Origin of the sequence: Nocardia colli, from assembly GCF_008704205.1 — a bacterium.
Lineage (GTDB): Bacteria > Actinomycetota > Actinomycetes > Mycobacteriales > Mycobacteriaceae > Nocardia > Nocardia colli.
Genome location: NZ_VXLC01000022.1, coordinates 1 through 57,671, shown reverse-complemented (window position 1 = coordinate 57,671; position 57,671 = coordinate 1). Strand labels below are relative to the sequence as shown.

Annotated in this window: 45 protein-coding genes and 1 pseudogene (1 of these 46 running past the window's edge); 13 read left to right on the top strand and 33 right to left on the bottom strand. The window is 65.3% G+C overall.

Features of this window, described 5'->3' with window-relative positions; translation table 11 throughout:
* The 4 genes from F3087_RS35300 to F3087_RS35285 form a co-directional block, all read right to left on the bottom strand.
* A protein-coding gene (locus F3087_RS35300; protein WP_150406468.1) for a tyrosine-type recombinase/integrase crosses the window boundary here: on the bottom strand, nucleotides 1–1,059 show its 5' portion. 156 nt of this gene lie to the left of the window's left edge; only the first 1,059 of its 1,215 coding nucleotides appear in the window; it begins with the start codon at nucleotides 1,057–1,059; its stop codon lies beyond the left edge, outside the window.
* Nucleotides 1,060–1,257: 198 nt separating this feature from the next.
* Nucleotides 1,258–1,527, bottom strand: coding sequence for a helix-turn-helix domain-containing protein (locus tag F3087_RS35295; RefSeq protein ID WP_150406481.1), 270 nt, complete (start codon nucleotides 1,525–1,527; stop codon nucleotides 1,258–1,260).
* Nucleotides 1,528–1,935: 408 nt separating this feature from the next.
* Nucleotides 1,936–2,793 (bottom strand): phosphotransferase, encoded by an 858-nt coding sequence (locus F3087_RS35290; protein WP_150406467.1) that lies wholly within the window; start codon nucleotides 2,791–2,793, stop codon nucleotides 1,936–1,938.
* Between the two features lie 32 nt (nucleotides 2,794–2,825).
* Nucleotides 2,826–4,067 carry an XRE family transcriptional regulator gene (locus F3087_RS35285; RefSeq protein WP_150406466.1) on the bottom strand — a complete coding sequence of 414 codons (1,242 nt, stop codon included), beginning with the start codon at nucleotides 4,065–4,067 and terminating at the stop codon, nucleotides 2,826–2,828.
* Nucleotides 4,068–4,301: 234 nt separating this feature from the next.
* Here F3087_RS35285 and F3087_RS35280 point away from each other — a divergent pair, with 234 nt between their 5' ends.
* From F3087_RS35280 to F3087_RS35265, 4 genes are all read left to right on the top strand, one after another.
* Nucleotides 4,302–5,408: a Gfo/Idh/MocA family protein gene (locus tag F3087_RS35280; protein ID WP_317983947.1), complete on the top strand. Its 1,107-nt coding sequence runs from the start codon at nucleotides 4,302–4,304 to the stop codon at nucleotides 5,406–5,408.
* Entirely contained in the window at nucleotides 5,405–6,658 is a 1,254-nt protein-coding gene (locus tag F3087_RS35275; RefSeq protein WP_150406464.1) for a DegT/DnrJ/EryC1/StrS family aminotransferase, read from the top strand. Before F3087_RS35280 ends, F3087_RS35275 begins: the two co-directional genes overlap by 4 nt.
* A gap of 6 nt (nucleotides 6,659–6,664) precedes the next feature.
* Nucleotides 6,665–7,105, top strand: coding sequence for an NUDIX hydrolase (locus F3087_RS35270; protein WP_150406463.1), 441 nt, complete (start codon nucleotides 6,665–6,667; stop codon nucleotides 7,103–7,105).
* A 115-nt stretch (nucleotides 7,106–7,220) separates the two neighbouring features.
* Nucleotides 7,221–7,529, top strand: a complete 309-nt coding sequence (locus tag F3087_RS35265) for a hypothetical protein (protein ID WP_150406462.1) — start codon at nucleotides 7,221–7,223, stop codon at nucleotides 7,527–7,529.
* A 355-nt stretch (nucleotides 7,530–7,884) separates the two neighbouring features.
* Here F3087_RS35265 and mobF read toward each other — a convergent pair whose 3' ends face one another.
* Nucleotides 7,885–12,186, bottom strand: coding sequence for a MobF family relaxase (gene mobF, locus F3087_RS35260; protein WP_223885586.1), 4,302 nt, complete (start codon nucleotides 12,184–12,186; stop codon nucleotides 7,885–7,887).
* A 733-nt stretch (nucleotides 12,187–12,919) separates the two neighbouring features.
* Here mobF and F3087_RS35255 point away from each other — a divergent pair.
* The 3 genes from F3087_RS35255 (at nucleotide 12,920) to F3087_RS35245 (ending at nucleotide 16,612) form a co-directional block, all read left to right on the top strand.
* A complete protein-coding gene (locus F3087_RS35255) occupies nucleotides 12,920–13,978 on the top strand; it encodes an ABC-three component system protein (protein ID WP_191094304.1) in 1,059 nt (352 codons plus the stop codon).
* Nucleotides 13,979–14,091: 113 nt separating this feature from the next.
* The gene (locus tag F3087_RS35250) at nucleotides 14,092–14,571 is read left to right on the top strand and encodes a three component ABC system middle component (RefSeq protein WP_150406460.1); all 480 of its coding nucleotides are present in this window, start codon (nucleotides 14,092–14,094) and stop codon (nucleotides 14,569–14,571) included.
* A gap of 322 nt (nucleotides 14,572–14,893) precedes the next feature.
* Nucleotides 14,894–16,612, top strand: coding sequence for a DUF3732 domain-containing protein (locus F3087_RS35245; protein WP_223885585.1), 1,719 nt, complete (start codon nucleotides 14,894–14,896; stop codon nucleotides 16,610–16,612).
* Between the two features lie 512 nt (nucleotides 16,613–17,124).
* Here F3087_RS35245 and F3087_RS35240 read toward each other — a convergent pair.
* Entirely contained in the window at nucleotides 17,125–19,632 is a 2,508-nt protein-coding gene (locus F3087_RS35240; protein WP_150406458.1) for a DEAD/DEAH box helicase family protein, read from the bottom strand.
* 1,323 nt (nucleotides 19,633–20,955) lie between these two features.
* On the opposite strand from F3087_RS35240, the gene F3087_RS46200 reads away from it, so the two are divergent.
* Nucleotides 20,956–21,105: a hypothetical protein gene (locus F3087_RS46200; RefSeq protein ID WP_191094303.1), complete on the top strand. Its 150-nt coding sequence runs from the start codon at nucleotides 20,956–20,958 to the stop codon at nucleotides 21,103–21,105.
* A 159-nt stretch (nucleotides 21,106–21,264) separates the two neighbouring features.
* Here F3087_RS46200 and F3087_RS35235 read toward each other — a convergent pair whose 3' ends face one another.
* The 23 genes and pseudogenes from F3087_RS35235 to F3087_RS35130 all read right to left on the bottom strand — a co-directional run bounded on the left by F3087_RS35235 (nucleotide 21,265) and on the right by F3087_RS35130 (nucleotide 46,148).
* A complete protein-coding gene (locus F3087_RS35235; RefSeq protein ID WP_150406457.1) occupies nucleotides 21,265–22,677 on the bottom strand; it encodes an eCIS core domain-containing protein in 1,413 nt (470 codons plus the stop codon).
* Between the two features lie 90 nt (nucleotides 22,678–22,767).
* The gene (locus F3087_RS35230; RefSeq protein WP_191094302.1) at nucleotides 22,768–23,430 is read right to left on the bottom strand and encodes a pentapeptide repeat-containing protein; all 663 of its coding nucleotides are present in this window, start codon (nucleotides 23,428–23,430) and stop codon (nucleotides 22,768–22,770) included.
* Nucleotides 23,427–24,701, bottom strand: a complete 1,275-nt coding sequence (locus F3087_RS46195; protein WP_191094307.1) for a hypothetical protein — start codon at nucleotides 24,699–24,701, stop codon at nucleotides 23,427–23,429. The genes F3087_RS35230 and F3087_RS46195 overlap by 4 nt, the downstream gene beginning before the upstream one ends.
* Before the next feature lie 222 nt (nucleotides 24,702–24,923).
* A pseudogene (locus tag F3087_RS47550) lies at nucleotides 24,924–25,070 on the bottom strand (eCIS core domain-containing protein); the annotation flags it as partial.
* A gap of 201 nt (nucleotides 25,071–25,271) precedes the next feature.
* Nucleotides 25,272–26,612, bottom strand: coding sequence for a DUF6519 domain-containing protein (locus F3087_RS35220; protein WP_150406455.1), 1,341 nt, complete (start codon nucleotides 26,610–26,612; stop codon nucleotides 25,272–25,274).
* 9 nt (nucleotides 26,613–26,621) lie between these two features.
* Nucleotides 26,622–28,826: a hypothetical protein gene (locus F3087_RS35215; RefSeq protein ID WP_150406454.1), complete on the bottom strand. Its 2,205-nt coding sequence runs from the start codon at nucleotides 28,824–28,826 to the stop codon at nucleotides 26,622–26,624.
* The gene (locus tag F3087_RS35210; RefSeq protein ID WP_150406453.1) at nucleotides 28,823–31,912 is read right to left on the bottom strand and encodes a putative baseplate assembly protein; all 3,090 of its coding nucleotides are present in this window, start codon (nucleotides 31,910–31,912) and stop codon (nucleotides 28,823–28,825) included. Before F3087_RS35210 ends, F3087_RS35215 begins: the two co-directional genes overlap by 4 nt.
* Complete coding sequence (locus F3087_RS35205; protein WP_150406452.1) at nucleotides 31,909–34,404, bottom strand: putative baseplate assembly protein; 2,496 nt, start codon at nucleotides 34,402–34,404, stop codon at nucleotides 31,909–31,911. The genes F3087_RS35210 and F3087_RS35205 overlap by 4 nt, the downstream gene beginning before the upstream one ends.
* Entirely contained in the window at nucleotides 34,401–34,772 is a 372-nt protein-coding gene (locus tag F3087_RS35200) for a GPW/gp25 family protein (protein WP_191094301.1), read from the bottom strand. Before F3087_RS35200 ends, F3087_RS35205 begins: the two co-directional genes overlap by 4 nt.
* Entirely contained in the window at nucleotides 34,769–35,092 is a 324-nt protein-coding gene (locus F3087_RS35195; protein ID WP_150406451.1) for a hypothetical protein, read from the bottom strand. The genes F3087_RS35200 and F3087_RS35195 overlap by 4 nt, the downstream gene beginning before the upstream one ends.
* Nucleotides 35,092–35,631, bottom strand: a complete 540-nt coding sequence (locus tag F3087_RS35190) for a phage baseplate assembly protein V (RefSeq protein WP_150406450.1) — start codon at nucleotides 35,629–35,631, stop codon at nucleotides 35,092–35,094. Before F3087_RS35190 ends, F3087_RS35195 begins: the two co-directional genes overlap by 1 nt.
* Nucleotides 35,628–36,767, bottom strand: coding sequence for a hypothetical protein (locus F3087_RS35185; RefSeq protein WP_223885584.1), 1,140 nt, complete (start codon nucleotides 36,765–36,767; stop codon nucleotides 35,628–35,630). The genes F3087_RS35190 and F3087_RS35185 overlap by 4 nt, the downstream gene beginning before the upstream one ends.
* The gene (locus F3087_RS35180; protein ID WP_150406449.1) at nucleotides 36,757–37,083 is read right to left on the bottom strand and encodes a LysM peptidoglycan-binding domain-containing protein; all 327 of its coding nucleotides are present in this window, start codon (nucleotides 37,081–37,083) and stop codon (nucleotides 36,757–36,759) included. The genes F3087_RS35185 and F3087_RS35180 overlap by 11 nt, the downstream gene beginning before the upstream one ends.
* Before the next feature lie 13 nt (nucleotides 37,084–37,096).
* Entirely contained in the window at nucleotides 37,097–37,738 is a 642-nt protein-coding gene (locus F3087_RS35175) for a hypothetical protein (RefSeq protein ID WP_150406448.1), read from the bottom strand.
* On the bottom strand, nucleotides 37,735–38,004 hold the full coding sequence (locus F3087_RS35170) for a hypothetical protein (RefSeq protein ID WP_150406447.1): 270 nt from the start codon (nucleotides 38,002–38,004) through the stop codon (nucleotides 37,735–37,737). The genes F3087_RS35175 and F3087_RS35170 overlap by 4 nt, the downstream gene beginning before the upstream one ends.
* Nucleotides 38,001–40,088 (bottom strand): ATP-binding protein, encoded by a 2,088-nt coding sequence (locus F3087_RS35165; protein WP_191094300.1) that lies wholly within the window; start codon nucleotides 40,086–40,088, stop codon nucleotides 38,001–38,003. The genes F3087_RS35170 and F3087_RS35165 overlap by 4 nt, the downstream gene beginning before the upstream one ends.
* Nucleotides 40,085–41,254, bottom strand: coding sequence for a DUF4255 domain-containing protein (locus F3087_RS35160; protein ID WP_150406445.1), 1,170 nt, complete (start codon nucleotides 41,252–41,254; stop codon nucleotides 40,085–40,087). The genes F3087_RS35165 and F3087_RS35160 overlap by 4 nt, the downstream gene beginning before the upstream one ends.
* Entirely contained in the window at nucleotides 41,251–42,099 is an 849-nt protein-coding gene (locus tag F3087_RS35155; protein ID WP_150406444.1) for a hypothetical protein, read from the bottom strand. Before F3087_RS35155 ends, F3087_RS35160 begins: the two co-directional genes overlap by 4 nt.
* Nucleotides 42,096–42,845, bottom strand: coding sequence for a T4 family baseplate hub assembly chaperone (locus F3087_RS35150; protein ID WP_150406443.1), 750 nt, complete (start codon nucleotides 42,843–42,845; stop codon nucleotides 42,096–42,098). The genes F3087_RS35155 and F3087_RS35150 overlap by 4 nt, the downstream gene beginning before the upstream one ends.
* Before the next feature lie 4 nt (nucleotides 42,846–42,849).
* Entirely contained in the window at nucleotides 42,850–43,365 is a 516-nt protein-coding gene (locus tag F3087_RS35145) for a phage tail protein (protein WP_150406442.1), read from the bottom strand.
* 25 nt (nucleotides 43,366–43,390) lie between these two features.
* Nucleotides 43,391–45,031, bottom strand: coding sequence for a phage tail sheath family protein (locus tag F3087_RS35140; protein WP_150406441.1), 1,641 nt, complete (start codon nucleotides 45,029–45,031; stop codon nucleotides 43,391–43,393).
* Between the two features lie 21 nt (nucleotides 45,032–45,052).
* Nucleotides 45,053–45,409, bottom strand: a complete 357-nt coding sequence (locus F3087_RS35135; RefSeq protein WP_150406440.1) for a hypothetical protein — start codon at nucleotides 45,407–45,409, stop codon at nucleotides 45,053–45,055.
* Nucleotides 45,410–45,479: 70 nt separating this feature from the next.
* The gene (locus F3087_RS35130; protein WP_150406439.1) at nucleotides 45,480–46,148 is read right to left on the bottom strand and encodes a LuxR C-terminal-related transcriptional regulator; all 669 of its coding nucleotides are present in this window, start codon (nucleotides 46,146–46,148) and stop codon (nucleotides 45,480–45,482) included.
* A gap of 391 nt (nucleotides 46,149–46,539) precedes the next feature.
* Here F3087_RS35130 and F3087_RS35125 point away from each other — a divergent pair, with 391 nt between their 5' ends.
* Complete coding sequence (locus tag F3087_RS35125; protein WP_191094299.1) at nucleotides 46,540–47,409, top strand: alpha/beta hydrolase; 870 nt, start codon at nucleotides 46,540–46,542, stop codon at nucleotides 47,407–47,409.
* A gap of 34 nt (nucleotides 47,410–47,443) precedes the next feature.
* Here the strand turns inward: F3087_RS35125 and F3087_RS35120 are convergent, their stop codons facing one another.
* Genes F3087_RS35120 through F3087_RS35105 form a run of 4 tightly spaced genes read right to left on the bottom strand, consistent with a single transcriptional unit; the run spans nucleotide 47,444 to nucleotide 50,960 of the window.
* On the bottom strand, nucleotides 47,444–48,217 hold the full coding sequence (locus F3087_RS35120; RefSeq protein WP_150406437.1) for an MBL fold metallo-hydrolase: 774 nt from the start codon (nucleotides 48,215–48,217) through the stop codon (nucleotides 47,444–47,446).
* The gene (locus tag F3087_RS35115; protein WP_150406436.1) at nucleotides 48,214–49,092 is read right to left on the bottom strand and encodes an alpha/beta fold hydrolase; all 879 of its coding nucleotides are present in this window, start codon (nucleotides 49,090–49,092) and stop codon (nucleotides 48,214–48,216) included. The genes F3087_RS35120 and F3087_RS35115 overlap by 4 nt, the downstream gene beginning before the upstream one ends.
* 57 nt (nucleotides 49,093–49,149) lie before the next feature.
* Nucleotides 49,150–50,304 (bottom strand): MFS transporter, encoded by a 1,155-nt coding sequence (locus F3087_RS35110; protein WP_150406435.1) that lies wholly within the window; start codon nucleotides 50,302–50,304, stop codon nucleotides 49,150–49,152.
* A 50-nt stretch (nucleotides 50,305–50,354) separates the two neighbouring features.
* Nucleotides 50,355–50,960 carry an NADPH-dependent FMN reductase gene (locus F3087_RS35105; RefSeq protein ID WP_150406434.1) on the bottom strand — a complete coding sequence of 202 codons (606 nt, stop codon included), beginning with the start codon at nucleotides 50,958–50,960 and terminating at the stop codon, nucleotides 50,355–50,357.
* Between the two features lie 220 nt (nucleotides 50,961–51,180).
* On the opposite strand from F3087_RS35105, the gene F3087_RS35100 reads away from it, so the two are divergent.
* The 4 genes from F3087_RS35100 to F3087_RS35085 all read left to right on the top strand — a co-directional run.
* Entirely contained in the window at nucleotides 51,181–52,197 is a 1,017-nt protein-coding gene (locus F3087_RS35100) for an AraC family transcriptional regulator (protein WP_191094298.1), read from the top strand.
* Between the two features lie 358 nt (nucleotides 52,198–52,555).
* Nucleotides 52,556–53,005: a winged helix-turn-helix domain-containing protein gene (locus F3087_RS35095; RefSeq protein WP_150406432.1), complete on the top strand. Its 450-nt coding sequence runs from the start codon at nucleotides 52,556–52,558 to the stop codon at nucleotides 53,003–53,005.
* Nucleotides 53,006–53,271: 266 nt separating this feature from the next.
* Nucleotides 53,272–53,571, top strand: a complete 300-nt coding sequence (locus F3087_RS35090) for a hypothetical protein (protein ID WP_150406431.1) — start codon at nucleotides 53,272–53,274, stop codon at nucleotides 53,569–53,571.
* 98 nt (nucleotides 53,572–53,669) lie between these two features.
* The coding region (locus F3087_RS35085; RefSeq protein WP_150406430.1) for a hypothetical protein at nucleotides 53,670–57,671 on the top strand (4,002 nt) is incomplete at its 3' end.

The following is a 57,671-nucleotide window of genomic DNA, read 5'->3' as shown; positions in this document are numbered from 1 at the left end:
GCGGAAGGTCTTGGGGGTGACCCAGGCGAACTTCTCGCCGCGTGCCTGGCGCCACAGGCGGTTGAAGTTGTGGGGATCCCAGATGCCGCCGTCGCGGTTGGGGAAGACCAAGTCCAGCTCGGTCGCGACTGCTTCGGCCTTGACCCTTCTGAGGGTGTCTATGACGAACTGGGGCAGTACGACGGTCCGGTATCCGGAGTCTGTCTTGGTCCATTCCTGGCGGATCAGTCCTTTGCCCTTGATTCGGATGATGGTGCCGGAGAAGGTGATCCGCGCCGGGGTGCTGTCGAGGTCGACATCGGACCAGCGCAGGGCGAGTGCTTCGCCGGGGCGCGGGCCAGTTCCGAGTTCGACGTCGGCGACGTCGAGGACCCTCGGGTTGCGTTTGGGGCCGTAGGTGTAGGCGGGAGCCCCGTCGAGTGGCTCTCCATCGACCCACGCCTGTAGTTGGGCTCGAAGCTCTGTGAGGGTTTCGAGGTCGGCGGCGCGAGGTTTCTGGCGCTTGCGGGGGAGGTCGGCGACTTCGCGGACGGGGTTGCGGTCGATGGCGTCGTGGCGCACGGCCATGCTCATCATCTCGGACAGGATGACGCGCTGCCGCCGGGCCTTCTCCCGGTGGCCATTGAGCACGATGCGTTTGAGGTAAGCGTCGATGCGCGAGGTGGTGGCTTCCCATATCCGCAGGGCGCCGAGCGCCGGCTTGATTTTGACGGTGTCCTTGCTGGCCCGGCGGTCGGTGGAGACGTTGATCTCCATGCGATACAGGTCCAGACTCTGCTCGGTGATGCCCTCCTGCAGGACCTTCTCTGCCAGCCACAAGTCGGCCAAATCGGTGAGCTTCGTATCCCGGGTTATCAAGCGGCCGCGACTCCCGGAGCGCTGGGTGAGCGCCTTGCGGAGGATGTCCTCGGCCTGACCCTTAGTGGGACCGAATTTGTGGACTGGGCGGGTGATTCCGTCGTCGTCTCGGTAGCGCGTGGTGGCGCGCCAGCTTCCGTTCGGCTGCCGCTTGGAGGTGATCCTGCCGTAGGTGCCGATAGGCAGCGATTGTCTGGGCATCACTGTCCTTCCTGGGATCGGTCTGGGTGAGTCAGTGCGTATAGGCGCGTTGTCTGCTTGACGAATAGGAGGCGTTGCCAGCTGGCTGCGAGATTGCTGCTGGTGCGGGGACAAGGTCCAGGCACGAAAAATGCCTCATAGCAGCGACATACGTCAAGGAAGAAATGATTGCTACCGAGTAGCTAGTGGATCTTGTGTTCAGTGATCTCGGCTACGGCCGTGCCGAGGTCGGGTAGGCGGTCGGCGGTGCGAATCCGGCCGTGAATCCTGGACCCTCGGAGGCGCGCTCTTGTCGAGTTGATCCTGTTCCCAGAGGAGCAGATCGCTGAGGCGATACCGGCGATATCGACCGATGCGTGCGTATCTCGGCCCCCGCCCAGCCGATGCCCAGACCGCAAGTGTCTTCTTCGGAATTTTCAGACGAGCGGCCAATTCTTCGGTGCTGAGCCACACGTCATCAGGATTCATTGGGATGTCCTCGGGTGCGAAGGACTCTGTTGTGCGGCATGCTCCGGAAGCTCGCAGCCGAAAGATTTTGATGCCCAAATGATTACAGGCGTGAAGAGTGGCTGACTCGTCAGATGGGCGCGATCGCACCTGTTCAGCGGCGGCTTGGCTGGTAGTCGATCTATTCGATCGTTCGTCAGCTGGGCAGGTGGCCGGGAGATGATTGTGGGCATGACAGGTCGCTTTCTACCCGTCGCACTGATTCTCCCAGGGTCCATGAAACCTGATCTTCGGCCAATGCGCCACAACTAGGTTCACGGACGTTCCGATCTCGAAGGTCAGCTTGGCTGGACCGGTGATCGTGTCCGAGGCAACGTATTGCACCCCGTTCCGGCAGGTGCGTCGAGGACGTCCTGGCGGGGGCCGTCGTTACAACGCCTCCCATTGCCAGGGGCGCGGAACCTGCCCACGTAGGCACGCTATCCGGTGTTTGGCTTGTCGAGCTGCGTTGCCATTGCCTGCCGATTGGGCGACGGCGAACGCGACCCACCGCAGCTCCTGTATGTCGGCGAGGATTCGGAATCCTGGCCACTCGGTGACGTCATCGCCACCGTAAGCGGTGACGAAAGACTGATAGTCGTCGTAGGGCACGCGGTTGAAATCGGTGTAGTCCACACCCAGTTGGGTGAGGTCCCATTCGCGCCGGCCGAGCGACATCTTGTCGAGGTCGAGCACTGTCGGGATGCCTGAGGGTGGCACTACCAGGTTGCCTTGCCAGGCATCGCCGTGAATCACGTAGGGAGAGGGGGTGTTTGGCAAGGAGTAGTACTGGGCGCGTAGGCGGGCGTAGTGCTGGAGCAGCCACGTTCGATCGTCCTGGTCGAGCATGTCTGCGGTGTCGATGCGTTCCTTGAGCCCGGTGAAGGGGTCGTAGGCGGGGAGTTCGAATTCGGTTGGGGGAAGTAGCTCGTGCAGCGCTCGCAGCATTGTGCCCAGCTCGCCTGGCGTCGATGGACGGTGGTCAGGGATCAAGCGCCACCATGTGACGGGGCGGTCGTCGACGACGACCGGTTGCGTCAGTGAGGTTTCGGCCTCGACTGTCGGTATACCGGAATTGTTGAGCCACTGAGAGACTCGCAATTCACGGTCGGCGTCATCGATGCTGCCTGGTTGTCCGATCCGCGCGACGATGTTATCGGCCAACCGGTAGATCGCATGTGATCCGTCTCGAATTAGTTCGGCGTCACGCAGATCGACGCCGCTGACTTCCGCAGCTTTGGCCAGCACCTCGTCTGCCGAGGTGTGCGAGCGTGGCGAACTCATTGATCCGAACCTGATGGTGCGCTGCTGGCGATGGCGTATCGCAGTTCCGCGACTTCGGTCATCCGGCGCCGAGGTGCGGCTGCCGCCGCCAGGGTGCGGAGTTCGTTCTGGATGCGCTGTGAGCGAAAGGCGGTGGCTTGCTGGGTAGCTTGCAGGCCGATGGCGGCGGCTTCTCTCGGGTCATCCAATTGCATTGTCAGCGTGGCTAATCGAGTGAGCGAGAAGGTCCGTGACCGCGGATACTGGGTTCCTTGGAGAGCGACGGCTTCGCGAATCCTTGGTGCTGCCAGGTCGATTCGCTGCCGTGCTTTCGCGACGGGTATCAATGCCTTCCCGGTGCTGCCGAGGTGTTCGGCGGTGTCGTAGTAGCACAGCCAGGGAGCGTCGGTGGCAGGTGTGCGGTTGGCGAAATGCTCGTCAGACTTGGCGACTTCGGTGAGTGCCTCTTGCGCCCGTCCTGTTGCGGCGAGGAACTGGGCGCGCAGTGCGCTGAGCATCGCGCGGGCGGTGGCGGACAGTCGGTCTGACCGGACCTGTGCGAGTTCGATCAAGGACAGCGCCCCGTCGGTGTTGCCGATGTAGGCCATCTTTCGGGCCATGTCCGCCAGCGTGCTCGCGCGCAGTTCCCAGGAGCCGGCGTTGTCGGCACACCACAGCGCTAGTCGGAATCTGCGTTCGGCCGCCGGGTAGTCGCCGATGTCGAAGGCAGCGTAACCGGCAACGCTGCTCAGGTTCCCGATTGCTTCGAGCAGCGCCCGTCGAGTGGCCGGTGCGGAATGCCCGTCGAGCAGCCGGGCGAAGCGGGTGAGTTGCGCGCCTGCGGTGAGACTGGCTGAGCCGCCGCCATGCAGATTCTCGGCCTGAGCAGCCTCGCGCGTGGCGGTCTGCACTTGGCTCACATCCGTCCAGCCCACGCGGCTGACCGGCTTTTCGCCTGTTGAGGTTGATCCGAGATAGGTGGTGGGGATGACGCCCGGATCGAACGGGCTGAACAGATTCACTGCCAGCGTTCCATCGGGAGATTGGGTGTCTTCCCGTCGCTGACGGGAGGGGATGAACCCGAGTTCGCTATCGGTTGCGCTGAGAACGGCGCGGAATGCCTCGCGGTATCGCTCGTTCGGCCATCGGACCACGCCGCGCTCATAGCGAGCGATAGTGCGGGCGTCTAGATCGCAGCGCTGCCGGTGAGTGCGCCACAGGTAGCTGTTGACCGCTTCCGCCAGTTCGGCACGGCACATCGCTCGCCGAGGCTCAACCCTTGACGGTGTCGCCTCGCGTCGCCGTTGTAGATGCACGTTCGGTGGCATGTGCCCCCTTGCCGAGTAACCGGTCGGCTCAGTTTATCCAGCCGCACTCGCATGGAGCGGACGGACGGTGTTCTGCCCCGTAACTTGCCCTCTTGCTGAACCTCGTTGACGACGAATCTAGAAGCTGACCATCACGAGCACCGACTCACCAATCTGGGGGATCCAATGAGATCGTGCGAATCACTTCGAGGCACTATCGGCAGTTCCCTAGCCCCCTGCGTCAGTGCGCCGACGATCGAACCATCTTGGCGCACAAGCAGACTCGTCACTCAATGCCGATCGATGCTTCGAGCTGGTGTCGTTGGACTCGGTCACCAGGCGGTGGATGACCATCTGCCGGGTTTGCTCGCGTCCAGCACAGCCGAGCTTGTTGCTGTCTGTGATGAGAATCCGGAGATCGTTGTCGAACAGAAGCAGCGGTACCAGGTGTCGGGCTACATCGATTTCCGGGAGATGTTGAACGCTGAGCAGCTCGACTTCGTCATCGTTTGCGTTCCGCACGATGTCGGGCGAAGTGTGATCGAGGCCGCCGCGGGGCACGGAGTTCACGTCCTCAAAGAGAAGCCGTTCGCTACCAGTTTGGTCGAGGCCGTCGAACTTGCCGACCTGTGTGAACAGTCCGGCATCCAGTTGATGGTCACGCTGCAGCGCCGCTTCAACCCGATCTACAGCAGCTTTACCCAGCTCGCAGACCAGATCGGGACACCGTTCCTGGTAGACGCTCGCTACACCGTGCACATAGAAGACCCTTCCGATGGCTGGCGCGGCGTCACAGCCAAGGCCGGCGGTGGCTGCGTGATCGATATGGGCTACCACCTGATCGACCTGCTTCTCTGGTATTTCGGTCTACCGGACAGCATCACCGCTGACCTATCGATCAGTGCTCGGCCGGATCGTAGCTATGACGCCGAAGACACTGCGCTCGTTCACTTCTCCTACGGCACCGGCCTGTACGGTTCGCTGCTGTTATCGCGTTTCGTTGGTCCCAAAGCCGAGGAGATCCGGCTGATCGGCTCCGACGGCATCGTCCATCTGGAACGCGGTTGCATTCGCCGGCTGACCAACAGCGGTGAGGTCATCGAATCACTACGGCGCGAGCAAGCCTGGCCATCGGCTGCGGCCTGCCAGATCGACTACTTCCACCGCGTCATCGACGGCACTCGACCGAACCTCAGCAGTCCCGCGGACAACCTGGCCCACATGGCTTTCGTCGCGGCCAGCTACGAGGCCGCGCGTACCCGCACTTCCATCAACCCACAGGAGTTGCTGTGACTTCATCACTGGCTCTTCTCGGCGGCACACCGGTCATTAGTAAAGCGGCTCCGCACTTTTTGTGGCCGCCGCTGACTGAAGCCACCGCTGGCGCGGTGCTCTATCAACTGTGGGATGGCCTCTCCATCTACAACCGCTCCGGCGTGATCGCCGAGCTGGAAGATGCCTTGCAGCGCTACTTCGGCGTACAGTATGCCGTCCTCACCAGCTCCGGCACCGCCGCCCTGTACTCGATGTATGCCGCGTGCGGGATCGGGCCGGGCGACGAAGTCATCGTGCCCGCCTACACCTTCTTCGCCACGGCAACCCCGCTGCTGCACCTCGGTGCGACACCGGTGTTGGCTGACTGCGATGCAAAGGGAAACCTTGATCCGCATGACATAGCGCGACGGATCACCGACCGCACCAAAGCCATTGCGGTCACGCACATGTGGGGAATGCCCGCCCAAATCCAGAGCTTGAAACAGCTCGCCGATACCTACGGTCTGCAACTGTTCGAAGACGCGTCTCACGCTCACGGGGCGAGCGTTGGTGGCCAGAAGGTCGGTACTTTCGGACGTGCTGCTGCGTTCAGCATGAACGGACCCAAGCCCTTGTCCGCGGGCGAAGGCGGCTTCGTGCTGACCGATGACGACGAGGTATATCACCGAGTCCTGATCCATGGGCAATACAACAAGCGCTGCCGTAGCGAGATCCCCGCCGACGGCGAGCTGCACCGCTACGCCGTCACAGGCATGGGCTTAAAGCATCGCATCCATCCGCTGGCCGCTGCGATTGCGCTGGAACAACTTTCGCGTCTGGATGAGTACCTCGATGGTCGTCAGCGCATTGCCGGATACATCGCCGACGAGCTCGACGAGTTGCCGGGCATAACGATTCCGCAGAACGAACTGGGCGTTCAGTCGTCCTGGTACGGGCTCGCTATGCAGTACGACGCCGACTTCTTCGGTGAGGTTCCGGTCGAACGTTTCCATGAGGCGCTGCTGGCTGAGGGGGGCGCCGAGATTGATCGTCCAGGTTCTACGTGTCCGTTGAACCTGCTTCCGCTGTTTCAGGAGCCAGGGCCGTTGTTTCCGGCATTCACCGGCAAACTGGCCTACGCGGCAGGCGACTACCCGCGGGCGGAGGAGATCCATCACGCCACGCTCAAACTGCCGGTCTGGCACGAGGAACAAGATCTGCCGATCGTGGACCGCTACATCGAAGCCATCCGCAAAGTCACCGAACACCACACCGAGTTGAAGGGATAAGGATTGATGATCGAAACCACGCTGCTGGAGACTCTGACCAGCGATGCCGAACGCGACCAGGTACAACAGCTCGTCGTCGGCGCGGTCGTCGCGCACGACGACAAAGTCTTGCTGCTGCAACGACCGGCCGACGATTTCATGGGCGGCATCTGGGAGCTGCCCAGCGGCAAGGTCGATCCCGGCGAAACACTCGATCAGGCGCTCATCCGTGAGGTAAAAGAGGAAACCGGACTCGACATCGCGGGAATCCGAAAGTACTTGGGCGAGTTCGACTATCAATCTGGCAGCGGCAAGAAGAGCCGACAGTTCAACTTCACCGTCGACGTAGTCGATCCCGAGCCGGTCGAGCTCACCGAGCACGACGCCTACACCTGGACCAGTTTGGCCGAAGATCCACCAGTCACCGACGCAGTGAAAGAAGTACTGCATAGGCATCGGGCCGTCTGATTGGGAATGCGGGATGAGTCGGCGGCGGCCTGCCTCGGCAGGAGCGCCAACCCTGCTGACGCGCGCCCAGGCCGAGGCCGCCGCCGTTGGATCCCGCACGAAAGGGATGAGAGATATGCCTGACAGCAAGCTCACGGTTGACCGGATCAGGGAGCGGCTCGAACGCGAAAGACGCTTCGCTCGCGACGTTGGTTGCCCGACCAGCGATTTGCCCGTCGTCGACTACCTACATGCGCCGGTGTGGTCGTGCAGTGCGGATCCGGGGCCGATGACCACTGCGCAGGCGCATAAGGCGATGCAGGTACACCTCGAATGCTCTGTAGACCGATGCCGGGTACGCCGACGTGCCCGCAACACGTTGGTCGACAACGGTCGGATGGTTCTCGACGAACGAGCGGAGGGTGTGCCTGATGCCGAAGCCTGATTGCGCGTGTGGTCCATGGATCAAGTTGTCGCACTGCGGGGTCGGAACATTCGATCCGGCATCGCAAGCCCTGGTCTCGGTTGCCTGCCCGTCGCGGTTCTGTTCAGGCTTGGTTCGGTTGGTCGATGGAAAGATCAGTGCTCATGACGGGTGGATTCCGGGGAGGTGTCCCTGGATCGGTACTCGGGTGGTCGATGATCGCTCTGAGTTCCCATCTGATCAGGTCACGATGGTCAGAAACCCGCACCGATGAAGCTGGCCGTGCCCGTCTCGTTGCGTCAAAGCTCTAGGTCGATGTCGGGTTGCTGGGCGATCAGATCGTCGTCGATGTCGAATCCGTTGTCTTCGTCGGTGCTCAAACCATGCTGCAACTGCTGCTCGATGGCTTGCTGCGCCTCGGAGAGAGTGGCGCGTCGCTGTTGCTCCGTGCGTAGTTCATCGATCTGCCGCTCGTGGCCGGCGACGAGTAGTGATGTGTCGGCGGCGGGAGCAATCCCACTCCATGCTGTGCTGGAGTGGATGGAATCGTCGTGTCCTGGAATTCGGGAGCTGGGCCGTAAAGCATTTCGTCGGTGTCTGCGAAGGCGATACGCAGTTCGAGGTCTGTGATGTGTTGTCGGAGTTGGGCGTCGGTGAGAACGATCAGCGGATTCTGCTCGACTCGATCGGCTGGCGTGACTGTGGTGGCGTGCGGCTGGGATGAGGAGTCAGTGGTGTGCTCGCCGTTGAGTATGTCCAGGGCTGAGTGGTCGATCTCGAGCCGGGACCACAGCGCTGCGGCTGGCATCTCATCGGGTAGTGGGCGGCTGTTGGCGGCGTTGGCGAGTCTGGTTTCGATGTCGATTCCGGCGTGGTGAGCGGCTTCGATCTTGGCGGCGATGCTCGGCCACCACGGGTCGGTGACGACCCGTGGTGCGATCGGTTGCACGACAGGTGCCCACGTGTTGGCCGGCAGCCGTGGGTCACCGAGGACATCGGTGACGCGGGAGTCGAGGAGCCGCTGGTGTTCGCGTTCGAGCACTGTGTGCCGTGGGGGTCCGGTGGGGCGCAGGTCGCGGTCGTCTGTGTGTAGCGAAGCTCGCCACACTGCGAGTTCTTGGACGAGTTGTCGATCCGTGGCGAGGAGTGGGCGTGCCCACGGCGGAGCCGTCGCTGGTGTCCACTCCGCAGCGTCGGCGCGGATCTGTTCGGCGAGGTCGGTGACGATGCGGGCGCGGGCGGCGAGTTGGGTGGTGTCGTGTTCGTCGGGGATTCCGGCGGCCCAGGGGAGTGGTCCGTGTCCGGTGGAGTGGGCGCCGGTGGGGTCCAGGCGCCAGTCGAGGACGGCGGCAGCATCGTCGGCGGTGTCGAGTTCGCGTGCGTTGATCGCGGCGCGCAACTCGGTGATCGGGTCGCGTCCTGAGAGAGCGATCACCGCCAGGTGGTGGCGCAGGACGGGGTAGGCGGGGCAGTCGGTGAGGTGCGTGAGCATTGTCTCGGCGTCGGTGTCGAGGCGCTCCAGTCCTTCGAGACCGAGCGCGTTTTCGGCGGCGACACCGATCGAATCGAGGTAGATATCGAGCGCGCGGCCGATGCGCCGGTATGGGTCAAGCGTGTCACGCAGCATCGAGTGCGCCGACTTTTGCGCACCATCGCGGGCGAAAACGCGCAGCAGAACCTCGACGGCGGTGCGCGGATTGACCGCGGGTTCGGACCAGAACGAGCCTGCTGAACCGTCCAAGGCGGTCGGGACGTAGACGTGGTTGGCGTAGATTCCACGAGTGAGTGCGACGTAAAGCTGTTGCAGCGACTCACGTCCGGTGAGCGCGACGTGACAGGTTTCGGCGGTGATTCCTTGCGCGGAATCGATCGTTGTCGCGTACCCGAGGCGCACATGTTCGCTCACGTAGTCGGCGGGCAGCCGCACGCTGTGGCCTGATTTTCGTTCGGGTGTGTGGTGGATGGCGGTGAGACTGCCGTCGTCATGTACTGCGGTGACGGTCCAGGTGTAGCCGTTTCGGACCCAGTCGCGTTCGCCTAAACGCAGTCTCGGATTGTTGCGCCGGGTTCGGATCGTGTCACCGACTGAGGCATCGAGGCCGTCGCAGAGCCTGGACTGCGCGCCCACAGGGTTGCTGGTGCGAGCGAGGCGATCGGCGCGTGCGCGCGCGTTGAGTTCGGTCACTACGTCATGCGTGGCGGCCAACATGATGGTGTCGCGGCTGGCGAGATAGTCCGCGGTCCAGGCGACGAACGCGTCATTGTGGACCGCACCTTCGTGTCCGGCGTGGATGCGGCCGTTGTCCAGATACCAGCCCAGTGCGGTCGGATCGCCTTCGCGCAGTTGCAGACTCGCGGTCGCTTCAGCACTGGAGGCGAACCGGACGACGTGGGTCAGAGTCAGTGCGGTGTCGGGAGCCGCAGCGTTCATGTTGATGTCGGCGCCGCCGGCTTCGATCGATGCGAGCTGGTGCGGGTCGCCGATACAGCGGATCGTCGCGCCGCGATCGGTGAGAAATCGGAGCAGGCGCAGGCGTTTCCGGTTGCCGATTTTGACGTGCTCGTCGACGATCACCAACGTGTCGGGGCCGATATCGAGGACCCACTGCGGCAACGACGGTGGATACTCACGGTCGAAATGCGGGTTGTTCGGTGCGGGTGTGTGCCGGTGCAGGACGTCGAGAACCTTGTCCACAGTCTCTACCCGCTGCCCAATCGACTCGCCGAGTACCGCCGCCGCGGCCGCGGTCGGGGCGAGCCCGAGGACTTGGCCGCCGCTTGCCGTCCACGCGTCGGCGAGTACTGCCATCGCGGTTGTCTTGCCCGAACCGGCGGGCGCGTTGGTCGTTCGGACCCGGAGGTTCGACGCGGCGAAGCCCTCGATCACGCTGACTTGTCCGGCATTGAGTGGCCGATCCGGATGGGCGGAGTTGTAGTCGGCGACCGCGGCGGCGATGGTTTCGGCGGGAAGTTGGCGGGCGCCGGGCTGGATCGAGAGGTCGATCAGCTGCTGTTCGACCGACAGAATGCGCGCCGAGGTGTAGAGCTGGCGGTCCGCTGAGGTGTAGACGCTGGTGCCGTCGCGGCGCTGCAACACGATCGGAACGGTGCGGAGTTCGGGCTCGTCGGTCAGATCCGGATCCGGTTGGGCGACGGCGTGGGTGGGGGAGATGGTCTCGGCGAGCACGGCCTCGGCGACGTGCTCCCAGTCCTCGCCGGCCACATTTCCGCGGAGCTGGCGTTCGATTTCGGCGCGCAGATTGATGGTCGTCCAGGTAGCGCGGTGTTCGGAAACGACGTCGATGACGCGCTCGGCGGTGCGGGTGATCCAGTGCTCGGTGATCTGCGGGCGGGGCGCACGCAGCGGATTCAACGTCGTATGGACCATGCGCGACAACGATTCTTGACCTCCGAGCACTCGCTCGGCTTCAGCGCGCCAGGCGCTGCGCTGCACGGCAAGAGAGCGCGGAAGGTGCTTGACGGGGCGAGTGTCCAGGGTGGCGCGCTCGGCCAGATTGAACACTTCTCCCGGTGTCGGCTCGCGCCCGTACTGAGTTTGAAACTGCGCCGCGAGCTCATCGAGACGGGTGGTGATCGCGGTATCGCGGCGCGACCAGGCGGTGATCAAGGGTGTTGGGATGCCGAGGATTTCCCGGATCGGGCGTTTGGCGGGGTCTTGGCCGGGGCGTTCGGTGAACTCGACGCCGACGGATCGTTCGAGGTGGTGTTCGAGGCGGGTGTTGTAGATCTCCGAGACCGTCACCATCGCGCGGTAGATCTGGGTGCCGTCGAGAGTGCGCCACTTACCGTCCAGCGTACGTACGCGGTTGGCGATCAGCACGTGAGTGTGCAGGTCCGGATCACCTGCACGGCTGTCGCGGTGAGAAAAGACGGCCGCGACGATCCCCTCGACGTCGACTTGCCGGACCCCGTGGCGACCCAACCGGGTGAAGATCGCATGCTGCTCGAGCCAGCGCAGTGCGTCGCTGATGGCGGCCTGGTGTGCGGCCTCGATCTGCTCGGACACCGCGCGTGGCGCGACCGCCCACAGCACCGACACCGACTTGACCGGGGAGAAGGTGATGTCGAAACCAGCGACCGCGGTGGTGTGCGGGCGCGAGTTCTTCGCCACCCACCCCGACAGTTCCCGCGCATCAACCGGTGCCCGGCCGTAGGTTTCGGTGAACATTTCCGCCGCGACATCGGTCCGGATCTGCGCCCGATCCGCATCGGAAATAGCATCGCCAGGAGGCAAATCGTGCGCGATATTGTGTTCCTCGAACGCCTTCGCGCACCGTTTCCGGAACTCGGAAACATCGGCATAAAGCGGGAACAGACGACCCAATCGGCTCGCCTTGTCGGCGGCGCGGGCGGCGTCCTTGTGCTTCGCTCCGAGTTCCATCTGCTCGCCGTAGACGCGGTCTTCGATCGCCTCGGCGTTCGGATGGCGACCCAGTCCGAACAGGGACTTCATCTGCTCCTCGGTGACTTCCTCACCTGCATGGAGGTCCAGGCCGGCCAACCCGGAGCCGTGCCAGCGCCCCGGTGTCTCACCTTGTGCGGAGTAGTAGTCGGCGAGGCTGGAGCGGCCTCGGGAAGTGACATCGTTCGCGGCGACATTGCGCAGATAGTATTGATACCCATTGCCTGCCACGACTTTATGGATCGTCGCGGTCATACTTCCAGCAAGCACCTCCGCGTGGAATTAGTCCAGGCGTCGGACCCATCTCATTAGTGGCATATCCACCAAACTCCCTGGTCGTTATCGAATCGTTACCCTGGATGCAAGAGGTCTGTTTGCGAGAAAAATGGAGAAAGTGGAGGTGGGTGTTATGTCCAGATGTATGGGCGTAGTCCAGATGTAGGTGGCACGGGAGTGGTGTTGTCTGGTTGCAGTTGATACGTGGGTGTCCTTCGGGAGTTGATTCGAGCTGACACATGGCTGCAAGGTTGCCGACCAGCCAACGGACTACTCCGACCAAAAAATTTCGACCACCAAGAGCCGACGCTGTCGTTGTGATTGTCAAGCGGCGACCAAGGGTACGTCGATGATCGCCACTGGGAGTCGTCCAGCGCTCGACAGACGTAGCCTTCGGCGTTCCGTACCTCGACTGCCGCCTTCGTCGAGAGCTCGGCAACGCCACGCTGGTTTTCGAGACAGTGTCCGTGGGGCCGGGATGACGGGGTACCTTTCAATCAGTTCTAGTGGCGGCAGGGTTACTTTCCTCGGCGGCGGTCCTCCGGGCTCCCTGCATCGTGAGAGGAGCGCAGACGCAATGAGCGAGGAAGCGTCGGGCACCGACCACTCCGCGGCGGCTAGCGTTCTAGGCTATCTCCATCAGACGCGGTGGGGTCTATTGGAACTTCTCAGGTCACGGACCATCGACCCAGGCCGCAGTCTCACTATGGAGATGCACGACGACATCGCGTGGGAACAGGATGGGACGCCAGCCGAGCTGAAGCAGCTGAAACTCCACGTCTCATCATTGCGCAACTTGACTGATGCATCGGACGATATGTGGCGTACGTTGCGGGTCTGGATGGACGCCGGACGACCAGGAGACCCATATGGTCCTCTTCTCACCCTCATCACCAACAGCAGCGCTGGAGCCAGTTCTGCGGCGTCGCTTCTCCGAGCTTCCGGCCGCGACGTTGCAGCCGCGCTTGCTCTGCTCGAAAGCGCTGCGCGTGACTCCAGCTCCAAGGAGACCAAGGCTGCCCGTGAGCAGTTCCTGAAGCTGACGTCCGCCGAACGGTCGACGTTTGTCGGGCGGATCTACGTTGCCGATGAATCTGCGGATCTGGACGGCGTTGGCGAGGAGGTCGCCGACCGACTCCGCCCGGGTGCTCCAACCGAGCAGTTCAATACTTACCTGGACCTGGTCTGGGCTTGGTGGGGGCGCACTTCCATCGCGATGCTCAGCGGGAAGAGGGGGGCCGTGTCGGTGGCGGAGATGCTCAGTACCCTCGAGCGGATCCGCGACCAATTCACCCGGGACAACCTGCCTTCGCTTGTAGAAGCGAACGAAGTCGATCTCGATGTGACACTTGTGCAGCACGACGGCCGAACGTACGTTCACCAATTGAAGATTCTCGAGGTGATGCCCCGCCAGCTGCAAAGGGCGATCCTCGACTACCAGCGGGCCTACCTTCAGGAGACTCGGTGGCTCGATGTGCACCTAGTCGACTACGACGAGTTAGACAGGTTTTCCGAGCGTCTGGTCGAGGAATGGGAGAGGGCATTCGACCATATGTGCTCCGAGTTGCCTCCTGACGCCAGCGACGAGGATAAGCGGGCAGCTGGCCGGCAACTCCTCCACGCACTAGGAGACTCAGCCTTGTCGATCCGCGCTCGATTCCAGGATCCGTTCCACGCACGTGGACGGCGACATGCGCTGGCAGACGCCTCGACGATCGGCTGGCACCCCGATTTTCAGGAGCACCTCTCGCAACTCCTTCAGAACACGTAGAACCCTGACCGCACCCACGATCAGTGCTGATCACATGGATCGTGTAGCACAAACGGATGACATTGCTTTGGAATCGGCCCACGAGTTAAGCACTCATGACAAGGTTCACTGGTATGGGGCAGTGGAGCGAGCGCGCGCCGGCTGTGGCTGACTTGTTGAATCCTGCTTTGATCGCAGCAACGATCGCAGCTGCTGCGACCGAGTACGATCGCCGGGGCGCCGGGCCGATGCCATTCGAGCTGGCGTTCCTTGTGGTCCCACTGGTTCTGCATCGCGACACGCGCAGTTCGCTGCCTGTCCGTATCGATTCCCACCTTGCCACGTGGGTTGCTACACACGAAGTTGTCGCTGCTGGATTTGGTGTGCGAGCGAAGACGCTTGTCGATCCGGTTCGAGAAGGCCTGCGGTTCGGTCTGCGTCACGGAGCGATCGACCTCCACGGGGCAAACATCACAGGTCAGTTGCGGTCGCGAAGACCCGCCGAAATTGGCGACGTCGGAGAGATCGTGAAGAAGGCACGCTTCGTCGGACGGTGGTTCACACAGCTCGAATCATCGGCCACCGCTTTTGCCCTTCTAGGTGTGGAGGTCTAGAGCGGTGCAGTTGGTAGCATTGGCGCTCTACGCGCAAGACGGTCGGCGCCGAGACGTGAGATTCCGGCCCGGGGAACTGAACATCGTTACCGGCGAGTCCAAGACCGGCAAGAGCGCTCTCTTGACGATTACCGAGTTCTGCCTCGGACGCGACGCGTACCTCATCCCCGCTGGGCCTATCGCTGACTACGTCGCTTGGTATGGGTCGCTATGGCAGCTGACCGATGATCCCGACGGGCCAAGGGCCTTCGTGGGGCGGCCCGCACCTCCGAAAGGTCAGGCCTCGACTCAGCGAGCGATGCTTGAGTTTGGTGGAGCGACTATGGATCTGTTGGATTACAACGATCTCATCGAGAACGCGGACAGTGACAGCGTCCGCCGCCAGATCGGCCGTCGAATCGGTATAGCCGAGAACGTCATTGAGTCCCGAGGTGGTGGGGTTGGCCAGGCGCCCTTCGAGGCTCATCTTGGACACGCTGCCTGGCTTTGCCTGCAGGATCAGGACGAGATCGCCAGTCGACACCTGTTGTTTCACCGCCAGGGTGAAAGTCCGGTTGCCCAGCATCTGAAGGACACCATTCCATACTTTCTTGGTGCGGTTCCCGCGGATGCTGCAGCGAAGAAAGCGGCACTCAGGGATGCCAATCGGGCTCAGCGCCGCGCGGAAGCGGCATTCGCCGCTGCTGAACAGGAGGCAAACACGGTCGAGGCCAACCTCCGCGGCCTTCTTGCGGAGGCGTATGCGGCCCAACTCACGGATGAGCATGATCTGACTGAGAGTGTCCAGATCGTTGGTGCCCTTCGAGCCGCAGTTCGTGACCCCCGCGACGACCCTAGTGACCGGAGAGCTATCTATGAAGAACGGGTAGAGGAAGTCTCGTTCGAGCAGCAGGACCGTCGCAGGAGCTTGTTGCGAAGACGCGCTGAACTACGAAGTCAGCTAGGTGACATCATGGATGATCGGGCGCTGCTTCTGGATCGGATCGAATCTGAGCGGGATTTTGCGGGTGCTGTCGAACTTCACGCTGGTCGTCTGACGAGCCTTGAACTTCTGCCCTCTGTCGGAGACGAACCTACGGTTAGGGCCGACTCGTGCCCGGTGTGCGGATCGGGTATGGATGAGCCCGACCCGACGGCGACAGCGATTGCAGGGCGCCTGCAGAGTCTGCGGAGCGAGCTAACGTCTCTTGAAGCTGCCCCTGAGTCCCGCCGGCGGATTATCACTGCCCTCGAAGCTGAAGCTGATCGTTTGCGTCAGGAATTGGCGGCTATGGAGACCGCCCTTGCAGGCCTCGACGCAGCTGACCGGACCCTTCGCACTGAGCGCGACGCGGTGGCGGCAAGGAACTACACCCGCGGACGGGTCGAAGCCCTGCTCGGTGTCCTGACGGCTGGAACCGGAGATTCTCTTGAGCGCCTTCGTCGCAACCTGGATACGGCGAACGCGCGGGTGACTCAACTGCTTGAGGAACTCGATACAGATGTAGACCGGGAGCACTTGCTGTCTCGGCTCAATATCGTCGGTCGCACCATGACCGAATTGGCCAGACGCCTTGGACTCGAGCATGTGGAGGACGGAGTACGTCTTGATCTTGCGAAACTGACTGTGGTGACTGATACAAGCGATGGGCCGTTGCCCCTACAGCGCATCGGTAGCGCGGCGAATTGGATTGGATACCACCTAGCGACGCACCTCGCACTCCATCAATATTTCGTCGAGAATGATCGTCCCGTGCCTCGATTTCTTATGATTGACCAGCCAACGCAGGCTTTCTACCCCTCAGATATCGCGAAGAATGCTGGGGCCGTCGACGATGCAGATCGCGAGGCAGTGCTCGCCATGTTCGTTGTGATGCGCGACGTCGTGAACCAACTGGCTCCGCGAATGCAGATAATTGTGAGCGACCATGTCAACCTCGTTGAAGAGAAATGGTTTCAGGACGCAGTGCGCCACCATTGGCGTGGAGGCGTCCGACTCGTACCGATGGATTGGATCGAAGCCGAAACCGAGCAAATCCCTAGGCCACCCGATCAACGCTAGTGCGATCTTTCTGACGAGCCCGCCGCAGGAGCACACCGTCGAGAAGATCCACGCCTGGCTGCTGAATCTGGGTCATCATCTCGAAGATCGCCGACGAAGACAAGGATGCCCAGCGCCGCGATCCGGTTCGCCGAAATCTGGAGGATTGCGAGTAACCTGCGGCGCAGGATGCTGGACGGTTTAACTTGTGGACCGGTGTACGGGTCGATCGTCGGCATGGCCAATCGGTCGCTAAGCATGACGGTGCGCACGGTCTTCACCGTTTTGACCGGAGCGTTAGCGATGGTCCCCATGGTGATCGTGTGGCAGCTTTTGGCAGCGGTGGCGGTGCGCGCGCTTGGGCATCCGGTGGAGGGTCGGCGTGATGGTTGCCACCGTAGCCCACGTAACGAAGCGGCAATCTGTCCCGAATCGGTTGGGTAACTGGTTTGCTATCTCTGAGGTTGTGCCTTGAGTATTCGCTAACGCCGTCGCCCTGCACGGGAAACGGCGATACGTATCCGCAGATATTTCTATTGCAAATGCAACAAGTTGTTCCCAAAGTCAATTACACGAAAACTATCCTTGCGTCCACCATGGGAGGATGAGCGCGACGCTAGTCGCGCACCTCCTCCGAGCATTATCCAGAATCTCCCTTTGGAATGCACATTCTTAAGAAAGAGCAGATTAACTACGTTAGGCGTGCTGATCCCCGCATCCAGCATGCCCGATGAAATTGCTATCCGAGGCTTCGAATTTGATTCGAGGAACCTTTTGATCAATTCGGGAGCATTAGTAGTTTTAGAATTAATTGGAAGTGCAAATTCGTTCCCCAGCTCGGGATAGTTAATCCGGCAGCGGTGCGCGATGAGCTGCGCCTGGCCAATGCTCTGAGCGAAGATGATCGTCTTACCTACATAGCCATCATCGGCGAGTATTCCTTGTTCCATGAGAATCTTCAAGGCGGCATCTATAAATTCTTCGCTTGCAAGGTGGGTGACCGAATCTTCGATGCTGCCACTTGCTGCCTTTATTTTCACGTTCCGGAACTCGGGGGAAGCTAGATATCCGTCGGCGACGGCATCTCTAAAGCTATATATGCCTGTCGGCTCGCCATTTTTTAGATCGAAAAGCTGGTAGATATCGTTGTCGATTCCATCCGGTGGAGCAGATGTGAAACCTACGAGCAATGCGTCAAAATAGTCGGCAATTGGGTGGTAGCGGCGACTGCGCATCGTTGTCATTTCATTGATGACAATGAGGTCAAAGAACCCGTGGCCATACGGGCTCGGACGATCATCGCCAGCTGATTCAATTTGCGGAATGAGTCTGTGAGGCATTCCGACGAACACATGCGCATCGTTATTGTGTAGACGAGTGTCGCTAGTCACGAGTAAGTCCGGGAGGTGAGTTCGGAATTCGCTCACCGCTTGTTCGGTCATAAGCTGACTGTCCGTGAGATAAAGTATGCGATTGACCCATCCTCCGCGCCGCAGGACGTCTATAAGGGCTAAGCAGGTGCGGAGCTTACCCGTACCAACGGCCATGCTCACTAGGGCGCTGCGACGCCTACCGCTTTCGAAGGCGTCGCACACCCTGCGTACTATTTCTTTCTGATATCCCCGGAGTTCGATGGTTTCATCTATCACAGTATTATTTAGCTCGGTGCGACCTGATCGATCAACGACTCTGCGGCGAATCTCTTCCTTTGAATAGAAGCCAGTTACTTGACGTGGTATTGATGCGAGCTCATCCCATAAGAACACCTCGGTGCCACTGACGCAAAAAAGGGCAGGAATGCGACTATGATGCACCTCGATATATTTGGCATAATCTTGCAATTGCCGGAAAATGAGCGATGGATCCGCATCTCTTGACTTAATCTCAACAAGTGCCAATGGGCTGTGATCGTCGTCCCATAGAATGTAATCAATGAACTGAAATTCTTCATTGCTTAATTTCGGAGAGAGTGCATAATCTCTCGTTATAGACGAGCTATCCGTCCACCCAGACTCCTCTAGGAGCTGTTCGAAGATTTCCCTCGATTCAAGTTCTATGCGACGACCCGGATCGCTGGCGACTGGAAGCTCTGCTTCGATATCAAATAACTTGAATTCGATATGGTCAGATGCTTGTGTGGATGCATGCCCAGGCGCCTGGACTAGTGGTGCGTGTGACTGCAGGGTGTGATCGAAGTTGGTAGTGCTGATTGGGGCGGAAAGGGGCAAAATTGAGTGATCGAAATCAGGTGTTTCGTCCAATCGATCCTCGGGGCTCGAAGAATAGTTACGCGTAAACCACATCATTGCGTGAAACAAATCAACTATGGCAGCGAGGGAATCGTCGGTGGTGATTGTTCCCGTCGTGTGTACTGCCATGGTTCCTTTGCGTCGGATTTCCATTGTCATGGCAAGAACCTCCGAGCCCATCGCGTCCATGACTACGGTGTCCGAAAGGATTGATAAGATGCTGGCGCTCTCCCCCGGCTGGGCCGCCTTCAGGTTTTGATGGAGCCACCTCAGTGCGATCTCCAATGTAGATCGGCTATAGAAACACGATATTCTAGAGTCGCTATAGACGAGACTTTCGGCTGTAGCGGCTTCACGGTACAGATCCGGCCACTCCGCCTGAAGGAACCAGAAGTTGGACCTTTCTGGAAACTGCTGGTCACTCTGAGCTGAGCGCCCCTTCGGGGAGGGTGGGCCAGCAGGCCGATCGTGGAGGGCCCATGACCAGACCGCCGACGCCCTCATGCTTCGCGCCATCGTCAGGTCCACTTGGTTCTCACCTGAGGTCGGTGGTAGCAGGAGCCAGTTGGGGGAAACATCCAAAGCTAGGCCTAGCGCGACAAGATCATCAACATCGACCCGCCGCTGGCCCTTCTCGATCTTTGCCAACGCAGACAGATCGATCGGCCGCCCAAGCTCTGCAAGCCTCGTGGTCAGCGAATTTAGGGTGAGCCCGTGTGCCTGCCTGAGTTCGCGTAGCCGGTGCCCCACCCGGATTCCGGTAGGGCCCATCGCTCCAACCTGCTTCGCCATAGCGTGACCTTAGCTGTAGTTGTCGAAAATCTCCAAGGGTGGTCGACTTGACCAAACCGAGCAAAGGCGGGAGGCTATCGCGGAAGGACGGCGCGTCGGAGCCCGAAATGGCAACGGCCCCTGCGGAAACAGGGGCCGTCCTCGTCACAGCCGCGGATGAGCAGGAAGGACGAGCATGTCAACAGTAGCGGGTCCAGGCGGCGAACTGAACCGCCGGCCTGCCGAGGGTGAGGCCGATGACAGGGAGGGCTTGGTATCGGTCCGGTCGATGGTGATACTGGGGCTTTCGACGCTAGTTGGGCTGTGTGCCGGTGTCGGTGCTGGCGTCGCGGTGGGATCAACGGTCGCGAATCTGCACGGCACGGCCCCAGCGCTAATTGTCGCCGTGGTCTCCGGTTCTGCAACCGCGGTTCTTGCGGGCTTGGGCGCTGCCCGCAACCTTCATGCCCTCGTAGATCGTGCTGGATCCTGACCACGGCATTGAGCTGTGGACGTTGCTGCGGCTGAATCAGTGTCGGATCTGCCGGATACGACCGCTCCGAACCTGGGCCCTCGCCTTCGTCCCTAGGCCCTGGGCCGGTTGCGGCCCATTACGTAGACGATGCGACCGCAGTTCTCCATGCGGATGCGGTGGGCCGCGGTGCCGGTCAATGCGAGCGGAGAGGCAGGACCTGCAACAAGAGCCTCGGTCCGGACGAGATAACAGTGCATTATCTCCGCAGGTCAATTCGTGTGTTTAGCGCGTGTGTCCCCGCTCGGGGCATGACCACATGCACATGACTCGGCGGCATCCCGGCGCCGTGGGCTCGACCGCAGTCACCACGCGGACTTCGGGAGTTTGCATGCTTGTTGCTGGATGTCCGGGGATCTCAGCGTGTCGCTCTGAAACAGCCGAAGGTTGCGTTAGGGGAGTGGGACAACGTTGGTCGAGGTCGGGCCGCCTCGCGTAACGGCCACGCGAGCTTCGAGTTGTAGGTGCTGCCAATCTGGGGGCAGCAGGCCCTCGTCAGTCACTCGACTAGCGACACGGAAACGACACGTTTTCAGCGGGAATTGACCGGTTTCAACGGGATGCGTTGAGGGTCAAGTTCTTACTATCGTTGCAGCTCACGGGCAGTATTGAGAAATCTTGAGAACTCGGAAACACCCCTCACTCACAATCGGCAGGTTTCTGGTTCGAGTCCAGATGGGGGAGCAGTGACCAGGGCGAACGGTAACGTTCGACCCTGGTTTTTTTGCTTTTCAGGGGTAGAACGACACGCTTTCAACGTGCGGTGGACCTTGTCATCAGCAACGGCCTTCATAGCGGTGACGGTGACAGCGATGATCCTCACCGCCCGGCAGTTCAGACCCGATACTGATCCCCGGGAAGCCGCAGCCGTGCTGATTGCGGTGATGCTGGCAGCGGCGCTCGCCATCACACCACCTGCACGACTGAGAGTTCGTCTCTCCGAGCTGCTGGCCCGCTTCTAGCGGGTCGCCGCGTCGGCCGACGAGCCGACGCGCACCCGCACGTCGCCGAAGCGCGTCTCCATCTCCCGCCGAGTCGAGGGTTCCAGCGGTGTCCCCGGCGCGCTGGGGGCGGCGGTCGTCGAGTCTCCCCGGTCGCGGGCTACCCGGCGCGAGGCGGGGTCACGGCTGGCAGACCTTCGCGGCGACGTCAGGGGGTTGGCCCGCATTGATCAGCCGGTTCTCCAGTTCCCGCAGTTTGGGTAGCCGGGACTGCGCGGGCAGCGCCTCGAAGCCGGGAATCGCTTGGGGGATCAGCCGGCGAGCCTGCTCGTAGCTCTCCGGCGACTTGCTCACTTTCAGGACGTCGATCATCTGACGGACCGGGTCCAGTTTCTTGTTCTGTCTAGCGTAAGCAGCGGCCTTGTTCAGCGTCTGCATGATCGAAACGAGATCCGCACTGTACTTCGTCCTGTCTCCGGCACTGTAACCAGCGGCAGCAATGGCTCTGCCGAACTGCTCAGGGTCAGTAGGATTCTGCCAAGCCTTCGAGTATTTCCCCGACCCCAGAACTCGGCTATGGTCGTCGATCGCGTCGGCAACATTGGCGTAACGTCGGAACGGCAGCGTGACCTGATAGGTCTCGGCCCCCGGCTTGATCTCTCCCTCGGCGAATTCTGGGTAATGCCCGTACATTTCGCGCAGCTTTCGCGCCGCGGTTACCGGTTCCGGTGTCGACAGCCATACAACTTTGTCGGGACCGGCTTTGGGATCGCCCTTGACACCGAAATAGCTGGCACTCTTATCCGGCGTCCAGCCGCTTTCGAGGACCATCTGACCAAGCGTGACGAGAGCGGGCACGCCGGTCCGGGACTGGTTGTCGAGGGCTTGCTCGGAGTACTTCACATACACATCGACAGCCTTGCGCTCCCTTGCGAACTTTTGGTTGTCCTCGTCGGTCAGGACCACCCCGACACCAGGTTCGGGAGCCTGCGGCGGTCTAGGCGGTCCAGCGGTCGCCGAAGCGGGCGCTCCGTTGGCGCCGCCATCGCGCAGCGGCTCGTCCTCGTCGAGGCAGGCGACCTGTACCGAACTCTGTCCCGTCACCCGGACGACATCGCCGCTCGACCAATCGTCGGCGGCGCGGTGCGCGTCGTGTTCCATCGCCGATACCGGTGCACTGGTGCAGGGTAGGGCGCGGCTCTGCTGGACGACGTGGGCGAGTTCGTGGGCTAGCACGTGATCGCCGGACGGTGTGCCCGGCCGGTAGGTCCCTTCGCGGAAGACGAGATCGGTGCCAAGGGTATAGGCGCGGGCGCGCATTGCGCGGGCGGAGGTGTCGGCAGCGGGGCCGGTGTGGGTGCGCACATCGCTGAAGTCGTGGCCGAAACGCGATTCCATCGCGGCGCGGATGTGCGGGTCCAGCGGTGTGCCCGGGCCGTCGAGGCCGTTGGCGACGGCGGGGACAGTGGTGAGGTCGATGCCGAAACCCGGTGTGCTGGAATTATGTTCGGGCTCGTGCGCGGATTCGCTTCGCGCCGGTGGCTGCCGCAGGGCGCGGGTTGGTACGCGATGCTGGTTGGCGGGTGTTGTCATGGCGGCGGCTCCGTTCGATTGATCGATGCCAGCTCGGCGATCATCCGCGCGGCAACAGCCTCATCGTGTACGCCGAGGCGGGCGTGACCGCTAGGCAGTCTTCACTTCCACGTGCACTCCGCCGCGCTCAGCGAACCATCTTTGTAACTCGGGGCCGTCGAGCAGCAGGGGCTCGTCGTCACCCACGTCGACCGGCCCGAGGATCGTCCCACGTGCACCCTCGGCGAGGCAGCCGGCGAGGCGCGCCGACGCAAGACTTGTGGTGCCGAAGGTGCATCCGCGCAGATCCGCACCACGAAGGTCGGTGTCCGCGAACAGCACTCGCTGCAGTCGCGCGCCGCCGAGATCCGCGAATCGGAAGTCGGAGCCGTCGAACTCAGCATTCTCCAGATCGGCCTCCCGGAACCTGGCCTCGTGAGCCGTGCAGCCACGTCCCTGGACTTTGCGAAGGTCTGACCGGCTCAAGTCGGCTCTCGAGAGGTTCGTCTCCGCCAACCACGCGGTGTAGAGATCGCTTGCCACCATTGGCACGTCGTTCAACATCGCTTCGCTCAGCTCCGCGCCGAGCAGATCGAGCCCGGACAAGTCGGCGCCGGTGAAGTCGAGGTTCCACCCGTTGAGCAGTGACGCCGTGGTGCGCTCGGCGGCGGCGTCGGATGGCAGGCTGTCGAAGTAGGCCTCGAGGGCTTGTCGCGCAGCAACATCCACTGGCCAGCGGCGTACGTTCTCGCGTGCACGACCGTAGGTTGTCATCGTCCCCAAACTACCTTTCCTCGCCATTGCGGGTTGTTGGCTACCAGCTGCTCGAGCGCGGCGCGACGGGCCGGCGACATCCCGTCAGGATCGATGAGGATCTTCTCGCCGGCGGCCAGATCCTTCTCGATCATGCTCGTGAACTGCGCGTCGGTCTGCGGCTTGAGACGCGCCTTCGCGGGGTTGGGATGGTAACTCGGTGGGGTGTCCGGTGAGCTCTTCACATCCCATCGGTCGCCCACGGCATCGACGAACTCTCCCAGATCTTCGCCCTTCGGCCCCTTCGGCGCGCGGCTGATCGGCCCCGGGATCAGTCCGTCGTGCTCTGCCGCCAGACCGACCGCAGCTTCACGCTTCGACTTTGGGCTGATGGCACCGCTCTTTGCCGGATCTTTCGCCAGGTCGTCGATCCGTTGCTGATATTCCTTGGTGCCGGGTGTGTTGGTAGCGTTCTTGATCTCCTGCTTCGCACCGGTCGTCAGCTCCGGCTCCGTGACAGCCGGATCCTTCGTTTTCGTCGATGGCGGTGCTTCGGTGGGTGTTTTCGTTGATGGTGGTGCTTCGGTCGCTGGTTTCGTGGATGGTGGCGCTTCGGTGGCCGGCTTCGTCGGCACGTGCGATTCTTCGACGACCTTTCCGGCTTTGGCGGCGTCTTCGACCACTGTCTCGGCCTTCTTCAGGCTCAGCACTTCGGCGAGTGGCTCGAGTACCCGTGAACCTTGGACGAACTCCGCGATCCGGGTTCCGAGTGCTGTTGCCCTGAGCGCCTTCGCGGCCGCCGACACCGCCTCCACGCCGATGAACAACAGCGCGATCTCCGCGACGAGATAGCCCACGACCTTCCCGATCGAGTAGCCCTGGTCGTAGGGAGATGCGGTGGCCAGTTCCCGCGCGCGGTCGGCCAGGAATTCGCCTGTTTTCTTCCCCAGTGGCTCCGCGCCGGCCAGCGTCTTCATCGGGAGGTCGGCGAGTTGCTGGGCCGCCTGTTTGAATCCGGTGGGGTCGAGGTACAGCTTCGCGAGCAGCTGGCCGGGCAGCAAGCCGAGGAATACCAAGGCTTTCAGTTGTCCGACCAGGTCCTCCCATACCCCTGCCGGGACCCCCACGGTGAAGCCGAGGCTGAACATCGGGTCGTGGCTGTTGTTCATCGCGGCGTTGATCGCCTCGGCGGCCGCTTTGCCTACCTCCGCTGTCTGGAAACCTTTGCGGAACCTGTCATTCCAGGTGATGATCTGCAGCGCCGGATCGGTTTTCAGCAGATACTGCTCCAAGGTGGGCGGACCGTAGACGGGTTGGTCTTCGTCCTCGCAGGACACCCGTTCGGCGCTCGCGCCGAGAACGCGAACGGGAAGTCCGGCCACGGCGGTGTCGGCGGACGCCCGGGCCGCCTGTTCGAGGGTCGTGGTCGAGTCCTGGCGCGCGCCGGTGTTCGTGCCGCGGGTTTGCTGGACGACGTGGGCGAGTTCGTGGGCGAGCAGGTGGTCGCCTGCGGGGGTGCCGGGCCGGTATGTGCCGTCGCGGAAGACGAGGTCGGTGCCGACGGTGTAGGCGCGGGCGCGCAGGGTGCGGGCGGAGGTGTCGGCGGCGGGGCCGGTGTGGGTGCGCACGGCGCTGAAGTCGTGGCCGAAGCGTGATTCCATCTGGGTGCGGGTGGTGGGGTCCAGTGGTGCGCCGTGGGTTCCGTTGGCCGGGATGGCGGTGAGGTCGATGCCGAAACCTGTTGTGCTGGAGTCATGTTCGGCTCCGCGCGTGGGTTCGCTGCGCGCGGGTGGCCGCCGCAGGGCGCGGGTTTGTGCGCGGTGCTGGTTGGCGGGTGTGGTCATGGCACGACCTGTCCGGGTTCAGGATTGGGGGCAGCGGGCCAGCGATTCGAAGGAGAGTTGCAGGCCCTCGAAGCCGGATTCGGGGCCGACCCAGGCCAGCGGGGCATAGTGGTGTTCGACGCCGTGTGGTGGCACGAAGGTGCGGGTGACGCCGTCGGCGTCGTAGGGCCAGATGATGTCGCCGGTGGCCACGCGGGCGGGGATGGTCCAGTAGTCGCCGACGCGGTAGGTGTGGGGTACGCCGGTTTCGGCGGTGAGGAACTGGATTTCGATACCGTTCTCCAGGGGGATCCAGCCGCTGTCGCCGATCCCTTCCACGACCTGTACCGCGCCGTGGACCAGGGGTGCGGCTTTGCGTTCGCGCTGGTCCCAGCGGCGCACTTTGGCGTGCGGGTGGGCGGCGGGGTCGATGTCGATCTCGCCGGTGGCCGTGGTGGGGTCGAAGGTGAGCAGGTTCCCGTCGACACCGCTGAGCCGGACGCGGGTGCCCGCGACGCCAGCGTATTCGAGGGTGTCCCAGGTCAATTCGACCCAGTCCTCGGCGGCGAAGCCGTGTTTGAGGTCTTTGATCCCGGCCACGTGCAGCCGGTTGCCGAGGGTGCCGGTCCAGGCGGCGGCGACCGATCCGTTCTCGCGCGACCAGACGAACGAGGTCACCGAGTTCTTGACGGCCGGGTCGGCGACGGAGGTGATTTCGACGCGGTAGAGCTGGTTCTCGACGCCGCGGTAGCGGGCGTCGGGCGCGGCCAGGCAGGGGTCGTCGTTGGCGGGTGGGTGTCCGGTCGTCGCTCGCAGCATGGGTGGGTTGCCATGGAGTCCGGCGCGCCACTGCTCGAGCGGGAAGTTCCCGCATTGGGGTTTGTCACCGGGGTATTCGGCGACGCGGACCTGCCAGATGATCTGACGGCGCGAGGTGGTGTCGGGTCCGCCGAGCGCGACCTCGCGGATACGATCGTCCTCGAGGGTGCTGACGTGGCGTTCCCACACATCCAGATACACCACATACGGCGGCTCGGGCAGCCGCGGTGGCGGGGTGATCGCGATCGGGTACGGCTGGTCGGTCCAGTGCACCTTGTCGAGGTCGGCGGGCAGCTCGGCGCGGATCCCGTCGACGTAGTAGATGCCGGCGGTCAATTCGAGATCGCGGTGCCCGTTGCTGATGGGGTGCGGCCCGAAGCCGAGATGTCCGTCGGGCCCGCCGTGCGGGCCGATAAGGTCGGCGGCGAGGCCGCGATGGGCCCCGATCAGAGTGGCCATGGCGGTATTCCAGTCCGATTCGACCAGCACTCGTCCTTGTTGCAGCAGGACGAGACTGTAGTCGGCCGGGTCCGGCGTCAGCCGGGAAAAGTCTCCACGCATCGGAATCTCCTAGTTCGCGATCAGGACGGCAACGTCGGTGTGGGCGGGGGTGAACTGTTCGAGGCGGGCGGTGAGGTTGGCCAGCCGCTGCGGCTGGTACAGGTCGTGCCAGACACCGAGCTCGGATTCGTCGTCGGCGCCGCGCACGATCTCGGGTGCGCAGTCGGTACGCAATTGGGCGTAGCCGGGGGTGCCGTAGCGCAGGTCGGTGAACAGTGGCCGCACCCGATCCCGTTCAGGGGCAAGCAGTTCGGCCTGCTGTGACGGGCTGAGCCCGGACCAGCCGGGCCGGTCGCGGACGGCGGCGTCGACCAGGTCGGGTTGGCAGCGGTGCCTGCGCGGGGTCCGCGATCCCGGCGGCACGTAGCTGTAGCGGAGGCAGCCGATCTGGCGTCGCGCCACCTTCACACATCCCAGGAACAGGGTGTTCTGGGCGAGCGGGATGGCGTGGGTGCCCACGGTGCCGATGACGGTGCAGTCGGTGAACGAGACGGCCGCGTGGGCCAGTGGCCAGTTGGGTGCGCCGACGGCTTCGCGTTCGGGATCGGTGGCGTCGATGACGCTGTCGGCGATCTCAATGGGGGTGGGGTCGGCGGTGACCTCGTCGGCGTAGACCTGGATGGAGCCGATGATGCTGCGCTGCACCGAGATCCGGGCGCTGCACAGATAGATTTCCAGGCTGGGTTCGGCGGGGCGGCGCGGGCTGCAGTCCCCGGCCAGCCCCCATCCCGGCACCAGGGTGCAGTCCCGGATCTGGACCCGTTGCAGCGGGCCCTCCACGTGCATGGGACGTCCGGCGACGAGGATCCCGTCGAGTGTGAAACATCCACCGGGACGGCATTTTTCGCCCTGTTCGGTGTAGACGGTGAGCGCGTCGGGGGCGTTGCGCTGTTTGTCGAGCAGGTAGATCACCGGGCGGGTGCGGTCGGCGGCGCGCAGGGTGAGGCTTTCCCCGTGACGCAGCTCGATGGTGAGCTGTTCGACGTAGACGTCGCTGTCGCGGATTTCGATCACCGCGACCGGCTGCTTGTCGCGCACCTTGTTCCAGGCGTGCAGGGCGTCTTCGATGCTGTCGAGGACGCCGGGTCCGGATTTCTTGGCGACGGCCTGGTAGAAGATCTTCGGCGCGGACTCCGCGGGCTGCTCGCTTTCGACCGCGGGCAGTCGGCGGGGATATTCGCCGCCGCCGATATCGGAGCTGAAACCGTAGTGGTAGGACACCCACACCCCGTGCGGGGGATGGCCGGGTGGGAAGGCCAGCCGCCCGCGTTCGGGATCGATGGCCACGTGGCCCTTGGGCGTGCGGTAGGCCCAGTCGGTGAGGTCGGCGACGATGAATTCGTGCTCCGGCACCGGCTTGCGCTGCACTGTGCCGCGCACGCGTTCGCCGACTTCGACGCTGAAACTGCGTCCGGGACCGTAATAGTCGCGGAATCGGCGCGCCAGCATATGCCGCCGGATCGGGATCGGCAGCCCCAGTTCGCCGCCGGTGCCGGGGTCGGGCAGGGTGAACAGCGGTGCGTCGTTGCCGAGCACGCTGAAGGTGAAACAGCTCGGCCCGACCTCCTCGATGCAAGCCGCGGGCGCGCCGGTGACCGGGTAGGCGCGCAGCCGCCACACGAACACCCCGACCTCGGGGATATTGTGCAACCCTTGTCCCAGCGGCGAATTGATCCGCCGCACATCCACACTGCGGGCCAGGGTGTCGAAGGACCCGCCGAGCCGCAGCAGTTGTTCGACCTGGTGCAGATCGGCCACCGCCCCCCGATCGAGGTGTATGTGGTCGAGGTGCTGGAAGACCGCGAGCTGCCGGTAGAACTCGACCGCTTTCGCGGGCCAGCCCGCTACGTCGGCGGCCAGCTCCTCGAGCAACGCCAGGGTTCCTTTGCGGCGGTGCGCGCGGACGCTGTCGGCGACCTCGCGACGCGGGATCAACGCTCGTACTTGTTCGGGCGCGGCCTGGGCGAGTTCGCCTGCGGCGCTGCCGGGCTGATAGCCGACCAGGTCGCCGAGGTAGGGCACCGCCCAGTCGGCGGCGGTCTCGATGAACCAGTTGTCATAGAGGCCGTCGAGGTCGTCTTCGACGTGGCCGACCTGTTCGCTGATGACCCGCAGCAGATCCCGCAGTGGGAATCCGGCCTGTTCGTCGCGGGCCCGATAGATCGCGGGCACCAGCCGATACAGCTGGTCGCCTCGGTGGGCTGGCAGGGTCATAGCGCCTCCAGGATGCAGGTGTCGGGGGCTGACGGGCTCAGGATCAGCAGTTCGGCGGGCCGGATCCGGCCGAGCCCCGGTGCGGCTTTCGTATCGAACTCGGCCCATGCCGCGGGTACGACCGGTCGCAGGCGCAGTCCGGCGGTCGGATCCGCGGAGATGAGTTCGGTTTCCCCGATCGAATCCAGAATGCTCAGATCGGCGTAGACGACCCCGGGCACGGAGTGGATCGCGGCCAGCACTGCCGCTTGCGCGACGGATCGACCGATATTCCGTGTGCCAGGGCCGAATACGGCCAGCAGCCGGGCGCGGAGGACGGGTTCGACGTCGGCCCACACCCGGTCGGGATCGATGCGCACCTTCGCCGAGACGGCCAGCGCGCGCAGGGTGCGGATCGCGACCTGCACCTCCTGATCCGGGTCGCCGAGTTCGCGCAGCGCGCGCCGCAGATTCGCGGCGAGCGCGGAGGTCGGCGCGATCGGCGCGTCGTCGATGCCGGCGATGGTCACGTGCACGACCAGCCGCCGCCCATCAGAGAGTTCGCGGGCGGTGGCCGCGCCGATTCCGGCGAAGGCGCTGGCGAAATCGGCGTAATCGGAGACCGACACGAGCCGGTCGAGGGCCTGCACGCTGACCGCGGCGTTGCGGCGCACGGTCTCGCGGCGGTCGCGGTCCGTGCCGCCGGTGGCCGGGAGCGGGTTGGTGACCGCGGTGACCCCGAGCAGTTGATCAAGGGGGGTGGCGATGGTTCCCGCGGCGGCGTTACCGGAAAGTCCTATGCCACTGCGGTATTGGGCGCGGATGTTCTCGATGCCGGTGGGTGGGCGGGCCGCGCCGAAGACGACCGCGGTGTTGCCGTCGTCGTCGGTGTCGATGACGTAGCCGCGGTCGTCGCGGCCGATGTCCAGGAGACTGTCGGCCTCGTGCCAGCGCACTTGGTCGACGAACACCTCGAGCGCGGCGCTCGCGCCCGCGCTGGTGGGGGCGGGCAGGTAGGTCAGTGGTGGTTGTTTGAGCGGGTAACGCGCGAATTCCTTGGTGGGGTCACCGGATCCGAGGATCTCGCCGCGGGTTTCGCCGTGTGTGGCGGGGGCGACGTTGCCGTAGATGACCACACTCGAGCGCAGGTAGGTGAATGCCAATGGCGCGGACAGGCGCACGAAGGTGTGCACGGTGTCGCCGGGCAGGTCGATGGTCTCGCAGTAGTATTCGCCGTCGGAGCGGCTACCGCCGCTGTGGCACACCAGTTTGCGGGCGGAATGATGTTCGACCGCGGCGACCATGACCAGTTCCTCGCCGCGTACGCCGGTGGGTCCGGCGTCGTCGGCGTCGGGGTCTTGACCGGCTCGGATGGCGGCGTCGGTGCGTTCACCGGTGACGATCAGCCGGCGGCCCGGGGTCAGTTCCGGGAACAGTCCATCCAATTCCAGTGTGTCACAGGAGATGCCGGGATCGTCGTAGATCATCGACCGTGCGCCGGCATAGAGCTGTGCCCGTGGTGGGCAGCCGATGTCTTTGTGGTCCAGCGATTCCCCGGCGGGGGTGAGTACTTCGGGTTGGGCGAGCACGACGGTGTTGTCGAGTACCTGGTGCAGGGTTTTGGTGTCGCCGCCGTCGGGCCATACCTTGTCCAGGGTGAGTCTGCTGACCTTGGTGGACAGGCCGAGGATATTGGCGGTCACCGTCTCGGTGGCTCTGACTTCGCGGGTGGCGACCGGGACGTTCACCTTCGGGTTGATCAGCACGATGGTGCTGCCCGCGGTGACGGCCGGATAGACGGCATCCAGATCCAGTGTGGTGCCGGGATCGTAGTTCGGCGGATTGATCGTCGGATGGTCTTCGTATTCGGGTTTCGGGTCCGCGTCCGCTTTGTGCGCCTCGCCGCGTTCTTGTGCGTCGCCGCCTCCGCAGACGGGGGGATTCACGGGGAGCTTGATCTCCTTGGGATCGATGTAGCCCGTGATCCTTCCCCCGTCGTAGATCGGGAACTTCGGTGCCGTGGCGCCGAAGAGTATGGCGCTCAACCGCATTCGGGTAATGGTGGAAGGTGAGGAGTTGGCCGCGGTGCTGTGGGCCAGCGCGCTGTCGAGGGTGCCCGCGATCTCGGGGACGAGATCACCGAGCAGCGCGCTGACGCCCGCTTTGTCGGCGCCGAGCAGATCACGCAGGTCGCGCGGGAGATCGGCGGCGTCGGCGGGTGGCACCGACGCCGGTTTGCGCAGTGCGCCGACCAGCAGTTCGAGCCGGGAAGGGGTTTCTCCGTCCTGGATCCGCGCCTCGTCGTCGGTGTGCGCGGCGACAGGTGCGGTGCGCCAGGATCTGGCCAGCGACGGGAGCTTGCGCTGCTTGTCCAGGAGCTTGACCGCGACCGTGGTGAGGCCGGCCGGGGCGTCGACCGCGACGTGGGTGACCTCGTAGATCACCGGCACGTTGCCTGCTTCGACGATGATCCGGTCGCCGTCGCGCAGATCGGTCAGCGCACCCTCGAGCACCAAGTGTTTGGTGTCGCGCAGGGTTTCGGCGATCAGCAGTTGCGGTTGCCTGCGCCGGACGGTCAATGCGCTCAGATTCCCGTATCCGACAACAGGTTCGGCGGTTTCGAAGGTTGCGGGCAGTTGTCCCGGTTCCGGGATCTGCTGGGCTTTGGTGCCCGCCGGGATCGGCACCCGTTGCTTCGGGGTGACTGTGAACGCCAGATACGCCGAGGCCGACAGTCCGGGGCGCGGCCGGTAGCCGACGAGTTCGGCCAGGCGGCGCACCGAAAACTCCTCGGTGGCGGTGCGCAGGAACCCTTCGTTGGCGATGCGTTCGGTGTAGAAGGTGAGCACATCGGCGACGGTGGCCCAGCCGTCGAGCAGCGCCAGGGACAGGTCCGAGGGTTCGCGGGTGGTGAGCGCGGCCAGGGCGGGCACCTCGGAGCTGCCCAGGCGCGCGCGCATGCTGGCCAGGAATTGCGGGTGGGTGCCCACCCGGTAGGTCAAGGCAGGCAGTCCGGGCCGGTTGGCCACCGGCATCGGTGTCGCGACCGCGATTCCGGTGCAGCAGTTATCGCAGCCGCAGGGGTTTGTGCCACATCCAGTGCTCATCGTCCACCTCGCAGATCCAGTCGCAGGATGCCGTGTTCGGGTGCGGCGGGATCGTTGTCCAGCCGCGGGATCTCCATCGGCCGCATCCGCAGTACTCCGTTGTCGGGCAGGTCTTTCGCGTCGGCGGGCACCGTGGACTGGCCGTACCGGCGCAGCCGGGTTACCTCGGCGTTGCCGACTCCGGGCAGCGCGGCGGCGACCGCGACCAGGGTCGATGCGGCGACGTTCGCGCCGAAGGTGACCGCGTCGGGATGGAACATGCCGAGTGTGCCGTCGCCGAGGCGGCGATTACCGAGGCGGGCGTAGAGGATTCGCGCGATATCGGCGCGCCGGTAGCCCTCGTCGACGCAGATCAGCAGGTCGATCTCGAGTCCGATATTGATGGCGGGCCGCACGGCCACGTCGTGGCCGATCCTGCGGTAATGGTCGAGGCGGGTGGCGATGTCGGCGAGCAGATCCGGGCACGGGTCGAACGCCCCGAACGAATCCACCCCGACCCGCATCTCGTACCAGCTGCCGGTCCAGCGTTGTTCGGCGGCGGCGCGCTGCACCCGCGCCGGGAACTCGCGCATGGTGAGTTCGGCGTAGTCGGCGGGGGTGATGGCGCGCTGCCGGTCGCGGTGCATGGCGCGCGGCGCGAACTTCTTGACATCGGTGACCGATTCCGGCGCCGACCCGCCGACGGCGGGCAGCGGATTGTGGATCCGCACCGTCGCACCGTGGACGACGGTGCCGGTCACCAGGTGCCGGATGCTGTCGGGCCCGACATTGCCGACCGGTCCCGCACCGACCCGGTAGTCGGCGTGGAACTTTTCGGTGGCGGCGGGGGCGCGGCCGAGGGTGTCGTCGCCGAAACGCAGGTGCGCGATGGCCTCATCGTCGGTTTCGATCACCAGGTGCCGGTCGCCGGGGCCGCTGTGGAGCAGGTCGGGACGTGGTACCCACACCGCGTCGACTCCGTGGTCGGTGCTGGTCAGTTGTAGTTGCGGCAGTGCGGCCCGCGGATCGGCGGCGGTGATCGCGGCGGCGGGCGCGGCAGGCCCGAACGGTACGCGATAGGACAGCGGAGTGCCGGTGAGCGCGGGCCGGTAGGGCCCCGGCCGCAGCACCGGCGGATCCGGGCAGCCGTCCTGGCACGGTTGCACCCGCGAGACGGTAGGCACCGCGCCGAGTCCTTCGCCGGTGGTTCGGCCGTGATCGGCCAGGATGACATTGCCGCGCACCACACTGACCGGATCCAGCACCACGCACGCCGGCGGCGGCCCGATCGCGGACAGACACAGTGGGAACGGCAGCGCATCCGCAGCGGCCCAGCCGATTTCGACGATCGCGGTGTGGGTGAGCGGATCGGTCTCCCGGCGTACCTCGGTCACGCGCACGGCGTGGCGGTGACTGAGGTCGGCGTCGGCGGCCAGGCCGGTGCCGGGTCCGAGGATCTCTTCGAACACCAGCACATCCCCGGCCGCCAACCCCAGCAGGCTGGCGCCGTCCTTGTCGACGACGTCGACCAGTGTCGCGGCGGTGGTTCCCGCGGGCAGGCAGCAGTCGCTGTCGCCCCAGGTGTAGAAGTGGATGGTGGAGCGGTCGCGCCGGATCGGCTGCGCCAACACCGGTTCGTACCACAGGTACTTGTCGGCCGGAATCCGTTCCAGCGCATCGGGTTTCAGCGTCGAAGGGGCACCGGGCAGCAGTGCGTCGAGGTCGGTGACGAATGCGATCGGCGCGTCCAGATCGTGGGTTGTTTCCACCACGACCCACACCCGGGCGCTGGCGCCTTCGTGCATGCGGTAGTCGACCAGGCGGGCGTGCCTGCGCACCGAGGTCCGCAACCGCGCCGTCGTCAGATATGCCTCGGTCGCGATCGCGTCCTGCCGATAGCTGAGGTGATCACCGACGTAGGCGAGCACCTCGAGCAGCATCACATACATATCCGCGGCGCTGCGTTCGCGCCAGCCGGGGGCCAGGACTGTCATCCGGTCCAGCAGCAGGTCGGTGAAACTCTGGTAATCCTTGGCCAGATACCGGATATCGGGTTGCGGCCACACCGGCGGCGGGCACGGCACCGGCAGGCAGTCCAACTCGGTGGGGCAGTCGACCTTGAAGCTGAACTCGAGCGCGTAGTAGCGGGGGTCGAAGCCGGGATGGCGGGTCGCGGTCGGATACCCGTACGGGTCGGCCTGCACGATCTCGAGCCGGTAGCGGGAGAAATCCCCGGCCCGATCCAGCTCGACGGTGAGGCAGTCGTCGCGTTCGGGATCCTCGTTGGCGCACACCGAGAATCCGGCCACCCGGATATCGGTGATCCGGCGACCGCCGGTGACGCGCAGATTGCCCAGCATCAGATCCGCGGGCGCCTTGTCCAGGAAGTACACCGTCAGATGCCGCTGATCCGGTGACACCTCCAGATAGTCGAGCCCGTTGAGGCGCGGATCGCGGCGAACGAGCCCGCGACGGTGTTCGTCGCGGCAGCGCAGCATGATGGTATCGGTCATGGCGTCCCCACTTCGATGTCCTCGGTGCGCGTCTCGCCGAGGGCGCGCAGCAGATATTCGATGCGCACCAGCAAGGTGGCGTCCTCGCTGATCACCTGCAGGGCCCGCACCTCGATCACGTCACCGAGCCAACGCGCCAGTGCCGTCTGCAAACTCAGCTCGACCGCGGCGGCGACCTCGGGACTGCTGGGTCCGAAGACGTGGCGTTCGAGTCCCGCGCCGAAGTCGGGCCGGTTGACCCGTTCCCCGGGGCGGGTCAGCAGCAGTTGTTCGATCATCTGACGGACATGCGCGGGATAGTCGGCGCTCGCGGTGCGCCCGCGGGTGTCGAATCCGTACGGGTACGCGATATCCACGCGTTCGGTCATAACGCCACCACCCTGGTTTGTGCGGACAGCGGCAGCATCGGCGTGCCCGAGGGCGCGCAGATCGAGGTGCCGCCGAGAATGGCCAGCGGTTGCCCGTTGGAGGTGACCCTGGTGGTGCCGGTGATCCATTGCCCGGTCACGCACGGCCCGTTGGCCGCGATCGGCGGCGGCAACGCGCAGCCGGCGATCAGATACGGCACCGACAGCAGCGTGGTCGGCTGCGCGGATACCGTGACCCGTGGATTCACCGACGCCGGGGTCGCGGTGCCCGCGTGCATGCATTTCACCTGTGCGCCCAGGTGCAGCAGCGGCCCGGGCATCAGGTCACCACCAGTGCGGTCTGGTTGACCGCCACGGTCGGACCGACCATGGTCAGTGTCGCGCCTTTGCCGTTGCTCAGGTAGATCCCCGAGTCGTTGACCACCACCGTCGCCCCGCCGGGACTGCGCAACACGATCCCACCCGACACCGGTGTCGGCGCGGCATCGCTGAGCACCAGCGTGGTCTGCGCCGTGGTCTGCACGACGATGTTCTGTCCCGGCGGGATCGCCGGGGGGACCAACGCCAGCGCGGGTACTTCCGCGGCGCTGCCCCAGAATCCGCCGACCCAGATCGGATAGTCCGGATCGCCTTGTTCGAATTCGATCCACACGCCCGCGCCGATCTGCGGAACCATGAACGTGCCCTGCTGTTTTCCGGCGATCGGCACACACGGCATCGCCCAGCTCGACGGCACCAACCCGAGCACGTCGGGCACCTGGGCGAGCACGCGGCCGCGCTGTTCGGGATCGATATTGTTCAAGACGGTGCCGCGGTATTTGCCGTAATACCGGACCCCCGCCCGATCAGGGCTCGTCATGCGCGCACCTCCGGGACAGTGGAGACCAAGCCGTTGCGGCTCAGGCTGAACGACTGGGTGTAGCTGCCGGGGGAGATCTTGTGGGTGACCCGGGTGACGTAATGCAGTCCGTCGAACGCGGGCCCCACTCCGCGCACCCCGACGAGCTTGCGGGCCTGCAGCACCCGCCCGTAGCGCATCACGTCGAGGGTGCCGGTGCCGGTTACCGCCTCGGCGTAGTCGGCGGCCCTGGCCATGCCGATCAGAATCGCTTGCACCGGAGCGAGTTTGGACAGATTGTCGGCCACCGGCGCCAGATCGGCGACGCTGGTCGGCAGCGGCGGGATCGATCCCAGTGGCGGATTCAGCGGGGTAATCGGCGGGATCGGCACGGGGATCACTACTTTGGTCAATTCGTTGTAGAGGTACACGGTGGGGATCTTGTTCTTCTTCGAGTCGAACCGGAACGACAGCGTCTGCACGTTGGTGTGGGCGTCCATATCGACGTTGAGTGCGGGCTGGGGGACGCCGACCTTGATCCGTGGCCCCCAGTAGGCGACGTTGGTGCCGGGTTTGGGACCGGGGTCGATGTAGAACACGTAGCCGACCTGATCGGCCAGGTATCGGATGTAGGCCAGGTCGGTGCCGCGCTGGCTGGGGATGTTGCCGGTGGGCAGTGGCACGTGCACGAACACGCTGGGCACGATCGCCGGAATCACTCCGAACAGCGCGTATTTGGCCAGTAGCAGCGCCACCCTGGCCTCGGCGGGCATCGCGGGGAACGGAATGCCGCTGAAGTCCTGTTTGTCCATCAGCACGCTGATGTCCTGGCCGATGATCACCAGCCGCGAATGGGTGTCGTCGGTGCCCGCGCCGATCTGGTGATCGACGATCACTCCGTCGGCGAGCACCGTGGATTCACCGTTGACGGTGACCTCGATGATGACCCGCATGAACAGGATCGGGACGCCGCCGGTGATCAGGAACAACGTCTGCAACGGTGACCGATTGCCGAGTGCGAAGTCGAGCTGGAAGCCGGTGCCGTCCTCGGAGGTGGTCACCTCGACCGAGGTCAACGCCTCCATCGCGATCTTCGGCGCCGGAATCGGCACCACCGGCCCGATCATCAGCGATAACTGCACCCGCTCAAGCACCACCGAACCCACCCCCGAATCCGTCGGGCAGCGTGATCCGCAACCGGCGTCCGATCCGCTCGGTTAGTTCATCGGGGCGCACGGCCCGGTTGGCGTCGCACAGTTGCCAGAACTGGGTCGGATCACCGATCGCGGCGGCCGCGATCCGATCGAGCCGATCACCTTCGACGACGGTGTGAGTGCCGATCTGTGCGAGTCGGTCCGGATCCGGGCAGAACCGACGCCGCAGATACGGGTATACCCGCCCGTTCAGGGCGGTATAGGTGGTCACTTGCACGCCGGCGTAGCGGCTCGACGGGGGAAACGGTGCGGGTGGCATGGTTGCTCCCTCCTTATCCGATGGTGGTGATGCCGAGTTGGCTCAACGAGGCCGAACCGGGTGCGGCGAGCCGTTCGGTGGCGCGCAGATGGTTCAGGAAGATCGTCGAACCGGGGTGGTCGTAGGGCAGGTCGTTGACGGTGAGCACCCGCATGGTGAGCGATACCTTGGCCCGGATCGGGTTGAGCGCGGCATCGAAGGCTTCCTCGACGATGGTCAGGCCGGTGACGCGCACCGGGACGATCCGGTGCCTGCTCCACACGAACAAGGTCAGCGGCGCTTCGGCGGGGATGATCTCGAGCGTCCCGGCCCGCGCCAGCGCGTCGTTGTCGCGCAGGGTCGCGAAGGTCGGGTTGATCAGCCCGGTCAGGAACGCCAGCTGCGGGTGCAGCCCGTCGCGCACCGGCCCCGGGTTGGTCGCGGCCGCCGCCATCGCGTCGGTGAGGTCGAATTCGGCCTCGACAGTGTAGGTTTCGGTCGCCGGGCCTTTGAGCCGCAACGCTTCGGAGCGGTCCTGACCGGACGCGCCGGTGGCTTGGGGTTGCAGCGAACGGTTGACCGAATCCGGATTGTATTGCAGCGGGAAGGTCCGCATCGGCCCGCTGGACGGGACGAGGACGATTCCGCCGCTGATCACCCGTGGTGACACCGTCATGGCCGCCCCCCGCCGGACTGCCCGATCGCCTGGGTCGCGGCGGTGGCGATGCCGTCGGCCAGCGCACCGATCCCGTTGCCGGACAAGATGATCGGGGGTGCGGCGACCACCGGCACCGCCATCGCGGCCGGATCCCACCGCGCGGCCCCGGCGGCGAGCCGTGCGGTGATGGCCGCCTCGATCGCCGCCGACAGCCGCCGCCGATCCGCCTGCGATACCGGAAGATCGTGCAGGACAATCCGTTCCACCTCGACACGGATATTCACGCGGGCACCCCCTGCTCGATACGGAAATCGGCCTCGTTGACCGGACGGCTCTGTTTGCGCAGCTGATCGCGCGCTGCGGCGAGCACGTCGGCCATCCCGACCACCCCGCCGTGCGAGGCGGCGCGGAACGCCGCGCCCAGTGCCGCGTCGGTGATCGCGGCCCCGGTCAGCGAAATCCGGGCCAGCCGTGGGTAATCCAACGCACCGACCGGGGTGTCGGCGGGAAACGCGATGCGCCACATGCGTTCCCGATCGGCGACCGCGGGGAACGGGAAGTTCACTACGAACCGCAGCCTGCGCAGGAACGCTCGGTCCACCGCGTCGCGCATGTTCGTGGCCAGGATGGCAAGGCCGCGATAGGTTTCCATCCGCTGCAGCAGGTAGTCGATCTCGATATTGGCGTACCGGTCGTGGGCGTCCTTGACCTCGCTGCGTTTGCCGAAGATGGCATCGCATTCGTCGAAGAACAGGATCGCCTCGCCTGCCTCGCCCCAGTCGAAGATGGTGCGCACGTGTTTGGGTGTCTCACCGACGTATTTGTCCACCACACCGGACAGATCGATCCGGTACAGATCCAAGCCCAGCGCATTGGCCAGCACCTCGGCGGCCATCGTCTTACCGGTCCCGGACTCCCCGGCGAACAACGCGTTGATGCCGAGCCCGCGGTTCATCCGCGCGCCGAAACCCCACTGCGCGTACACCGTTGAGCGGTGCGCGACCTGTTCGGCTATCTGATGCAGCTGATCGAGTTCGGTCTCGGGCAGCACGAGGGTGTCCCAGGTCGCGACCGGGCGCACCCGGGTGGCCAGTTTCTCGAGCCGTGGCCGCAGCGATTGCCGGGCCGCGTTCTGCAGGGCCCGGGTCGCGGCGTCGGGATCGGCGGGTAGTTCAGTGTAGCCGACGATCCGGGCGATCTCGGGGCCGTCGAGCCGGAACTGCTCGGCCAGCACCCCCACTTGTGCCCGCTGCTCGGAACCCAGCGCCCATGTCCACAACTCGTACTGTTCGGTGCCGGTGGGCCGCGCGACTTCCAGGCTCACCGTCGGGGCAGGCATATCCGGGCTCAGGTCCGGCGCACTGGACAGCACCAGCCCGCCGCTGCGGCGCACGAACATCGCCCGCGACTGCCGCAGCGCGGCGTGCTCGTCGGCGCCGTCGTCCTCGAACAGCAACGCCCGTGGCGCCAGCAGGGTTTCGCGATGCCACAGCCGGGCCAGGGTATCGATCTCGGCGACCGGCACCGCGGCCAGCGCCGAGATCCGCACCCGGTACAGCTCGAGCCGCAATGCCGCCGCGATCGCGGCGGCCACCCCGGTGCGGTCGGGTGCGTGCGTGCCGACCACCTGTACCACCGGGAGCTCACCGGTCTGGGCCGCGCGCCCGATCAGGTGCACCGCGGAATCGGCGACCTGCTGCTGGCTCGCCGGCAACGCGGCCCTGGCCGCGACCGGCTCCATCGACATCGCCAGCCGCGCGTCGAGGTGGTGTAAGCCCTTGATCGCGTGCAGGATTCGCTCATCGACCCGCAGCGGTGCACCGGTGGACATCGGTTCGGCCACGGCGCCGACGAGTTGCCAGTAGCGCAGCGGACGCTGCGGGGATCGCACATCCCATGCGGCGTCGTCGAACAGGTCCATCGCCATCGCGAAGCTGGGGCGGGCGCTGCCATAGGCGGCCTCGAGCAGTGCACCGATACCGGTATCCAATTCCGGTGCCGCACACAGCAAGAGCACATTGCGTTCGAATTCGCTCAATCCGAACGCCCGGCGCAACGATTCGAGTTCCGGTTCGCTCTGCTGTGCGGCGGCCGCGAGTTGCTCGGCGGCCTGGGCGATCTCGGCATCCAGCGACGACGCCGGCACCACCGGCATGGCCGGAACGCCCGGCGCGGCCGGAACAACCGGGGCCGGTTCGGTGCGCCCATGCCACCAGCCGCGCGAACGGGCCACTGGCGCGATCACTTCCCGCGGCGCGGCGACAGTGACCGGTGTGTGCCGCTGTACGACGCGGCGCAGCAGCAGCCGCAACCACACCAGCGACAACACCAAATAGTGGTCGTTCGGGTCGAATCCGGACGCGTTCATGAGACCACCACCTGTACTGCCGGATCGAATTCCGGCACCGCCGGCGTGCCGCGGTAGCGGACCGGATCGCTGTCGGCGCCATCGATCCGCAACCGCACCGGGTAGACACCCGCACGCACGTGCGGAAAGACCGCGGTCACCGTGCTGGAGTCGGGGTCGGTCTGGATCGAGGCCGGGACGGCGGCGATCGAACCGAGCAGCACCGACACCTGCTGCCGCTCGGCGATCCGCGGCCGGCATCGCACGTGCACCGTCACCGACCCGGCCGGCACGGCCAGTGGCGAGGTCACGGTGATCGTGGGCCCGAGCCCCATCGGCACGCTGTTGCTCACCACCCGTGGCACGCCCACCCGGTCGGTGACCGCCCGCACCTGGTAGAACCCGGCGACTGGCACCCCGTCGGGCACCCGCACCTGACGCTGCTGATCCCCGCCGTCCAGCGGCGCGGCCACCAGCGGGCTGGTCAACCGCGGATGGCTGAACTCCACCGAGGTCGCCGCCGCCAGGTTCGACCCGAGCAGCCGCGCAGTGGCCCCGGCCGTCGCGATCATCGCCCGCTCCGGCGCCAGCACCGCGGTCAGTACCGCGTCACCGCCGGCGACCGCGCCTGCGCCGCGCCGCAGCACCGGCAGCGGCGTACGCCGGTCGCGCGCACTGTCGATGAGCACCACCGACACCTCGTAGGCGGCCGAGACCCGGTAGCTGGTGGCGAACCCGCTCCACAGTTCGAACATGTCGTGGGTGGACAGCGGCAGCGGTGTGATCCGCAACCGCTCCGGTTGCCGATCCAGCTCGCTGACTGGCTCACCCTGGTTGGCGTCGACGATCTGCTGCCTGCCGAGCAGCGTGTGATCGTGCAGGATACTCATCGCCAACCCGAGCACCCGATGCGCCGACGCCTCATCGGCACCGTAGGTGGTGATCAGGTAGTGCAACGTCAACGGCAAAGGGGGGCCACCGGATTCGCCCGAACGCAGACCCACCGCGTCGCTGTTACGCAACGCCGCCGACATGGGGGCGTTGTAAAGGAACAGATTCAGCTGCTCATCCGAGGCCGCACCGTCACGCGCCTTGTCCAACGGCAACATCGTCACGTTGGGGGTCGCCGCGACCAGCAGAGTCTGCAGGGTCCGGGTCACCGCGGCGATGGCATGTCCGTTACTCATCGCGCACCCCGCTGGCTCAGATAGTCGTCCAACCCGATCACCGCGGACCGCCGACCGGATTCGGCCGGCGCGGCGGCCGGCGTCTGGGTGGCGCGCACCTCGATCCGGCCGATACTCACCTGCACCACCGGTTCGGACACACTGTCGTGGGTCGGCGAGTCCTGTTCGGGGGCGCGCTGATCGATTCGCCGGCCGGTGCGCGAGGTCGCGACCGCGGGCAGCGGTGTGCGGGGCGGTACCAGCGCGCCACGCTCCTTTTCGACCGGGGTGGCAGGCCGGGCCGGTCGCTCGGTCGGCGGCGGTTCGGACGGTATCTCCCGCCGCCGCGTCGCGACCGGCTCATCGGCCGAATCATTATGCGCCACAATCACTGTCGGCCTCTCTCGCGCATCGTGCGCCGGGGCGATCGGCACGGGGGCCGCGGGCCGCAACACCGCCGACGGATCGGTCGTCTCGTCGCGCGCCACCGGCACCCTCGCCGCCTCGCGCTCATCCTGGGCCAGGGCAGGCTGCGCCGGTACCGGGGCACTCGGCCGCAACATCGCCTGCACAGCGGACCGGTCCGCACCGTCGGGCTCGGGTATTCGCCTGTCACGCAATCGGATCCGCGGCACCGGCGCGTCAGGACGCGGGGGAGCGGCGGGACGAGGCGCCGGCGCGGACTCGGACCGCACCGCCTCGCTCACCGTCGGCTCGACCGTCCGCGCACGCACCTGCGGCACGGCCTCGGTATCGATATCGGCCGCCCCCATACCGCCGGGTTCGAACCGGCTCATCGGCCGCGGCCGCAGCCGCGGCGTCTGCGCCCGGCCTGCGGCGACCAACGCCCGCAAACCCCCCGTCATGACGACCGCCGTCCGGTTCCGGCCAGCGACAGATACATCTGCCGCCGCCACGGACTCAGCGCCACGATCGCGTCCTCGCTCCACCCGAATGCCGCCGCCAGCTCCGCGACCTCGCGCAGCACCCGCAGCGCCCAGCGATCGACCTCGTCCCACAGAAACGAGGCGGGATCCAGGGCGAGCCGCACGGTGTCGGCACAGTCCGGACATGCCAACGCCACCTCGAGCACCGCATCCGGATCCGCCTGCGCAATCACCGCGTCCACCGCGTCGGCCACCTCCGCGGGCAACTCCGACACCGACAGTTCTCCCGCGTCCGAGCGCAGCGAGAGCACACAGCGCTCGACCAACCGCCGCGCCGCCTGCTCCACCGGCAGCGCCGCCACCGCGCGCAGATCCCGCCGCGTCGGCAACCGATAGCGCAGCCGAACCGCACCGAGCACCGTCTCGCCATCGTGTTCGGTCGCACCGGAGACCAACTGCGCCAACGGAATCGACGCCTCCAGCGATGCGCCGCATACCGGGCAGTCGGCCACCGTGTCGGCGGCGGCGCCGAACAGCAGCGCCCGCGCCCGCAACAACAACCGATTCAGCTCACCCGGTACGCAGCTATCCAGATCCCGCCCGTCGCCACACATCAGCTCGAGCAGCGGCAGCGCCCGATCCGCCGGATCCGCGCCGAGCCCGGACTCCCACGCGTCCAGCAGCGCGGCCGTCGCGGGCACCCGCAGAGCAGTCGACACAGTCATGTGATCACGCCAGAATCGGCTCGGACGGCTCCACCACGGTCAGATCCCGCTCCCAGCCCTCGTTCTCCAACTTGATGTGCTGAATCGAGATGGCGTTCGCGTTCGCGTCGAAATCGGCGACCGGCTGGAACTCCGACACCCAGCAGCGATAGATCTTGTAGGTCAACGCGACCTGCCCGGCCTCGTTGTACACCTCCAGCAGGATGTCCTTGCGGAAATCGGCCAGCGAGGTCTCCGCACCCAGACCGGCGCCGAAACTCCACACCTTGCTCGCCCACTTCTCGAACTCCGGGTCGTGGGTCACCCCACGCTCCAGGGTGATCGCGTCGAATTCGGTGCGCCCCGGCGACTTACGACTCGTCGACGGATCACCACCGTGCCGGTGCTTCACCACCTCCGTGGTGCGTTTGAGCGCCGACACCTTCGAAATCCCGGCGACATAACGCCCATCCCATTTCACCCGGAACTTGAAGTTCTTGTACGGGTCGAAACGCAATGCGTTGACGGTGAATTCCGCCATGACAGGTCCTCCAAACCTTCAGGTATCAGACTGCGATCTGACCGGCAATCTGCTGCAACTGGACGATCACGAATTCGGCAGGCTTCAACGGCGCGAAACCCACCACGACATGCACGATCCCCTTGTTGATGTCGTCCTGGGTCGTGGTTTCCTTATCGCATTTCACGAAATACGCTTCGGCCGGCGTCTTGCCCTGGAAAGCGCCCTGCCGGAACAAACTCTGCATGAACGCACCGACATTCAGCCGGATCTGCGCCCACAGCGGTTCGTCGTTCGGCTCGAACACCACCCACTGCAAACCCCGATACAGGCTTTCCTCCAGGAACAGCGCCGTGCGCCGCACGGGGACGTACTTGTACTCGTCGCCGATCCGGTCCTGGCCGCGCAACGTGCGCGCCCCCCAGACCACGTTCCCGGGCACCGGGAAGTTCCGCAGCACATTGATGCCCTGCTGATTGAGCGCACCGTTCTCGGCATCGGTCAGCTTGTCGGCCAACCCGACCAGACCGTTCAGCGACGCATCGATACCCGCCGCGGCCTTCCACACGCCACGCTCGGCATCGGTGCGGGCCAGTACACCGGCCAGCGCGCCGCTGCCCGCGAACACCTCGATACTGTTGTTGCGCAAGGGATTGGCCTGCAGCAGCCGTGGATAGAAGACCGCCGCGTTACGGCCGTCCTTACCGAAGTTCCCCACCTTCGCCAGTTCTGTCGCCGGACTCGACACCAGTGTGTCGTGCTGCCATTCCTCCGGCGGATCCACCAGCAGGAACGCACGCCGTTCGATGCAGTACCGCAGGATGTTGCCGTTCACCAACGCATCGGTCAGTGTGGCCTCCTTCTTCCCGAAGACACACACCAGGTTGAACAGATCGATATCCTCGAGCAGATACTTGCCGGTGCGCTTGGCACGGTCACCGTCATAGGCGGCAAGGTCCAGATCCTCGCTGTCATGGCCCTTGTCGGCGGACTCCACCTTCGAGGTCGACACGTCCTCCCAGATCTTCACACCCTCCTGCGGAGGATCCGACTTCACCGGAACCGTCGTCGGCAGCGTCGTCGCTGCGTCGATCACGACGAACGTCGACTCCGCGGCAAGTACCCGATCGATCCGGCGTGCGGTGTCTTTGACCGTCAGGTTGATGAACGTCTCCAACGGCCCCGTCGGCCCCAAACGCACCTGCAGATTGAACAGATCCGTCGGCGCTACACCCAGATCGGCGGCTATTTCGGCATCGACCTTGTCATCGACCCGAGCCAGCAGCTGATCACCCCACGACCCCGGCGACTTCGCGGTCAACCGCACCTTCGACGACTTACCCGCCTCCAGCGAGGCCGCCGGCTTCTTCTCCGGGTCAGGTATCGTCTTCCCCGGGTGAGCCGGATCCGGCTTGGTCGGCGCCTTGTACAGCCGCGCGATCACCGCCTGCGTACCACCGTTGAGGAAGAAATCGCGGATCGCGAACCCCATCGGATACTTCACATCCAGATCGCCGTACTGGCGCACGAAATCGGAATAGGTGAACACGGTGCTCGCCCGATCGGTCGGCCCTTGCGGGGCCTGCCCCAAAAAGGCCGTGATCGACGTGGCGACACCCACAATGGTGCGCACACCACTGGAGATCTCTTCGATATACACACCGGGATAGGAAACTGGAACTGGCATCGGGAAGTCCTTTCGACTGTGCTAAACCAGCGGGTCTTGGTGGCCCAGCACCACCGCGCGAATCTGATCGGGACCGAACTGTTCGAGCCGGCACGGGCAGGGCCGCATCCGATACGTCCATGCCTCCCGCCCGTCGGTGCGCACCCCGAGCACCGTCGGCTCGGTGGGCCGGGACAGCCGGTCGAGCAGGCGGCTCCGCCGGGGATCGGTCACGCCGACGATGACCACGTCGTGGCTCGGCGGCCCGTCGACCGGAAGTTCGAGGGCCGAATCGTCGGAAAGCTGATCGACGCGAACGCTGTCGTCATCGGCGAATGTGTCGGCGATGATGTCAGCGAGCAGCTTCGGTAACTCGATGAGCGCAAGTCGAATGGGCACCGAATAACCATCGCCGCGATCCACCCCTCGGGTAAATGAACCTTCGGATCTATCTTTCGCACACCGGGATTCAGATACTCGCGCCATGCGCACGCCCCCGCGCCACAACCACCGCGTCCGCGCGCCGACGAACTCCCAGCTTCGCCAGCAGGCTGTGGACATGGTTTTTCACCGTCGGAATCCCGATACACAGCTTGTCCGCGATCTCTTTATTGGAGAGGCCTAGTTCCAGCAGATGCAGGATCTGGTTCTCCCGCTCGGTGAGGGCCAGTACCTTTCGCTCCGAACGACCCTGATCCGCGAGCGCCGTGACCCGTCGCATCAATACCGCGGCCACGCGCGGCGAACACAGCGGTTCACCGGCGAGCACACCGGCGATCAGAGCCAGCAGGTCCGCCAGCGACCCCGAACGCAGGTGGTAGCCGCGCACGCCCGCCTCGGCGCACGCGACGATCCCCGCCTCGTCGTCCTCCGACACACCCAGCACGATCAACCTGCTGTCCGGACTGTGCCGTCGCGCCGCCTGCATCACCGCACGGCTGTCGTAGGAGGCCAGATTCAACAGGATCACGTCGGGCGGGCGATGACTCAATGCCCGCGCCATCGACGTCGAATCGTTCGCGGTGCGCACCGATCCGTCCGCGAACTCCCGGGCGACACTCGCCGCGAGCCCCTCGCGATACAACCGGCAATCGTCCACGATCAGCAAGTCCTGACCCGTACTGCCAATACTGTTCATGCCGCCGCTCTCCCCGTGCAGAGGTATCTACATCCGCCGGGGACTCGGGCCCACCGCGCACCCCCTGCCCGGCGCCCACGTCCAGGGCGGGAAACCCGGTGCCTGCGGATCTCGATCGCACGCCGCCCCCAGATTTCATGGTCGACCTCGATCCTCCGTGCGCCGCCCTGCCCTGTACACCGACCGGTCCATTCAGCGAACTGTCCGACACCAGCGCGGGAGGCGACGAATCACGGGAATCGAAGTAAACAGACCGCGAGGCACTCAGCAAGGTCTCGCGAGGCCAGTTGTTGACCGCACCACGGCGATCGTGGGCAGTGGTGGGCTGTGCGCACCTGCAGGTTACGGCCGCCTTAGGGTTCACGAGTCCGAACAATTCGAGGGGATCACAGTGCCGACAACCGAACGATTCGTATTCACCAGCAACGGCGATCAACTGGTCGGGCTGTTGCACCTGCCCGACGGACCGCCGATCGCAGCGGTGGTCACCAGCGGTCCGCTGACTTCGGTGAAGGAACAAGCTGCCGGGGCCTACGCGCGGGCGCTGGCCGCGCGTGGGTTCGCCGTGCTCGCCTTCGATCACCGGACATTCGGTGAGAGCGCAGGGAAGCCCAGGCAGTTCGAGAACGGATTCGGAAAGGCCGAGGACATTCGCAACGCGGTCACCGCGTTGGCGGCTGATGAGCGCACCGCCGGGCTTCCGGTCGCCGCGGTCGGTGTCTGCGCGGGCGCGGGGTATATGGCCCGGGCGGTCGCGGACGATCCGCGCATCCTCGCCTTCGCCGGTGTCGCCGGGTTCTACACCAATCCGTCCGACGCTCCGCCGGATCCGGCGGTAATCAATCGTGGCCGGGAGGCCGAGGCGATCTGGCGCGAAACCGGTGAGTCCGAGACGATTCCGGCTGTCGCGCCCGATGGTGGTGACGTCGGAATGCCGCTGCGCGAGGCGTACGAGTTCTACGGAACCCCGCGTGGCGCGGTCCCGAACTACACCAACGGGTACGCCGTCGCCTCGTTCGCGTACGGGGACTTCGATGCCATGGAGGCCGCCGCCCGCATCGCGGTGCCGTTCGCCATGGTCCATTCCGAAAACGCCCTGGTGCCACCGTTTGCGCGGAAATTCTATGCGACCGTGTCCAGCGAGAAGTCCGAGCTGTGGCTCGAGTCGATCGGCCAGATCGATTTCTACGACGACCCGAACCTGATCAACCCCGCAGCCGATGTGGCCGCGAAACTGTTCCGGAGCGTACTCGGGCGCTGAAATTCGCGACCGCACTCCCGGCCTCGAAGCCGAGTCAGCGGACGACGTCGACGACGAGCGACTTGCCGGGCACCGGGATGCGCAGCAGGTGGGCCCGATCGGCGAGGACGAACCGGTTGGTCAGGTAGTGCAGGTGCTCGGAGAAGTGCGCCCAACCCTCGGCATGGACGGGCACGATCACACTGTCGCCGAGTGTGGCGGAGGCACGGACCGCGGTGCGGCCGTTGAGGGTCAGATCGGAGTCGCCGAAGCGATCGGTATTGGCCGCACCCACATTGAGGATGGCCAGATCGACCCGGCCGATCCTGGCCACGATGCGCTGCACGTAGTCGACCGAGGCGTTGTCGCCGGAGACGTAGACGGTCGGCAGGTTCTCGGCCTGGAGCACGAATCCGGTGACCACGCCGGTCAGGGGCTCACAACCCTCGGGGCCGTGCCGGGCGGGCACCGCCGTGACGGTGACGGCACCGAGCTGCGTCGTCTCCCAATTCGACAGTCCCCGAACGCCTTCCATGCGCGCTGCCGCGTCCGGCGTGGACAGCACGGTCTCGACCGTACCGAGCAGTTCCCGGCCGGAGCGATCGAGGTTGTCCGGGTGCTGGTCGTGGGAAAGCAGCACCACATCCACGGGGCCGATCTCGGTGGCGGGCACCGCGGGTCCGGTCAGCTTGGTGAGGGTGACGCCGCCGCCACCCACGTAGTCGCCCGGCTCGTCGAAGGTGGGGTCGGTCAGCCAGACCAGATCGGCGTAGCGGAATCGGACGGTGGGACCGCCGATGTGCAGCAGTTCCACAGTCGTGTTCTTCATTGGTCTTTCCGTGCGGTCAGGTTCCGGCCGAGGAACTCGCGAATGAGCGAGGCGATTTCCTGGCCGTGGGTTTCCAGCGCGAAGTGGCCGGCGTTCAGCAGATGCAGTTCGGCGTCGGGCAGATCGCGCAGGTATGCGCGAGCGCCGTCGGCGCCGAAGATTTCGTCGTGCTCGCCCCAGGCGATCAGCGTGGGCGGGCGGTACTCGGCGAAGTATTTCTGGAAGTCGGGATAGCCGTCGAGGTTGAACTGGTAGTCCCAGAACAGTTGCAGCTGAATCTCTTTGTTGCCGGGGCGATCCAAGTATGCCTGGTCCAGGGTCCAGGTGTCCGGACTGACGAGCGGCTTCCGGTCCTCGGGGACACCATGCAGGTACTGCCACTTCGTGGCGTCGAGCTCGAGCAGCTTACGCACCGCGGCCTCGTTGGCGGCACGGTCTTTGGCATGCGCGAACAGCACATCCCAGAAGGGGGTGAAGCCTTCGCGATAGGCGTTGCCGGACTGGCTGATCAGTGCGGTGACCCGCTCGGGGTGTCGGGCTGCGATCCGCAGGCCGATGGGCGCGCCGTAATCCTGGATATAGAGCGCGAACTCGTCGATCCCGAGGGCGTCGAGCAGTTCGGCGGTGATCTCGGTGAGTTTGTCGAAGCTGTAGTCGAATTCGCCGACCTGCGGCATAGCGGATTGACCGAAACCGATGTGGTCGGGTGCGATCAGATGATACGTGTCGCCGAGGTCGCGCATGAGGTTGCGGAACATGGCGGAGCTGGACGGGAATCCGTGCAGCAGCACCAGAGTCGGGTTGGCCGGGTCGCCGGCCTCACGGTAGAAGACATCCAAACTCTGGATCTGCACGGTGTGGTGTCGTGTTGTCATTTGCTTTCTCTTTCCATCGAAGGGTGATTGGCTACAGCCCAGGGCCGGGGCGTTGTGCTACTGCGCGGGGACGAGTTCGGCTCGCGGGGTGCGACTCGGCGTCGAAAGTGCCAGGCAGGCCAGGCTGAATAGCACACCGAGCGCGAAATAGCCTCGGTAGCTGTCGGTTTGTGCGTGGATGACGGTGGCGGCGCCCAAGCCGGCCGCGGCCGCGAGTTGGTGGGTGATCCAGGCCGGTGCCAGGGTGCGGCCCATGCGGGCGGGGTCCAAGCCCCGCGACATGACCGCCATGGTCAGCGGGACGATGGGGAACGATGCCGCACCGAACAAGACTGCCGTCGCGACCAGCGCACCGGCGCCGGGGACGAAAGTCGCCAGGACCAATGCGAGCACGCGGACCAGATACAGTGCGCACAAAAGGCTTTCGGGACTGTGTCGGCGCAACAGGCGGGCCATGGCCGCCGAACTCAGGCCCGCGGAGAGCGCAGCCAGAGCTACCAGCCGGCCCGCGTCGGTGACACTCCAGCCGAGTTCGGTCGCGTGTTCGGGCAACATGAGGATCACCACGTAAAGGGTCGCTGCATGTAATCCGAAGACCACCAACAGCTTTCCGCGACCCGCTAGTGAATCCGCGCCACCCGCCGGCCGTCCGGTTCCTGGACAGGTGGGCAGGCGCAGCGCCAGGAAGACGGTCACGGCGAGACCGGCCGCGCCGAGCAGGGCGTAGGTCGGGCGCACTCCGATCGGGTCGAACAGGGTGGTGGCGGCCCAGGGAGTGATCAGTTGCCCGAGATTGATGCCGAGCGCCGCGCGCGAGAGTGCGGGTCCGGCCTGATCGCCGTGCACGCGGCCGAGCAGCGTGGTGACGGTGAGGGTGGACGAGGCTGCGAAGCCGAGTCCGCCGAGCAGCATGTAGGCGGCGATGAATTCCCAAGTCCGGTCCACCACCGAAAGCACCAGGTAGCTGCTCGAGATGAGCGTCAGTCCGCCGACCAGAACGGCTTTTGCGCCGACGCGGTCGAGCAGTCGCCCGATGGGGTGCTGTGCCAGGCCGGTGACGGTCGTGCCGAGGGTCGCCGCGACGGTCATGGCAGCGGCGTCGATACCGTAGTCGGCCGCGGTGGGGGCGAAGAATACGCCCATGGTGAAGTTCAGGCCGAAGGATACGGTCATGGCGGCGAGCCCGGCCCAGGCGATCCGTTCTGGTCGCATAGTGTTGTCTCCCAGGTGAATACGTGATCTGTCAGGTGCTCACCGAGGAATCAGGCCTCGTGCTCGCTCGGCTGATTCGGCACGTCGCGGATGTCCCGGTGGACCTTCCGCGCGAGGGCGGTGAGCAGGTTCTGCAGGAGTTCGATGGTGGCCTCGTCGACCAGGTTGCCGTCATCGTCGAAGCGCTCGTGCGAACGGAAGGCGATCACCTCCGGTTTGACCACGACATCGCTCTCGGTCCACACGAATACCTGACGCAGCGCGAGTTGCGCACGGACAGAACCGAATTGGGTGGGCGCCGCGCCCATGACGGCGATCGGCTTGTGGCGCAGCGGCAGCCCCTCGTTCTTGGTCCAGTCGGTGGAAACCCAGTCGATGGCGTTTTTCAGCACGCCTGGAACCGAATAGTTGAATTCGGGCGTGGCGATGAGCAGGCCATCGGCCTCGGTGATGCGCCGGCGTAGCTCGGCGACCACGGCAGGGCGCTGCGCTGGGTTGTCGAGATCGAAGTCGTAGGGCGGGATTTCGCGCAGGCGTTCGTAGATATCGATCTCGAATCCGGCACTGAATTTCTGGGCTGCACGCAGCAGTGCGGTGTTGTGCGAATCCGCGCGCAGGCTGCCGGAGATGCCGAGGATCTTCGCGGGACTGGTCATGCTATCGGCCTATCGGTCTGGTGGAGGGAACAGGCGAGTTCGCAGCCGTGGGGCTGCTCCTGGGGCGAGGTTTCGTTGTCCACATTCGCCGCAGGTTCGCTCGCATTCATGAATCTATGAGCGCACCGCAGCGGTGGACAGGGACCGTATGCGTCTGGATGGGGACCCCATTCGCAAAACCGACCATCTGGAACTATCTGCCGGTCGCTATGCTCCGCCGATGATGGAAGGCACCATCCCGGCGCGGACCGCCGCGGTGATCCGGGCGACTGCGTTGCACGTTGGCGTAGCCGATGTGCAACTGGCCCACGAAACGGGCCTGGACGCGGCTGATCTCGAAAACGACCTGTTGCGGGTACCCACGCAATCGGTATGGCGGATCTGGGAATTGATCGACGCCACCGCCGGTCCCGGTTCTGGGCTGCTCGCGGCCGCAGAAGCCGATCGAGGCAGGCTGCACGTCTGGGACTACCTGTTCTCCAGCCATGCCACCCTGGCGGAGAGTTTGCGCACGGTGATCGAGTTGCGGGCCGTGGTGACCGATCCCGGGGTCGAGTGGGAACTCGTGCAAGACGGAAGCCTGCTCACCATTCGCACCACGGCGTCCGTCGAACCGGAGCTGGTGCTGGCACCCGTCGAAGAATTCGTGCTCGCGACCATGCTGCGGCGCATGCGCGAGGCCACCCGCCAGCAGTTGGAGCCGGTACGGGTCGCGTTCACCCATCGCGCAAGCGGCCGGTACACGCATCTGGTGGACGGGTTCGGTACTCGCCGTATCGATTTCGGCGCGCCGCATTCCGAGATCACCTTCCTCGACGTCGGCGCTCTGCCCACCGGAGCCGACCCGCACCTGGGGCAGGTGCTGCGCAATTACGCCGCATTGAATCTCGCCGCCGCCCGGCCGGTCTCGAGTTGGCACGACAAACTCCAGGCCGCGGTGACCGCAGCGTTGGCCGAGGGCGACCTCGATCTCGACGGCGTCGCCGGGCGGCTCGCGGTGAGCCCGCGCACCGTGCAGCGCCGCCTCGGCGAGGCCGGGACCAGCTGGCGCGCCACGGTCGACGCCGTACGCCATCGGCGGGCCACCGACTTGTTGCGCGACACTGATCTGCCTGTCCGATCCGTCGCCGCACGCGTCGGCTACACCGACGCCCGCGCGCTGCGCCGCGCCTTCCTCCGCTGGACCGGCCACACGCCGGACGACTTTCGCCGTGCGGCCATCGATCGACCGGCCTGACCGATCGCATACGCCCGGTCGGGGGCGAGTCCGGGGCTCAGCTCCGGCCGTGGCGGCGGCAGATCTCGACGGAATCGTGGATCGTGACGAATATCGTGTCGGAGGCTTGTCCGTCGGCTACCAGCATCACCTGGCCGAGCGATCGTCCTCCCACCACAGGGCCTCGCCAGCTGAACGGGACGTGACGGCGCCCCGATCGGCGTTTCGGCACAGCTGTGTCCCATTCGGCGGTTCGCGGTGATGCGTGGACGGCGTTAGGACCTGTTGAAAGGCAACAGGTCCCGAAGTTGCCTCCGACGCGATCGCGTTCCCCGCCGTACCCTCGAACCCAGTTACCGCAGACGAAGGGATCGACGGGATGGCCGAGGCGGCATACGTCACCATCGCGGAGGACTATGCGCGGCGGATCCGCAACGGGACGCTTCCGGGTGATGCGCAGCTGCCCAGTCATGCTGAGCTGGCGGAGCGACACGGTGTATCGCGTTCGGTGATCCGGCAGGCGATCCAGTTGCTGAGTAATCAACAGCTGGTGCGGACTGTCCCGCGGCGCGGCACCTTCGTCATCGGTCGATCGCCGGTCGCGAAGCCGGAGCCCGTCCCGCTCGACGACGACGTCGACGAAATCCGATCGGTCGCGCATCCGATCCGTCGCGCCCAGCTCGCCGGCAACCTGATCACTCACTACCAACTCCGGATCGCCGAACTCTCCGGCATCCGTCAGACCGCGATCGAAGACGCGCACGATCACGGCATGAGTATCGCCGACATCGGCGAGCGACTCGGGTTGAGCAACGGCCACATCGGCTAGCCCGTTCGGGCGTGCGTAGCGGTCGCTTGGTCGGGTTCGAGAGAAGCATTCGAAGGATCACCGAACGTTTGCTGAAAGATCGCTAGAGCGTATTAAGGGGGCAGTGAGCTGTGCCACTGAATAGAGATGTCAAGGTTTTTCTGCATCAGTAACCCGTAAAGATAATCCGCGGCGGATTAGTGGTCGTAACGCCTCTACCTGCGAGGATATGCGTATCGACGAACTTGTTTGTTGACTCGCCCAGGCACTGCCTCGAGCCTGAGTGCATGAACAGAAACACCAGCTGCGCAGCATTAGCTGCGGTCTACGTATCGACGATCGTGTGTTCGGCGTTCGTCGCAGGCTCGGCCGCCGCCGACCCGCCTCCGTCCGGTTGCACCTCCGACTACGCGGTGCCCAACCAGCTCACGATCACCTGCGAGCCGGGGGCCGGCGTCGGGCAGCACGCGTACATCCGGTGCCGCGACATCGGCGGGATTCTGCACACCCGGATCGGGACCACCGTCGGCTCCAACGGCGGATGGTCCCGCGCGGTCTGCGCGACCGGTGAAAGCGGACCGGTCTAACCCAATCGTCGTTCGGAGAGCTCTGCGCGAGCTCAGCATTCCCAGCCGAATCCGGCTGTGTATTCGCTGCATCACCTGTTCGATCGAAAGGTTCTCCCATGTCTGCAGCCAACGAACGTTCTCGAACAACCAAGCGCGCCGCGAAGCATCGCAAGGTAACCAAACGTAATCGCCGGGGCCTCTACGCGGCGGCCGCGTTCGCATCGCTGGCCACCGTCATGGTGTCGACCGGCCAGGCGTCGGCCGAAGCTCCCGCGTTCCCGCCGATCCCGGCGAACCCGACCGACCTGATCCCCGGCCTGAACTCGGCCGTGCCGGGTCTCGGCGACACAATCAACGGGGCGGTCACCGAATTCGGCGGATCCGTGCCGGACATCGGTGCGGCGGTCCCCGAACTCGGCGATGTCGCGACGAACCTCGGACCGGCCGGACAGAACGCGATCGACCAGGCGCTGAACGCGCTGGACAACGTCACCGCAGGCACCCCGGCCGAAGGCGCGGGCGAGATGATCCGCGGCTTCACCACGCCGCCGGCCACACCGGCTGACCAGCCGCACCCTGCGGGCACGCCGAACGCAGCACCCGGTGCGACCGCTGCCTCCAGTCCGATCGGCTTCGTGCCGTCCTCGGTCACCGAGATGGCCGCCGTCGCCGAGCAGGTCATCAGCACCGGCGTCGACCTGAAGCAACTGGCCGGGTGGGCCGACACGACCTTCCCGAGCGGTCCGCTGCGCGGTCCCGTCGAGGACATGCTCGCGTTCGTCAACGAAGCGATCGAGCAGGCCGGTGCCCGCCGCGACCCGATCGCCTCACCCATCGAGGACCTGATCAGCCAGGCCCGCACCCTCTTCGACTTCCCCAAGGACGGTCCCGACCCCGCGCAAGCGCTGCGCGACCTGCTGAACCCGATGCTCGGCCAGACCGTAGGCGACGGAGATCCGTTGCAGGGCTTGGCCGAAGGCATCCGAAAGCTCATGGCGGACCCGGCAGGCTCGCTGCACGAGGCCCTGCAACCGGTGCTGACCGAAATCCGCAGCATGCTGAACAACGACGGATTGTTCAGTACTCGGCACGCGGCGCTGCCGTTGCTGGCGATTCCGGTGATCGTCACAGTGTTGATCGTCGGTGCGTTGGCGGTCGGTGCGGTGGCACTGCTGGCCGCTCCGCTGATCATCGCGGCGCTGATCGTCGGCGCCATCGTGGTGGCCGCGATCGCCATCCCGGTGCTGGTTATCGGTGCGATCGTGCTGGCTGTCGTCGCTCTGCCGGTCCTGGTGGTGCTCGGCGGCATCGTGCTGGCCGCTGTGGCATTGCCCGCGCTGGCCGTCATCGGCCTCGCCATATTCGGTCTCGCCGGCACGGTGACGCTGGCCGCGCTGGCCCTTGCCGCGGTGGCGACGATCGCGGTGCTGGGATTCGCCGCGCTGGTAGTCGTGCTGGCGATCGGCTGGACCGGAATCCCGGCCTTGATCGCGCTGGCCGCGATCGCTCTGGTCGGCGTGGTCACGCTCGGCGCGTTGGCCTTCGCCGCGGTTGCCGCGCTGACGGTGTTCGCCGTAGTGGAGACGATCGCGCTGGCCGCGCTCGCCCTCGCCGCGCTGATCGTGATCGCCGCGGTGACGTTCGCCGCGCTGGTCGCGGTCTTCGCGCTGGGGTTGCCCACGGCAATCACGCTCGCCGCCATCGCATTCGGTGTCGCGGTCGTGGTCGGCGTGCTTGCGCTTGCGGCCGCGATCGTCTTCGTGGTGCTGGGCTGGACCGGATTGCCCGCGCTGATCGTGATCGGGATCATCGCCGCGGTCGCCGCGATCGTGGTGGGCGCGGGCCTGGTGGCGTCGGTAGTGGTGATCGCCGCGTTCGTGACCGCTCTGGTGGCCACACTCGCGAGCCTCGCCGTCGGTGGCGCGGTCACTCTGGCGGCGCTGGCCTTCGCCGCACTGGTCGTGATCGCCGTGTTCGGCGGACCCGCGCTGCTCGCGTTCGGCGCCTTCGCCGCAGTGGTCACCGCGGTTGCCGTGGCGGCTCTGATCGCACTCGCAGTTCTGGCTGCGCCGTTTGTGCTTGCCGCGTTGGCGATTGCGGCTGTGGTCGGGCTTGGAATCCTTGCCGCGATCGCCGCTCCGTTTGTGCTTGGCGCGTTGGCGATTGCGGCTGTGGTCGGGCTTGGAATCCTTGCCGCGATCGCCGCTCCGTTTGTGCTTGGCGCGTTGGCGATTGCGGCTGTGGTCGGGCTTGGAATCCTTGCCGCGATCGCCGCTCCGTTTGTGCTTGGCGCGTTGGCGATTGCGGCTGTGGTCGGGCTCGGGATCCTTGCCGCGATTGCTGCACCGTTCGTGCTCGGCGCATTGGCAATCGCGGCGGTGGTTGCCGCCGCCGTGATCGCTGCGGTGGTACTTGCTGCGATTGCTGCACCGTTCGTTCTCGGTGCGCTCGCGATCGCGGCAGTCGTCGCAGTCGCCGTTCTGGCCCCGCTTGCGCTGATCGTGTTGGGCGCGTTGGCACTTGGTGCGGTGATCGGCATCGGTGCGCTGATCGCTACCGGTGCCGCGATTCTGACCGCGTTGGTCATCGGCGCAGCCGTGTTGGCGATCGCGGCGGCACCGATTCTGCTCGGACTCGGCGCTGTCGCACTGGCCGTGCTCGCCGGTACCGCGGCGGTCGTGCTCGGTGCGCTCGGATTGGGTCTGGCCGGGGTGGTGACACTCGGTGCGCTGGCTCTGGCCGGCGTGGTGACGACGCTGGTGCTTGCGTTCGCTGCGCTGGCGGTGGTCGTGCTGCTCGGCTGGACCGGCATACCGGCGCTGATCGCGCTTGCCGCTATCGGTGTCGTCGGGGCGATCGTCCTCGGTGCGCTTGCTCTTGCCGCTGTCGTCGCGCTGACCGCGTTCGGCATCGCCAGCACGATCGGCCTGGCCGCGCTGGCCCTGGCCGCCGTGGTCACGGTCATCGCGGCAACTCTCGCGGGATTGGCCACGCTCGGCGCACTCGCGCTGGGCACGGTTGTCACCCTTGCCGTTCTGGCCTTCGCCGCGGTGGCGGTAGTGGTGCTGGCGGGTTGGACCGGATTGCCGGCCCTCCTTGCACTCGGCGCAATCGCGGTCGTCGCAGTGGCCGTGGTGGCCGCCGCTCTGACCGCTGCCGCAGTGGTCGTCGCCAGCCTCACCGTCGGCACCTTGATCGTGCTGGCCGGCTTGGCCTTCGCCGCCTTGGTGGTCACCGCGGTGCTCGGTTCGCCCGTGCTTGCCGCGCTGGCCGGTCTGGCTGCCGCGGTGGCAATCGCCGCTCTCGCAACGCCATTCGTGCTCGGGGCACTCGCAATCGCCGCGTTGGCATTGCCGGTGCTCGGTGCGCTGGCGCTGGCTGTACTCGCCGCACCATTCGTGCTCGGCGCAATCGCGCTGGCTGTGCTCGCAGCTCCGCTCGTGCTCGGCGCTCTGGCAATCGGCGCGGTGCTCGGCGCATTGGCTCTGGCGGCTGCGCCGTTCGTGCTCGGTGCGTTGCTCGTCGCGGGCGCAGTGGCACTCGGTGCGCTGGCACTGGTGGTCGCCCCGATCGTGCTGGGCGCACTCGTCATCGGAGGAGCGGTCGCGCTCGCCGCGCTGGCGGCACCGTTCATTCTCGGCGCACTGGCCCTGGCAGTACTTGCCGCGCCGTTCGTGCTCGGCGCGATCGCGCTGGCACTGCCCGTGCTGATTGCGTTGGGCGCGTTGGCTCTTGGTGCCGCCATCACGGTCGGTGCGCTGCTCGCCGCGGGTGCGGTTGCGCTTACGGCCGTGGCCCTCGTGGCTGCGCCCGTGGTGCTGGCCGTTCTCGCAGTCGGTGCGGTGCTCACAATCGGTGCCTTGCTCGCAGCCGGCGCTATCGCGCTGGCGGCGCTGGCGCTCCCGGTCCTGATCGGGCTTGCCGCGCTGGCACTGCCTGCGCTGATCGTGTTCGGCGCGCTGGCGCTGGGTGCGGTTGCGACGGTTGGTGCGCTGCTGGCCGCGGGTGCGGTCGCCTTTACGGCTCTAGCTCTCGTCGCTGCACCCGTGGTGCTGGCGGTACTTGCCGTGGGTGCTGCGATCGCGTTGGGTGCGCTGCTGACGGTCGGTGCGATCGGA

Coding starts and splice junctions, on each gene's coding strand:
- F3087_RS35090 (WP_150406431.1), top strand. CDS start 53,272: ATGAACAGAAACACCAGCTGCGCAGCATTAGCTGCGGTCTACGTATCG.
- F3087_RS35155 (WP_150406444.1), bottom strand. CDS start 42,099: ATGACGGGGGGTTTGCGGGCGTTGGTCGCCGCAGGCCGGGCGCAGACG.
- F3087_RS35215 (WP_150406454.1), bottom strand. CDS start 28,826: ATGACCCTGCCAGCCCACCGAGGCGACCAGCTGTATCGGCTGGTGCCC.
- F3087_RS35285 (WP_150406466.1), bottom strand. CDS start 4,067: ATGTGCCGTGCCGAACTGGCGGAAGCGGTCAACAGCTACCTGTGGCGC.
- F3087_RS35130 (WP_150406439.1), bottom strand. CDS start 46,148: ATGAACAGTATTGGCAGTACGGGTCAGGACTTGCTGATCGTGGACGAT.
- F3087_RS35205 (WP_150406452.1), bottom strand. CDS start 34,404: ATGACCGATACCATCATGCTGCGCTGCCGCGACGAACACCGTCGCGGG.
- F3087_RS35270 (WP_150406463.1), top strand. CDS start 6,665: ATGATCGAAACCACGCTGCTGGAGACTCTGACCAGCGATGCCGAACGC.
- F3087_RS46200 (WP_191094303.1), top strand. CDS start 20,956: ATGATCCTCACCGCCCGGCAGTTCAGACCCGATACTGATCCCCGGGAA.
- F3087_RS35265 (WP_150406462.1), top strand. CDS start 7,221: ATGCCTGACAGCAAGCTCACGGTTGACCGGATCAGGGAGCGGCTCGAA.
- F3087_RS35160 (WP_150406445.1), bottom strand. CDS start 41,254: ATGAGTAACGGACATGCCATCGCCGCGGTGACCCGGACCCTGCAGACT.
- F3087_RS35180 (WP_150406449.1), bottom strand. CDS start 37,083: ATGCCACCCGCACCGTTTCCCCCGTCGAGCCGCTACGCCGGCGTGCAA.
- F3087_RS35295 (WP_150406481.1), bottom strand. CDS start 1,527: ATGAATCCTGATGACGTGTGGCTCAGCACCGAAGAATTGGCCGCTCGT.
- F3087_RS35120 (WP_150406437.1), bottom strand. CDS start 48,217: ATGAAGAACACGACTGTGGAACTGCTGCACATCGGCGGTCCCACCGTC.
- F3087_RS35210 (WP_150406453.1), bottom strand. CDS start 31,912: ATGAGCACTGGATGTGGCACAAACCCCTGCGGCTGCGATAACTGCTGC.
- F3087_RS35110 (WP_150406435.1), bottom strand. CDS start 50,304: ATGCGACCAGAACGGATCGCCTGGGCCGGGCTCGCCGCCATGACCGTA.
- F3087_RS35230 (WP_191094302.1), bottom strand. CDS start 23,430: ATGACAACCTACGGTCGTGCACGCGAGAACGTACGCCGCTGGCCAGTG.
- F3087_RS35240 (WP_150406458.1), bottom strand. CDS start 19,632: ATGGCGAAGCAGGTTGGAGCGATGGGCCCTACCGGAATCCGGGTGGGG.
- F3087_RS35105 (WP_150406434.1), bottom strand. CDS start 50,960: ATGACCAGTCCCGCGAAGATCCTCGGCATCTCCGGCAGCCTGCGCGCG.
- F3087_RS35145 (WP_150406442.1), bottom strand. CDS start 43,365: ATGGCGGAATTCACCGTCAACGCATTGCGTTTCGACCCGTACAAGAAC.
- F3087_RS35175 (WP_150406448.1), bottom strand. CDS start 37,738: ATGACGGTGTCACCACGGGTGATCAGCGGCGGAATCGTCCTCGTCCCG.
- mobF (WP_223885586.1), bottom strand. CDS start 12,186: ATGACCGCGACGATCCATAAAGTCGTGGCAGGCAATGGGTATCAATAC.
- F3087_RS35150 (WP_150406443.1), bottom strand. CDS start 42,845: ATGACTGTGTCGACTGCTCTGCGGGTGCCCGCGACGGCCGCGCTGCTG.
- F3087_RS35195 (WP_150406451.1), bottom strand. CDS start 35,092: ATGCCCGGGCCGCTGCTGCACCTGGGCGCACAGGTGAAATGCATGCAC.
- F3087_RS35245 (WP_223885585.1), top strand. CDS start 14,894: ATGGATCTGTTGGATTACAACGATCTCATCGAGAACGCGGACAGTGAC.
- F3087_RS35280 (WP_317983947.1), top strand. CDS start 4,302: ATGAGATCGTGCGAATCACTTCGAGGCACTATCGGCAGTTCCCTAGCC.
- F3087_RS35235 (WP_150406457.1), bottom strand. CDS start 22,677: ATGACAACACCCGCCAACCAGCATCGCGTACCAACCCGCGCCCTGCGG.
- F3087_RS35255 (WP_191094304.1), top strand. CDS start 12,920: ATGCACGACGACATCGCGTGGGAACAGGATGGGACGCCAGCCGAGCTG.
- F3087_RS35200 (WP_191094301.1), bottom strand. CDS start 34,772: ATGACCGAACGCGTGGATATCGCGTACCCGTACGGATTCGACACCCGC.
- F3087_RS35165 (WP_191094300.1), bottom strand. CDS start 40,088: ATGAACGCGTCCGGATTCGACCCGAACGACCACTATTTGGTGTTGTCG.
- F3087_RS35115 (WP_150406436.1), bottom strand. CDS start 49,092: ATGACAACACGACACCACACCGTGCAGATCCAGAGTTTGGATGTCTTC.
- F3087_RS35250 (WP_150406460.1), top strand. CDS start 14,092: ATGGGGCAGTGGAGCGAGCGCGCGCCGGCTGTGGCTGACTTGTTGAAT.
- F3087_RS35095 (WP_150406432.1), top strand. CDS start 52,556: ATGGCCGAGGCGGCATACGTCACCATCGCGGAGGACTATGCGCGGCGG.
- F3087_RS35220 (WP_150406455.1), bottom strand. CDS start 26,612: ATGCGTGGAGACTTTTCCCGGCTGACGCCGGACCCGGCCGACTACAGT.
- F3087_RS35140 (WP_150406441.1), bottom strand. CDS start 45,031: ATGCCAGTTCCAGTTTCCTATCCCGGTGTGTATATCGAAGAGATCTCC.
- F3087_RS35190 (WP_150406450.1), bottom strand. CDS start 35,631: ATGACGAGCCCTGATCGGGCGGGGGTCCGGTATTACGGCAAATACCGC.
- F3087_RS35100 (WP_191094298.1), top strand. CDS start 51,181: ATGATGGAAGGCACCATCCCGGCGCGGACCGCCGCGGTGATCCGGGCG.